This is a genomic window from Streptomyces ruber (assembly GCF_014648075.1).
Classification (GTDB): domain Bacteria; phylum Actinomycetota; class Actinomycetes; order Streptomycetales; family Streptomycetaceae; genus Streptomyces; species Streptomyces ruber.
Genome location: NZ_BMQK01000011.1, coordinates 1 through 57671, shown reverse-complemented (window position 1 = coordinate 57671; position 57671 = coordinate 1). Strand labels below are relative to the sequence as shown.

Below are 57671 nucleotides of genomic sequence, written 5' to 3'. Positions count from 1 at the left end.
GCGGAGACGAGGTTGCGCGCCACCCGGCTGGCGGACGTCGTGGAGTCGGCGATCGGCAGCAGGACGGCGAACTCGTCGCCGCCCAGGCGCGCGGCCTCCGCACCGCGCGGCAGCGCCAGCCGCAGCCGGTCGGCGATCTGGAGGAGCAGCCGGTCGCCCGCGAGATGTCCGAGCGTGTCGTTGACGGACCGGAAGCGGTCCATGTCGATCAGCATCAGGGCCGACCGGGCACCGAGCCGCTCCGCGTCGTCGAGCGCCGTCCAGGTCCGCTCCAGCAGCCACTGCCGGTTGGGCAGCCCGGTGAGCGGGTCGCGCAGCTGCTCCTCGGCGCGGACACGGGCGAAGTGCAGCGTGGAGTCGAGCGCGAGCAGGGGGATGGCGAACAGGGGCAGCAGGACCGGCTGCGCCACGGCCACCACGCAGATGAGCGGCGCGATGCCGAGCAGCGCGACCGCGAGGAGCCCCTGCCGGACCAGCGCGGTGCGGGCGATGGTGGGCACCCCGCCGCCGCGCGGCGCGTGCAGGTACCAGAGCAGACCGCGGGTGACCAGCAGGTAGGCGGCGGCGACCAGCACGACCTGGGGCGCCGCGTAGACGTTCCAGGTCTCGGGGTTCCAGGGCGACTCGACGGAGGGGACGCGCCCGAACGCGCCGAGCACCAGGGCCCCGGCGCCGATGCCGAGGATGTCCACCGCGCCGTGCAGCACGCCCCGCCGCCAGTGGCCCCGGCGGGCGGCGCCGACCAGGACGACGACGGTGAGGCTGACCATTCCGGCCGGCACCCAGCCGTACAGCAGCAGGACGGCGAGGACGAGGGCGGCGCCGGACCCGGTGCCGCCCCACCAGCGGGAGCGGCCCAGGGCGACGAGGTGGCCGACGACGACGCCGGCCAGCACCGCCAGCGCCCAGCCGGCCGCGCCGGACGGGAAGAGCGCGTGGTGGCCGCTGAACGCCCGGTAGAACCCGGCGCCCAGCACCGCGCCCGCCACGACGACGGCGGCGGCGGGCAACGCGGGCCACGACAGGTGCCGTTCGGCGTCATGGGGGTCATGGGGGTCGTGGAGATCATGGGGGCCGTGGGGGTCATGTCCCGCGGGCCCGCCGCGCTCGGCGTCGTGACCCGTGCCCGTGCCCGTCGTCGGCATGCCGCGCCCGGTGCCCCGGTGCGTGCGCTGCCAGGCGAGTGGTCCGTTCGTCACCGCGCCCCGCGCGTCCGCGTCCGCGCGCCCCGACGGCCGCCCTGCCCCTGCCCGTCGGCCGCTCAGCCATGCTCCGGGCAGCCGGCGCAGGCGCAGCCGCGAATCCGGGGCGGCGCTCTCGGTCGGTTCCATTCCCGTCCCTCTCACAGCCGGCGGTGCCCATGCAGCGCGGCCCGTTGCTCCTGACATACCTTCAACGGCACCGCGTCTGAAAACCCACCACGCGTCCGGGCACGGCAGGCGCACACCTCAACAGTAGGCCGCAGAAGGCTTCCACGGGCAGCGGTCGCCGACGGTTGCCCGAATGCGACCCGGCCACCCATATGCATCTGGTATGCGCCGAACGGGTGGCCTTCAACCGCTACTCCTCGGTCGGAAGTGCTGCTTCCGCGGCTGCTTCCGGCCCCTGTTCGAGCAGAACGGCGAAGCCCTCCTCGTTCAGCACAGGCACCTTGAGCTGCATCGCCTTGTCATATTTCGATCCAGGACTGTCACCCACAACAACGAAAGAAGTCTTTTTGGAGACGGAACCGGTCACTTTCGCTCCCCGGCTCTGCAGGGCCTCCTTCGCCCCGTCCCGTGTGTAGTGCTCCAGCGTGCCGGTGACGACGACGGTGAGCCCCTCCAGCGGACGCGGGCCCTCGTCCTCGCCGGAGCCCGTGTCCTCCAGGGACACCCCGGCGGCCTTCCACTTGCGGACGATCTCCCGGTGCCAGTCCTCGGCGAACCACTGCTTGAGGGCGGCGGCGATGATCGGCCCGACGCCGTCCGTGCCCGCGAGCTCCTCCTCGCTCGCCTGCTCGATGCGGTCGATGGACCGGAACTCGCGGGCGAGGGCCTGGGCCGCGACCGGGCCGACGTGGCGGATGGAGAGCCCGTTGAGGAACCGGGCGAGCGGGCGCTCCTTGGCCGCCTCGATGTTCCGCAGCAGGGCCAGCGCGTTCTTCTTCGGCTCGCCCTTCTGGTTGGCGAAGACCGTGGCGATCTTCTCCTCGCCGGTCTTGGGGTCGCGCTTGGGCAGGCCGCTGTCGGGGTCCAGGACGTACGCCCGGATGGGGAGCAGCTTCTCCACGGTGAGGTCGAACAGGTCGCCCTCGTCGACGAGCGGCGGGTCGGCGGGCTCCAGGGGACGGGTGAGCGCGGCGGCGGCGACGTCGCCGAAGTGCTCGATGTCGAGGCACTCCCGGCCCGCGAGATAGGAGAGCCGGCCCCGCAACTGGGCGGGGCACGCGCGGGCGTTGGGGCAGCGCAGGTCGACGTCGCCCTCCTTGGCCGGCTTGAGCGGCGTACCGCACTCGGGGCACTCCGACGGCATCACGAACGCGCGCTCGCTGCCGTCGCGCAGGTCGGCGACCGGTCCGAGGATCTCCGGAATCACGTCGCCGGCCTTGCGCAGCACCACCGTGTCACCGATGAGCACGCCCTTGGCCTTCACCACGTCCTGGTTGTGCAGCGTGGCGAACTCGACCTCGGAACCGGCCACCGTGACCGGTTCGACCTGGGCGTACGGCGTGACGCGGCCGGTACGGCCGACGGCCACCTTGATGTCGACGAGCTTGGTGTTGACCTCTTCCGGGGGGAACTTGTAGGCGATCGCCCACCGCGGTGCGCGTGCCGTGGAGCCGAGCCGCCCCTGCAGGCGGATCTCGTCGAGCTTGATGACGGCCCCGTCGATCTCGTGCTCCACGGAGTGACGGTGCTCGCCGAAGTACGCGATGAACTCCCTTATGCCGTCGAGGCCGTCGACCACGCGGTTGTGCCGGGCGGTCGGCAGGCCCCAGGAGTGCAGCAGCTCGTACGCCTCGGAGAGCCGGGTGAGGCCCGAGAAGCCCTCCAGGGCGCCGATGCCGTGGACCACCATGTGCAGCGGGCGGGTGGCGGTGACGCGCGGGTCCTTCTGGCGCAGTGAACCGGCCGCCGCGTTGCGCGGGTTGGCGAAGGGCTTGTCGCCCGCCTCCACCAGACGGGCGTTCAGCTCCTCGAACTTCTCCATCGGGAAGTAGACCTCGCCGCGGATCTCGACGAGGTCGGGGACGCTGTCGCCCTTGAGGCGGTCGGGGATCTCCGCGATCGTCCGGACGTTCGGCGTGATGTCCTCGCCGGTGCGGCCGTCGCCGCGGGTCGCCGCGCGCGTGAGGCGGCCGTGCTCGTAGGTGAGGTTGACCGCGAGGCCGTCGACCTTGAGCTCGCACAGGAAGTGGTACTCCTGCGAGCCCAGTTCCCTGGCGACGCGCTCGGTCCAGGCGGCCAGCTCGTCCTCGTTGAAGGTGTTGTCGAGGGACAGCATGCGCTCGCGGTGCGCGACCGCGGTGAACTCCGTCTGGTACGACCCGGCGACCTTCTGGGTCGGCGAGTCGGGCGTGCGCAGCTCCGGGTACTCCTCCTCCAGCGCCTCCAGGGAGCGCAGGAGGTCGTCGAACTCCGCGTCGCTGACGACGGGGGCGTCCTTCACGTAGTACCGGAAGCGGTGCTCCTCGACCTGCTCGGCGAGCTGTACGTGCTTCTGCCGTGCCTCGGCGGGTACCGCTGTGGACTCCGCTTGCTTGTCGCCGGCCACCGTGTTGTCCTCCCGTTACTCTGGGTTGTCCGCGAGGGATCTCGCCGCCCGGACGCAGTGGGCGAGCACCTGCCGCGCGTACTCCGGGGAGGCCCCCGCGAGTCCGCACGACGGAGTGACCGTGACCGCGTCCGCGAGAAGCCCCGGAGACAGCCCCAGCCTGCGCCACAGCGTCCTGACCCCCATGACGCTACCCGCAGGGTCCGACAACGGGCCGTCGGTGCCCGGCACGACACCCGCGAGGAGCCGGATGCCCGACTCCACCGCTTCCCCGATCACCTCGTCGTCACGTTCCGTGAGCAGGGAGACATCGAAGGAGACGGCGGTCGCGCCCGCCCGGCGCAGCAGCGCGAACGGGACGTCGGGCGCGCACGAGTGGACCACGACGGGACCGCCGTCGTGCACCCCCACGACGTCCCGGAGGGTGGCCTCGACGAGCTGCCGGTCCACGGCGCGGTGCGTGCGGTAGCCGCTCGCGGTCCGCACCTGTCCGCGCAGGACGGCGGTGAGGGAGGGTTCGTCGAGCTGGAGGACGAGCCGTGCGCCGGGGACGCGCCGCCGCACCTCGCCGAGGTGCAGCCGCAGCCCCTCGGCGAGCGAGGCGGCGAGGTCGCGGCAGGCGCCGGGGTCGGACAGGGCGGCCTCGCCGTTGCGCAGCTCCAGGGCGGCCGCGAGGGTCCAGGGCCCGACGGCCTGCACCTTCAGCGGCCCCTCGTACCCCTGCGTGAACTCCTCGAGCGCGTCGAGGTCCTCCCCGAGCCACGAACGCGCCCGCTTGGTGTCCCGGCCCGGCCGGTCCCCGATCCGCCATCCGCTGGGCTCCACGCGCGCGTACAGCTCGACGAGCATCCCCGCGGTCCGGCCGATCATGTCGGCACCGGGCCCGCGCGCGGGCAGCTCGGGCAGGTACGGCATTCCCGTCTCCGGCCCCTCGAAGGTGCCGGTCACGGTCTTGGCGGCCTCGCGCGCGTCCCCGCCGGGCATGGATCCGACCCCGGTGGCGGGCCCGAATCCGGACCCGCTGTTCTCATTCGCTGTGGAACTCACCCCGGAAGCGTACGTAACCCGGGAGCGTACGCAACGCCACGTGCGCGTCAGCGCCCCGGACGCACCGTCAGGTCGTTCACCTCGGCGTCCCTCGGCAGGTCCAGGGACATCAGGATGGTCGTGGCGACCGACTCGGGGTCGATCCACTCGGCGGGGTCGTACTCCTTGCCCTCCTGCCGGTGCACCTTGGCCTGCATGGGGCTCGCGGTGCGGCCCGGGTAGACGGAGGTGACCCGGACGCCGTTGCCGTGCTCCTCGTGCCGCAGCGCGTCCGCCAGGGCCTTGAGGCCGTGCTTGGTGGCGGCGTACGCGCCCCAGTCGCCGAAGGCGCGCAGCCCGGAGCCCGAGTTGACGAAGACGACCTGGCCGCGGGCCGTGCGGAGCTGGGGCAGGAAGTGGCGGGTCAGCTCGGCCGGCGCGATCAGGTTGACGTTCAGCTGCTGATGCCAGGACTTCGGGGTCAGGTCCCCGATCCGGCCGAGCTCGATGACGCCCGCGCTGTGGATCAGGGAGTCCACGCGGTCCGGGAGCGTCTGGTGCGAGAAGGCCCAGGAGAGCTTGTCGGGGTCCGCGAGGTCGCCCACCAGGGTCCTGGCGCCGGGGAACTCGGCCGCCAGCTCCTTGGCGCGGCCCGCGTCGCGCGCGTGCAGCCAGAGTTCGTCCCCGCGCGCGAGGAGCCGGCGGGCGACGGCCGCGCCGATGCCGGAGCCGGCTCCGGTGATCACATGTGTAGCCATGTCCGCCATGCTCGCACCACCGCGGGGAAAGGGCTCTTCCAGGGGTGACACCGCCAGGCCGCGCCAGGCTCCGCCCGGCGCGCCACCCTCCGCGCCACCCCTGGCGCGCCCCGCGCGCCTCACCGCACGCCGAACGACTCCTCCAGGTGGGCCAGCGCCCCCACCGGCTCCTCCGCGAAGAAGACCAGGTCGGCGAGGGGCCGCGGCAGGAAGCCCTCGTCCTCCATCCGCCGGAACTGCTCCTTGAGCCCGTCGTAGAACCCGGCCGTGTTCAGCAGCACCACCGGCATGTCCGTGTGCCCGTGCTTCTTCAGCTCCAGGATCTCGGTCGCCTCGTCGAGCGTGCCGGTGCCGCCGACCATGATGATGACCGCGTCGGCCTTCTCCAGCAGCAGCCGCTTGCGCTCGGCGAGGTCCTTCGCGACGACCATCTCGTCGACCCCCGGCCGCACCCGGTCCGACAGGAACTCGACGGAGACGCCCACCAGCCGCCCGCCCGCCTCGTGCACCCCGTCCGCGACGACCTTCATGAGCCCGACGTCGGACCCGCCCCACACCAGGGAGTGCCCGCCCTTGCCGATCAGCTTCGCGAGCTCGCGCGCGGGGCGGGTGTAGCGCTCGTCGAGATCGGCGGCGGAGAGGAAGACACAGATGTTCATGGGCATCACAGTACGGGGAAGAAGCCCGGCCCTCCCGGCGCTCACCTCTGCATGACCACTCGACACGGACACGAGATCACCATCGAGCCGAGCACCGAGCACGTGCACGTGGTGCGCGACGGCACGGTGCTCGCGGACAGCACCCGCCCCCTGGTTCTGCGCGAGACGGGCTGTCCCCCGCGCTATTACATCCCCGAGGGGGACGTACGCATGGATCTGCTCACCGCCTCCGACACCACCACGTACTGCCCGTTCAAGGGCACGGCGTCCTACTGGTCGGTGCCGGACGCGGCGGACGTCGTCTGGGCGTACCCCGAGCCCAAGGCGGAGGTCGCCGAGCTCCAGGGGCACTACTGCTTCTACGAGACCGAGGTGGTGGGCTAGGGGTCAGCCCGCGCCGACGGCCGCCCTCGCGCGCGTGGTGGACGCGATCGTCGCCGACCCCACCACGCGCGTGCCGTCGTACAGCACGATCGCCTGACCGGGGGCCACGCCCCGCACCGGTTCCGCGAAGGAGACGCGCAGCTCGCCGTCCACGAGCTCGGCGGTGACCTCGGTCTCGCCGCCGTGGGCGCGGAGCTGGGCCGTGTAGGTGCCGGGGCCGGAGGGCGCCGTGCCGCACCAGCGGGGCCTGATCGCGGTGAGGGCGGAGACGTCCAGGGACGCGGCCGGGCCGACCGTCACCGTGTTGTCCACCGGGGAGATGTCGAGGACGTAGCGCGGCTTGCCGTCGGGGGCCGGGGTGCCGATGCGCAGGCCCTTGCGCTGGCCGATGGTGTAGCCGTACGCGCCCTCGTGGGTGCCGATCTTCGTGCCGGACTCGTCGACGATGTCGCCCTCCGCCTTGCCGAGGCGGCGGGCCAGGAAGCCCTGGGTGTCGCCGTCGGCGATGAAGCAGATGTCGTGGGAGTCGGGCTTCTTGGCGACGGCGAGGCCCCGGCGCTCGGCCTCCGCGCGGATCTCCTCCTTGGTGGTGACCGTGTCGCCGAGCGGGAACATGGCGTGGGCGAGCTGCTTCTCGTCCAGCACGCCGAGGACGTACGACTGGTCCTTGGCCATGTCGGAGGCGCGGTGCAGCTCGCGCGTGCCGTCGGGCAGCGTGACGACCTGCGCGTAGTGGCCCGTGCAGACCGCGTCGAAGCCCAGGGCCAGCGCCTTGTCCAGGAGGGCGGCGAACTTGATCTTCTCGTTGCAGCGCAGGCACGGGTTCGGGGTGCGCCCCGCCTCGTACTCGGCGACGAAGTCGTCCACCACGTCCTCGCGGAAGCGCTCGGCGAGGTCCCACACGTAGAACGGGATGCCGATCACGTCCGCGGCGCGGCGCGCGTCGCGCGAGTCCTCGATGGTGCAGCAGCCGCGCGCCCCGGTGCGGAACGACTGCGGGTTCGCGGAGAGCGCGAGGTGCACACCGGTCACGTCGTGGCCCGCCTCCGCGGCTCGGGCGGCGGCGACGGCGGAGTCCACCCCGCCCGACATGGCGGCGAGGACGCGGAGGGGACGGGTGCGCTGCGAGGTCTCAGTCATAACTCCTCAAGAGTACGGGGCGCCGGGAACCGGAGGCCGCCCGTATCCGTTGATGCGTCCGTGGGGGAAAGAAAAGCTTCCAAGAACGGCGGGCGGCTGCTCGGGCGGCGCTCCCTGCTCATGGGCGGCGCGGCGGCCGCCGGTCTCGTCGTGCTCGCGCGCGAGGACCTGGTCCGGCTGTACTGGCAGGCGCCGGGCGCTCAGAAGCCGCGTACGGAGGGCGACGTCGACTTCACGAAGGCCAGCTGGGTGGCGGCGTCCCCGGCCAACTACCGGGCCGCGGACCGGCCCGACGACTACTCCATAGACATGGTGGTCATCCACATCACCCAGGGCAGCTTCGACAGCGCCGTGCAGGTGTTCCAGAACCCGGCGCACCGGGCGGCCGCGCACTACATCGTCCGCAGGGACGGTCACATCACCCAGATGATCCGCGAGCTGGACGTCGCGTACCACGCGGGCAACCGCGACTACAACGAGCGCAGCATCGGCATCGAGCACGAGGGCGTCGTGGAGGATCCGTCGGCCTTCACGGACGAGATGTACGCGGCGTCCGCCCAGCTCACGGCCCGGATATGCGCGCGGTACGACATCCCGGTCGACCGGCAGCACATCATCGGGCACGTGGAGGTGCCCGGCTCGGACCACACCTGCCCCGGCCCGCACTTCGACTGGGACCGGTACCTGCGGCTGGTGCGGGAGGCGCGGACGACCGAGGCCTGACGCCGTCCGCCTCGCCGGGCTAGCTGAGCCCCGCCATGCGCGCCCGCTCCACCGCCGGACCGATCGCCTTCGCCACCGCCTCCACGTCCTCCCGCGTGGAGGTGTGTCCGAGGGAGAAGCGGAGCGTGCCCCGGGCCAGGCCCGGGTCGGTGCCGGTGGCCAGGAGGACGTGGCTGGGCTGGGCGACGCCCGCCGAGCACGCGGAGCCGGTCGAGCACTCGATGCCCTGGGCGTCGAGGAGCAGCAGGAGGGAGTCGCCCTCGCAGCCCGGGAACAGGAAGTGGGCGTTGGCCGGGAGCCGCCCCTCGGAGGACGGGTCGCCGCCGAGGATCGCGTCCGGCACGGCCGCGCGGACCGCGGTGACCAGCTCGTCGCGCAGGTCCCCGATCTCCCGCGCGAACCGCTCGCGCCGCTCGGCGGCGAGGCGGCCGGCCACGGCGAAGGAGGCGACGGCCGGGACGTCGAGGGTGCCGGAGCGGACATGGCGCTCCTGGCCGCCGCCGTGCAGCACGGGCACGGGGCTGTACTCCCGGCCGAGGAGCAGCGCACCGATGCCGTACGGTCCGCCGATCTTGTGCGCGGAGACCGTCATGGCGGCGAGGCCGGAGGCGCCGAAGTCGAGGGGCAGCTGCCCGAAGGCCTGGACGGCGTCGGCGTGCAGCGGTACGCCGTACTCCGCCGCCACGTCGGCGAGTTCACGGACCGGCATGACGGTGCCGATCTCGTTGTTGGCCCACATGACCGTGGCGAGGGCGACGTCGTCGGGGTTGCGGGCGATGGCGGCGCGCAGGGCCTCGGGGTGCACCCGGCCGTACGGGTCGACGGGCAGGTACTCGACGGTGGCGCCCTCGTGCTCGCCGAGCCAGTCCACGGCGTCCAGCACGGCGTGGTGCTCGACGGGGCTCGCGAGCACACGGGTGCGGGCGGGGTCCGCGGCGCGGCGGGCCCAGTACAGGCCCTTCACGGCGAGGTTGTCGGCCTCCGTGCCGCCGGAGGTGAGGACCACCTCGCTGGGGCGGGCGCCGAGGGCCTCGGCGAGGGTCTCGCGGGCCTCCTCGACGGTCCGGCGGGCCCTGCGGCCGGCCGCGTGCAGCGAGGAGGCGTTGCCGGTGACACCGAGCTGGGCGGTCATCGCCTGTGCCGCCTCGGGGAGCATCGGGGTGGTCGCCGCGTGATCGAGGTAAGCCATGATGGCCCGATTCTACGGCGGTGCCCGGGACCTTCCTCGGCCGACATGGCGCCGGGCTCCGACGGACGCACGCGGTGCCGTGCGGCGCCCGGCCGGGCGGTGACGCACGACTGAGCGATGGCGCACGGCTGGGCGCCGGGCCGCGACGCGCGACCGGACGCGGAAGAAGCCGCGCGCCTCGGACCCGTCCGCACGCCTCGGACCGGGCGGTGGCTCACCGCTGGGCGCCGGGCCGCCGCGTACCGCGCCCCTTGCACCGGGCCGGACGCCGACGCCGTGCTCGCAGACACGGATCAGCCGCACGGCGACACCCCGCGACGCTCGCCCGGACGCGGACGAGGCCGCGCGCCGGCGCGCTCTCAGCCCAGCCGCACCCGCGCGAGCTGGCGCGACTGGGCGACCAGCCGGTCCGCGCTGTCCCAGACCTCGGCGTCCTCCTCCAGGAAGCCGCCGGCGAGGTTGCGGGTGGTGATCGCCACCCGCAGCGGACCGGGCGCCGGCCGGCACCGTACGTGCACCGTGAGCTCGACCGTCGGCACCCACCCGGACAGGCCCAGCTCGAAGGCGGTGGGCGGCAGCGCGTCCACCGCGAGCAGCAGCGAGAAGGGGTCCGCGTCCCGGCCGTCCGCGAGGCCGAACCACGCCCGCATCTCGCCCTTCCCGGAAGGGGCGCCGAGCGCCCAGCCGAGCGTCGACGGGTCGAGCTTGATCATCAGCCGGTCGGCGATGGGGGAGCTGCCCGAGGCCGGGGCGGGCCCGTCCTTCGGGCCGAAGCACTGCTCGACGGGCGGGATCGCGGGCGGCACGGCCGAGGTGCGGACGTCGTCGGGCAGGGCGTCCAGGTCGCCGTAGGAGGCGAGGACGCGGATGCGCTCCACCTCGTGGCCGGCCTCGTCCGTCTGGTAGAGGGACGCCTGGCCGGTGGACAGGGTGCGGCCGGTGCGGACCACGTCCGTGCGGACCACCGCGGGGCCCGGCCGGGACGCGGTCAGGTAGTGCGCGGTGATGGTGAACGGGTCGGAGTGCGGCAGGGCGTCCGCGAGGGCGCGGCCGAGGACGGCGAGGAGGTAGCCGCCGTTGACGGCCTCGGCGATCGTCCACCCGGCGGGCAGGTCGATGTCGTAGACGCCCTCGTCACGTCGGACCAGGGCCGTGTCACGATCGAACTCGCTGTCGCCGATGGTCGCCTGGGATGCCTGAACCATGGCGGTACCGTACAACAGAACTATTACTAAGCAGTAGCTTCGTAGTGCGGCATGTTGTCTGCGCGGTCGGAGTCGTCGGCGCGGTCGGAGTCGTCGGTCTCCTCCACCGTCACCGCCGTGGACCTGCGGTTCCACGCGCGCGGCGCCCGCCAGTGGTAGCGCAGCGCGAGCAGCCGCAGCACGAACGCCGTGACCACGGCCAGGCCGGAGGTGACGGCGTTCAGCGCGTCGAGACGGAGACAGACGGCGACCATGATGGCCCCCACCATGGCGGGCACGGCGTACAGGTCGCGGTCCCAGCGCAGCAGCGAGGGCACCTCGTTCGCGAGCACGTCACGGAGCACGCCGCCGCCGACGGCCGTCGCGAGTCCCAGCGCGGCCGAGGCGGTCAGGTTCAGCCCGTGGTCGTACGCCTTCACCGTGCCCGCAACGCAGAACAACCCGAGTCCCGCCGCGTCGAACACGTTCACCGCGGTCTCGATCCGCTGCACCTCCGGGTGCAGGAAGAAGACCAGGGCAGTGGCGAGGAGGGGGGTCAGGAAGTAGCCGAGGTCGGTGAAGGCGGCGGGCGGTACGGCGCCGATCATCAGGTCCCGGAACAGTCCCCCGCCCAGCGCGGTGACCTCGGCGAGGACGGCCATGCCGAACACGTCGAAGTTCTTGCGCACCGCCAGCAGCGCGCCGGAGATGGCGAACACGAAGATGCCGATCAGATCGATCGCGTGCTGGACCGAGGGGCTGAAGAGTGAGTGGAACACCTTCCAATGGTCACCCAAGAGCAAGCCCCCACCTTGCGAAACAAGGTGGGGGCTGCGTCACACCCGCATGGTCACTTGCCGTCCGACTCCGGAGCCTCGGCCTTCTCGGCGGCCTCCGCCTTCGCGGCAGGTTCCGTCTTCTCGGCGGCCTCCGCCTTCGCAGCAGCCTCCGCCTTCTCGACAGGCTCCGTCTTCTCGGCGACCTTCGCCTTCTCGACAGGCTCCGTCTTCTCGGCGGCCTCCGCCTTCTCGGCAGGTTCCGTCTTCTCGACAGGCTCCGTCTTCTCGGCGACCTTCGCCTTCGCGGCGGCCTCCGCCTTCTCGACAGGCTCCGTCTTCTCGACAGGCTCTGCCTGCGCGACAGACTCCACCGTCCCAGAAGACTCCGCCGTCCCAGCAGGCTCCGTCTTCGCGGAAGCGGTCGCGGACGCCTCGGGCACCAGCTCCGCCGCCTCCTTCGCCGCGGTCAGCAGCACGGTGTCCTGCGGGGCCTGGTCCTCGGCGTTCTCCGGGTGGTGGCAGGCCACCTGCCGGCCCGGTCTGACCTCCAGCAGCGGCGGCTCGGTGGTCTTGCAGATCTCCGTCGCCTTCCAGCACCGGGTGTGGAAGCGGCAGCCGCTCGGCGGCGCGATGGGCGAGGGCACGTCACCCTTGAGCAGGATGCGCTCGCTCTTCTGGTGCCGCCGCTTCGGGTCCGGGATCGGCACCGCCGACAGCAGCGCCTTGGTGTACGGGTGCATCGGCGCCTTGTACAGCTCGGCGCCGTCCGCCAGCTCCACGATCTTGCCCAGGTACATCACCGCGATGCGGTCCGAGACGTGCCGGACCACGGACAGGTCGTGCGCGATGATCACGTACGTCAGGCCGAGCTCGTCCTGGAGGTCGTCCATCAGGTTCACGACCTGCGCCTGGATGGACACGTCGAGCGCGGAGACCGGCTCGTCGGCGACGACCATGCGGGGCTTGAGGGCCAGCGCGCGGGCGATGCCGATGCGCTGGCGCTGGCCGCCGGAGAACTCGTGCGGGTACCGGTTGTAGTGCTCCGGGCTCAGGCCCACCAGCTCCAGGAGGCGCTGGACCTCCTTCTTGACCCCGCCCTCGGGCTCCACGTTCTGCAGCCGGAACGGCGCGGAGACGATGGAGCCGATGGTGTGCCGCGGGTTCAGCGAGCCGTACGGGTCCTGGAAGATCATCTGGATGTCGCGGCGGAACGGCCGCATGCCGCCCGTGTCCAGGTGCGTGATGTCGGTGCCGTCGAACTCGACCTTCCCGCCCGACGGCTCCAGCAGCCGGGTGATCAGCCGGCCCATGGTCGACTTGCCGCAGCCGGACTCGCCGACGACACCGAGGGTCTCGCCGCGGCGTACCTCGAAGTCGATGCCGTCCACGGCCTTGACCGCCCCGGTCTGCCGCTGGAGCAGGCCCTTCTTGATGGGGAAGTGCTTGACCAGGCCCTCGACCTTGAGCAGCGGTTTGTCGTCGGTGTCGGTCACGGCCGTCGTCCCTGCCCGGGTGTCGGTGTCACTCACAGCTTCGGCACAATCTCTTCGTTCCAGATCCGCGTGCGGTCCTCCTGCGCCATGTGGCAGGCGGTGAAGTGCCGGCTGCCGACCTCGCGCAGTTCGGGGCGCTCCGTGCGGGTGATGTTGCCCTTGGGGACGTCGGCGTACGGGCAGCGCGGGTTGAAGGCGCAGCCCGAGGGGACGTTGATGAGGCTGGGCGGCGAGCCCTTGACCGGGATGAGCCGGTCGGTCTGCTCGCGGTCGATCCTGGGCATCGAACCGAGCAGGCCCCAGGTGTAGGGGTGCTGCGGCTCGTAGAAGATCCTGTCGACGGGCCCGCGCTCCACACAGCGTCCGCCGTACATCACGAGGATGTCGTCGGCGATCTCGGCGACCACGCCGAGGTCGTGCGTGATGATGATGACCGCGGAGCCGAACTCCTTCTGCAGGTCCCGGATGAGGTCGAGGATCTGCGCCTGCACGGTCACGTCGAGCGCGGTGGTCGGCTCGTCCGCGATCAGCAGCTCGGGGTTGTTGACCAGGGCCATGGCGATCATGGCGCGCTGGCGCATACCGCCGGAGAACTCGTGCGGGTAGCTGTCGACGCGCTTGTTCGGCTCGGGGATGCCGACGCGGTCCAGGAGCTCGACGGCGCGCTTGCGGGCGGTCTTCTTGGGGACGTCGTGGTGGACCCGGTACGCCTCCACGATCTGGTTGCCGACCGTGTAGTACGGGTGCATCGCGGACAGCGGGTCCTGGAAGATCATCGCCATCTCGCGGCCGCGCAGCCTGCGGACCTCGTCGGGGTCGGCCCCGACCAGTTCCTTGCCGTCGAGCCAGATCTCGCCCGACATCTGCACGTTCTTGCCGCGGGCGCCGAGCCGGTGCAGGCCCAGGATCGCCAGCGAGGTCACGGACTTGCCGGAGCCGGACTCGCCCACGATGCCGAGGGTCTGGCCCTTCTCCAGCTGGAAGGAGAGCCCGTCGACGGACTTGACCAGGCCGTCGTCGGTGGGGAAGTGCACTCGCAGGTCGCGCACGTCCAGGAACGCCTTGTGGTCGGCCGAGGCGGGCACGGGCTCACTGACGGCGGCGGCCCCGGTCTTGGTCTGGTCGGTCACGAGAGCCTCACGCGCGGGTCGACGGTGGCGTACAGCACGTCCACCACCAGGTTGCAGAGCACGACGAAGAAGGCGGCCAGCAGCGTGACGCCCAGGATCGGCGGCAGGTCGTTGTCGGTGATGGCCTGGACGGCGTACTGGCCGATGCCGGGCAGCGAGAAGACCGACTCGGTGATCACCGCGCCGCCGAGGAGAAGGCCGATGTCCATGCCGAAGACCGTAACAATCGGCGTGAGCGCGGCGCGCAGGCCGTGCTTCACGACGACCTTCCGCTCGCCCAGGCCCTTGGCCCGCGCGGTGCGGATGAAGTCCTCGTTCATGGTTTCGAGCATGCCGGACCGGGTGAGCCGCGCGTAGATCGCGGAGTAGAGCAGGGCCAGCGAGCACCAGGGGAGGAAGAGCGTGTTCGCCCACTGCGAGGGGTTCTCGGTGAACGGCACGTAGGTGCGGCCGAAGATCTCCAGCTGGTAGCTGAAGAGGAGGAGGGCCAGCTGACCGGTGAAGAACATGGGGAGCGAGACGCCGGCGAGCGCCACGCCCATCGCGGAGCGGTCGAAGATCGAGCCGGGCTTCAGCGCGGAGATCACACCGGTGATGACACCGGAGACGAGCCACAGCACCGCGGCACCCGCGGCAAGCGAGATGGTCACCGGGAGGCGGTCGACGAGCTGGGGCCAGACCTCGATGTGCTGCTTGAAGGAGTAGCCGAAGCAGGGCATATCACACTGGACGGTGGTGGGCCCGGTGTTGTAGGTGGCGCCTGCGACGATCCCCTTGATGAACTGCCAGTACTGCTCGTAGACCGGCTTGTCGAGCCCGAGGTTGGCCTTGACCGCCGCGATGTCCTCGGGCGAGGGGCTCTTGCCGATGTACTGGGCGGCCAGTTGGTCGGGGGTCTGCCCGGCCAGTTTCGGCAGCACGAAGAAGATGCCGAAGGTGACCGCGGTGACGACCAGCAGCAGGACCACTGCCGCGATCGCCCGGCGGATGATGTACGAGATCACGGGGACCGGCGCCGGCGCCCGCGGGTTGTGCGACCCGCGGGCGCCAATGCCTTCACCTGCCTTCCGGGGCTACTTCTTGGTGGTACCGAGGTTGAGGTAGTCGTACTGACCGCTGAAGGCCGCCGACGAGACCACGTTGGTGGCGTGCGGCGAGCGGTACAGCAGAACCTTGAAGTAGGTCAGCGGCACGATGACGGCCTCGTCCATCGCCTTCTGGTCGATCTGGGTGTAGAGCTTCTCGCGCTCGGCCTTGTCCTCGGTCTGGATCGACTTGTTCAGGAGGTCGTTGATCTCCTTGTTGTCGACGTAGGACAGGTTGGTGTTGCCGGACGCGCCGATCGCGGCACCGTTGAGGATGTTGTTCAGGAAGCCGTAGCCGCTGGGCCAGTCGGCGCCCCACTGCATCATCATCAGGCCGACGTTGTTGTCCTCGGTGAACTTCTGCACACCCGCGTAGTCGGTGAAGTACTTGCCCGACGGGTACTGCTTGATCGACGCCTCGATGCCGACCTTCTTCAGCGAGTCCACGATCGCGGTGGCCGCGTCGACCTCACCCGGGCGGTCGCTGCGCGCGGTGATGTTGGTCTTGATGGTCTCCTCGCCGCAGGCCTTCAGCTGCTCCTTGGCCTTGGCGACGTCGCCCTTGTTGCCCTCGGAGGCGTAGGCGTCGGCCTTCTCGTAGCCGGTGACGTCCGGCGGGGTCACGGTGGTGGCGATGTCACCGCGGACCGGGCCGCCCATCGCGGTCTGCACGGAGACCTTGTCGACGGCGTACTGGACGGCCTTGCGGCACTCGACCTTGTCGAACGGCTTGACCTTGGTGTTGATCGCCATGTAGACGAGGCGGCCGCCGTAGGTGTTGTCGGTGGCGGCCTTGGCGTCCTCGGACTTCAGCACCTGGGCCTGGGTCGACGCCTGGACGCCGGTGCCGGCCAGGTCGGCGATGATCGCGCCGGACTGGATGTCCTTGTCGATCGTCTCCGGGTTCTGCTTCAGCTTGACGACGATCTTGTCCGGGTACTGCTTGCGCAGCGGGTCCGTCTTCTCGTCCCACTTGTCGTTGCGGACCAGGACGGCCTGCTTGCCCTGCTCGTAGCTCTCGAACTTGTACGAACCCGAGGAGATGATCTTCTTCTCGTACTCGACGCCCGTGTCCTTGGCCTTGGGCACCGGAGCCGTCTGCAGCATCGCCGCCAGGTAGTCGAACTCCTGGAACGGCTGGTTCAGCTTGAAGACGATCGTGCGGTCGTCCGGCGTCTGGATGGACTCCAGACCCTTGTCGCTCTTGTCCTTGTACGGGCCCTCGTACTTGTCGCCGCCCTCCAGGTAGTTCTGGAAGTAGTTCGGGCCGAGGGAGAGCGTGTCCCGCGCGAAGTTGGACCGCTCGACGGCGTACTTGACGTCCGCGGACTTGATCGGGGTGCCGTCCTCGTAGACGAGGCCCTCGCGCAGCTTGTACGTCCAGGTCTTGCCGCCGTCGCTGGGCACGCCCGCGCTCTCGGCGAGGTCCGGGACCAGTTCGCTGCCCGCGGTGCCGGCGCCCGGCTTGTACGTCATCAGCGAACGCGCGTAGAGGCGGCCGAAGTTCCACATGTACCCGTAGTACGTGTTGCCCGGGTCGAAGGAGTCCGGCACGTCGGACATCGCGTAGGTGACCGTGCCGCCCTTCTCGGTGGAGGCGTTGACGACACCCTTGGTCGCCGCGTCGGCCCCGGCAGCCTTCGTCCCGCTGTCCCCGTTGTCCTCGGCCTTGCTGCAGCCCGACAGCACGAGACTGGCGCTGCCTATGGCCGCGGCGACGGCGATTACTGACCTTCGCATGGTGGGTGGATTCCTCTTCGTAGGTTGGACACGTTGGCTGGACGCGGCACCGGCCGCGACCGCAGACGTCAGCGGCTGCGGGGGTCGAGGGCGTCCCTCAGGCCGTCACCCAGGAGGTTGAAGGCCAGGACGGTGATGAAGATGGCGAGACCGGGAACGATCATGTACTGCGGGTCGACCTCGAAGAAGTCGACGGCCTGGTTGAGCATCCCGCCCCACGAGGCCTGCGGCGGCTGGATGCCGACACCGAGGAAGCTGAGCGAGGCCTCGAAAATGATGTTGGTCGGGATCAGCAGCGTCGAGTAGACGATGATCGGCGCGACCAGGTTCGGCAGCAGTTCCTTGAAGAGGATGTACGGGCCCTTGGCGCCCAGGCCCAGGGAGGCGTCCACGAACTCGCGCTGGCGCAGGGCCATCGTCTGTCCGCGGACGATACGGCCCATGTACGGCCAGTTGAAGAAGCCGATGACGAAGATCAGCACCAGGAGGTGGAGCGGCAGTCCGTTGAGGCCGAACGCGCCGCCCTGCAGGGTCGCCGAGATGGCGATGGCGAAGAGCAGCAGCGGGAAGGCGAGGAAGGTGTCCATCAGGCGGCTGATGATCGTGTCGACCCGGCCGCCGTAGTAGCCCGCGATCAGGCCCAGCACGGTGCCGATCGCGTTGGACAGGAGCGTCGCGCCGAAGGCGACGACGAGGGAGACCCAGGAGCCCTCCAGGATGCGGGCGAGGATGTCGCGCCCGAACTTCGGCTCGACGCCGAGCGGGTGCTCCCAGCTCATGCCGCCGAAGTCGCCCTTGGGGAGGGTGGTGCTGGGGTCGATGAGGTCCTGGTGGAACTCGTTCGGGTCGAGGCCGAGCAACGCCTGGAGCGGGCGGGAGAGCACGGCTGTGAGGATCAGCAGGGCGACAACGATGCCACCCGCCATCGCCAGCTTGTCGCGCTTGAAGCGGGTCCAGGCGATCTGCCCGAGGGACCGGCCCTCGATCTTCTTGGCCTCGACGCCCGCCAGGACGGCTTCGGGCTGGGCCTCGGCCTGCGATCCCGTGGTCTCGATCGGTGCCGTCACAAGTGCCTTGCCCCTTCTCGCCGGTGGTCACCGGCTTACTGCACGCCGCTGTACGGCCTGGCTCTCTGTTGCCGCGCAGTGCCCTTGGATGATGCCCCGGGATGCCGGGACATGCCTGCGCCAGTCGATGTCTCCCCCGAGACTCGCGCTCGGGTCGCAAGGACCCCACGCCATGATGGGCGAGTCTTCAGGGCCGTCACGATCACCCGCCAGATGTGACGGGGAAAGTATGCACAACCGTGATGCTGTGCTGGGTTTTCCGTTATCCGGACGCGGATGAACGGGGGTCGGACACGGGGCAGTTGGGGCGCAAGGGGTTGTCTGTCACATTTACCCGCGTAGATCCGGACATCGCATCACCAAAGGTCCGGAGGATCTGTGGAGGCACTGTGAAACGGTGTCAGGGAATGAGATCGCGGCGGGTACGCGGGGTGGACGCGGCTCGGTGCGCGGGGCGGACCCGGCGCCATGCGCGGGGCACGCGGTCCTGGGACGCCACGCCGGCGCGCGGCTCGGTGCGCGGCACGGTCAGCGGCCGGAGCGCGTGGGTCAGGGGCCGGCGCGGAGAGCGTCGCGGTCCGGTGCGCGGGCGCGGGAGTTCCGCGCGGGGCGGAGAAGGTCCCGGGAGTCGGGTCAGTACGCGCCCGGGTAGCCGTAGCCTCCGCCGGCCGGGGCCTGGGCGGGGGCCGCGTGGGCCTCGCGGTCGTAGAAGGGGCGGGCGTTGGCGCGCAGCCACATCGCCACCGGGTCGTCGCCGTCGGACATCGCGACCGTCGAGACGGGCAGCCCGTCCGGTACGGCACCGATGGACTGCTGCATCATCGCGCGGACGGAGTCGACGGCGGCCGGCGAGGTGTCGTACACGTCGAGCCCGATGGCCAGGTACGGCGCGCCGAGCGCGGGCTGCACCCAGGCGCGGCGCAGCGAGCGGACCGCCGGGGTGCGGTGGGCGTTCTGCGTGAGCAGGGCGTAGAACTGCGGGATCTCGATGCCGGGCTCGGCGAGCCGGAGCGGGCCCGCGGGCTGCCGGTCCAGGCCCGTGGCGATGCGGCGCAGATCGGGCCAGGGGATGCCGACGCCGCCGCCCGGCGCGTGCGGGTTCAGCCACAGGCCGTAGTGGTCGGGGTAGAGGGTGCGGGCCACGTCGAGGCCGTCGACCACCTCGTAGGAGCGGTTCCAGCCGCTGGCGGAGAGCTCCTGGGCGGAGGTGACGCAGGGCGCGTAGCTGTGCCCGTCCACCTCCATGTTCCCGTACTGGGCGTCCGGGGAGCCGGCCTGGCCGTGCCACAGCAGCATCCAGACCTGGCCGGACGCGGGGGTCGCGAGGACGCGCAGGAGTGCCTCGTAGGCGTCGTAACGCCCGGGCGTCACCTGGCGCAGCATGTGCTCGACCTGCCCGGCCGCGGCCGTGCCCGACGCGCTCACCCTCTACCGCCCCTTCGCCACACCATCACGTAGAAACCCGCCGGACACGGCCGAGGTGACGCGTCCGGCGCTCCGCCGGGAGTCGTCGACACCCCGGCCGAGCCATTCTGCATCGCCCGGGCACGCTCCCGGGTTCCCCGGTTCCGGCGCACGGCCTCGTCCCTCCGAGCCATGAAACCAGGGTAATCGTCCATTCTGACAGCGACTTGACGCACGTCGCGGGAGGTATCCACCCACTGGTGCGACGGGGTACCGGCGCGTCGGCGACGTGCGCCGGGCCGTGCGATGACCGTGCGGGCGCGCGCGCACCGGCACACGCGCCGGTACGCGCCGTGCGGACCGCTGCCCGCGGATCAGTACCCGTGCTGGTAGAAGGGCCGCACCCGCTCGCGCATCCAGTCGCCCACCGGATCCTGCGCCACGTCGAGGAAGACCATGTTCACCGGGTACTTCACCGCGGTCCGGCCCAGCGCGCGGCCCACCGCGTCCAGCGGTACGGCGCGGTCCACCTCCCAGGAGGCCAGTTCGACACCGACGAACATCACCGGATCGGCGGTCTCGACGGCCGCCAGGCAGCGGCGGGCGGAGAGCACCGCACCGGTCGCGGCGAACTCCGCCGAGGCAGCGGCGAGGAAGTCCACCGGGTCGTCCTGCCAGTCCGGCTCGAACAGCCGTACCCGCGCCCCGCCCTCAGCGCCGTCCAGTTCGCTGCGCCCGGCCCGGCAGAGCTCGGCCACGGCGGCCGGCGGCAGCGGCACGCCCACCGTGCCGTCCGGGTTCACCGCGATGCCGACCTGCGGCAGCAGACCGCGGGCGAACTCCACGGCGGGCGCGACCGTGAACGACATGTGGCTGCCGACGACCTGCCGGAACTGCTGCTCCGAGCTGAAGACCGGCACGTACACCTGCCCCTCCAGCTGCAGCGTGGGCAGGTCGAGGGGGCCGCTGTCGGGGCCGCCGCCCTCGGGCAGCGGGACCCAGAGGAAGCTGCGGGCGAGGACCTCCACGATCCGGCCGCCGGCACCCGGCTGCCCGAGCGACGCCGCGAGTACCTCCTCCAGTTCGTTGCCGGGCCATCCGCCGTGCCCCTGGGGGTGCGTCTGCGCCGGGAAGTCCGCCGCTGGGAAGTCCGCCGGGAAGTCCATCTGCCGCCTACCGCCTGCTCGTACCGCTGCTGTGGCTGAAAACCCTAATGGGCCACTCCGTCGTACGGGTACGGCCGGTCACCTCGTGAAGTCGATCCGCTTCAGCACCTCGGCCGCCTGCCGGTCCAGCACCACCGCGGAGCCGCAGCCCTCCGGCAGGCGCCCCTTCTCCACCGTGCGCAGCAGCCGGGACGTCACCGCGCGGTGCCGGGCGAAGGCGTAACGGGAGACCCCGCGCCCGCGCGCCCGCTGGCCCTCGCGCGCCTCGCCCGGGGTGACGTCGAGGAGCAGCAGGTGCAGGGTGCCGCCCCGGCGCCGCGCCTCCCGGGCGAGCCAGCCGCGCACCCAGCCCTGGGTGCCGCAGTCGTGCACGACGATGCCGGCGCCGGAGCGCAGGGCGCGGTGCAGGCCCGCGTAGTGGGCGAGCCGTACGAGGGGGCGGTAGACGGCGTACGGCAGGTGACGGGCCAGCCGGGCGTCGAAGCGGTCGCGGGTGTCCTGGGAGTCGATGCGCGCGCCGCGCACCGCGCGCCGCATGAGCGTCGACTTGCCGCTGCCGGGGAGGCCGGTGACGACGACGAGGTCGTGGGAGCCGAAGGAGAGCTGGTGGGGGCTGCGGCCCGAGCGTTCCCTCAGGTCGCGGACGACCGCCGGGGGGAACGGGGCGCTCGCTCCGAGCGCCTGGCCGGCCGGCTGCCCGGGCAGTGGGAGGCCGGTAGTCGTGGCGCACGCCGTGGTCCTGTTCACCGTGATCGTCCTCCCCATGGGTATGGGAACCCATCCCCGTCGAGTGTAAAGAGAAGGTAATGCGCGGTGTTTCCGATCCCGTCCCTGTACTGCCACAGCCCTGCTACAGGACGCTGTGTCCTCCTGGGGAGGCTGTCCAGAGGGTGTGCGGATTCCACTTTCCGGGCCGCGAGGGACCCCTCTGCCGCGACGCGCCGATGCGTGCAATGATGTGCCCGCCAACTGCATACCGGCCGCTTGAATCCGCGCGGGAGAGTTCCCGGTCAGCCGCTGTCCGCCGCTGTTCCCGGGACGCCGAAGGAGCAAGTCCCTCCCTTGAATCTCTCAGGCCCCGTTACCGCGCGGGCGAGGCACATCTGAAAAGCGGGCCGCCCCGGCGGTCCCACCCAAGGTGCAAGCCACGACGCGACCGACGGCGGTCGGCGTGTCGGGGCGAACCTCTCAGGTTCCGATGACAGATGGGGAGGAACGTTTCTCGTCCCTCCCCCGTGCCCGCTCGCGCCCGCGCGGGGACCCCCGTCGCCCTGGGAGCACCCCCATGAGCAGCAGCCCCCTCCGCCGTACCGCGCTGGACGCCGTGCACCGCGCGCTCGGCGCCACGATGACCGACTTCGCCGGCTGGGACATGCCCCTGCGGTACGGCTCCGAGCGCGACGAGCACCTCGCCGTGCGCACCCGGGCCGGCCTGTTCGACCTCTCGCACATGGGCGAGATCACGGTGACCGGTCCGCAGGCCGCCGCCCTGCTGGACCACGCCCTGGTCGGCGACCTCGGCGCCGTGGCGGTCGGCCGCGCCCGCTACACGATGATCTGCCGCGAGGACGGCGGCATCCTCGACGACCTGATCGTGTACCGGCTGCGGGAGACCGAGTACATGGTGGTCGCCAACGCCTCCAACGCGCAGGTGGTGCTGGACGCGCTCACCGAGCGGTCCGCGGGCTTCGACGCCGAGGTGCGCGACGACCGCGACGCGTACGCGCTGCTCGCCGTACAGGGCCCGGAGTCCCCGGGCATCCTCAAGACCCTCACCGATGCCGACCTCGACAGCCTGAAGTACTACGCCGGCCTGCCCGGCACCGTCGGGGGCGTCCCCGCGCTGATCGCCCGCACCGGGTACACCGGCGAGGACGGCTTCGAGCTGTTCGTGGCCCCCGCCGACGCGGAGAAGCTGTGGCAGGCGCTCACCGACGCGGGCTCCGCCGCGGGCCTGGTGCCGTGCGGGCTGTCCTGCCGGGACACGCTGCGCCTGGAGGCGGGCATGCCGCTGTACGGGCACGAGCTGTCCACCGGGCTGACCCCGTTCGACGCGGGGCTCGGCCGGGTCGTGAAGTTCGGCAAGGAGGCGGACTTCGTGGGGCGCGCGGCGCTGGCCGAGGCCGCCGCCCGGGCCGAGCAGAACCCCCCGCGCGTGCTCGTCGGCCTGGTCGCCGAGGGCCGCCGCGTCCCGCGCGCGGGATACGCGGTCGTCGCGGGCGGCGAGGTGATCGGCGAGGTCACCTCCGGCGCGCCCTCCCCCACCCTCGGCCGGCCGATCGCCATGGCGTACGTCGACGCCGCGCACGCCGCACCCGGCACGGCAGGGGTCGGCGTCGACATCCGGGGCACCCACGAGCCGTACGAGGTCGTGGCGCTGCCGTTCTACCGGCGCCGGAAGTAGCCGGAAGCCGGCCGGAAGCAGCGAGAAGCAGCGAGAAGCAGCACCAGACGGCAGCGGCAGGAAGCGGGGACGCCCCCGGTCCGCTCTGTGACCTTTTGTGAGACCGGGCACATTTCCCCTGCTCACCTGCGCTTCCAGTAGTTCCCCAGGTCCGACCAGTACCCCGCGTACAGGAGAATTCAAGCCATGAGCAACCCCCAGCAGCTGCGCTACAGCAAGGAGCACGAGTGGCTGTCGGACGCCGAGGACGGCGTCGCGACGGTCGGCATCACCGAGTTCGCGGCCAACGCGCTCGGCGACGTCGTCTACGCCCAGCTCCCGGACGTGGGCTCCACGGTGACCGCGGGCGAGACCTGCGGCGAACTGGAGTCCACCAAGTCCGTCAGCGATCTCTACGCCCCGGTCACCGGTGAGGTCACCGAGATCAACGAGGACGTGGTCAGCGACCCGTCGCTGGTGAACTCCGCCCCCTTCGAGGGCGGCTGGCTGTTCAAGGTACGCGTCGCGGAGGAGCCGGAGGACCTGCTCACCGCGGACGAGTACGCCGCTTTCTCCGCCGGCTGAGAGGTCGTCCCGCACATGTCGCTCCTGAACACACCCCTGCACGAGCTGGACCCGGACGTCGCCGCCGCCGTCGACGCCGAGCTGCACCGCCAGCAGTCCACCCTGGAGATGATCGCCTCGGAGAACTTCGCTCCGGTGGCGGTCATGGAGGCCCAGGGCTCGGTGCTGACCAACAAGTACGCCGAGGGCTACCCGGGCCGCCGCTACTACGGCGGCTGCGAGCACGTCGACGTGGTCGAGCAGATCGCGATCGACCGCGTCAAGGAGCTCTTCGGCGCCGAGCACGCCAACGTCCAGCCGCACTCGGGCGCCCAGGCCAACGCGGCCGCGATGTTCGCGCTGCTCAAGCCCGGTGACACGATCATGGGCCTGAACCTCGCGCACGGCGGGCACCTGACCCACGGCATGAAGATCAACTTCTCCGGCAAGCTGTACGACGTGGTCGCGTACCACGTGGACGACGCCACCGGTCAGGTCGACATGGCCGAGGTGGAGCGGCTCGCCAAGGAGTCCCGTCCGAAGCTGATCGTGGCCGGCTGGTCGGCGTACCCGCGGCAGCTCGACTTCGCCGCCTTCCGCCGGATCGCGGACGAGGTCGGCGCGTACCTCATGGTCGACATGGCGCACTTCGCCGGTCTGGTGGCGGCGGGCCTGCACCCGAACCCGGTGCCGCACGCCCACGTCGTGACGACCACCACGCACAAGACGCTGGGCGGCCCGCGCGGTGGCGTCATCCTCAGCACGGCCGAGCTCGCCAAGAAGATCAACTCGGCGGTCTTCCCCGGTCAGCAGGGCGGTCCGCTGGAGCACGTGATCGCGGGCAAGGCGGTCGCGTTCAAGGTCGCCGCCTCGGAGGAGTTCAAGGACCGTCAGCGGCGGACCCTGGACGGCGCCCGCATCCTGGCCGAGCGGCTGGTCGCGGACGACGTCCGCGAGCACGGCGTCTCCGTCCTGTCCGGCGGCACCGACGTGCACCTGGTCCTCGTCGACCTGCGCGAGAGCGAGCTGGACGGGCAGCAGGCCGAGGACCGCCTCCACGAGGTCGGCATCACGGTCAACCGCAACGCGGTGCCCAACGACCCGCGGCCGCCGATGGTGACCTCGGGCCTGCGCATCGGCACGCCGGCGCTCGCCACCCGCGGCTTCACCGCCGAGGACTTCGCCGAGGTCGCCGACGTCATCGCGGAGGCGCTGAAGGCGCCCTCTCCCTTCGGGGCCGCCGACGCGGCGGCCCTGCGGACCCGGGTGACGGCGCTCGCGGAGAAGCACCCGCTCTACGCCGGCCCGGCCAAGTAGCCGCACCACCTCCCTCGGGGTGCCCCGCCCGCTCCCGGCGGGCGGGGCACCCCGTCACCTGCACCACCCTTTCCTAGGAGTTCCCGTGGCCATCTCGGTCTTCGACCTGTTCTCGGTCGGCATCGGCCCGTCGAGTTCGCACACGGTCGGCCCGATGCGCGCCGCACGCATGTTCGCCCGCCGCCTGCGGAACGAGGGGCTGCTCCCCTCGGCCGCCCGGGTGCGCGCGGAGCTGTACGGCTCCCTCGGCGCGACCGGCCACGGCCACGGCACCCCCAAGGCGGTCCTGCTCGGCCTCATGGGCGACTCGCCGCGCACGGTGGACGTGGAGACGGCGGACGAGCGGGTGGAGCGGATCAGGGAGACGGGGCGGATCGCCCTGCTGGGCGACCACGAGAGTCCCTTCGCCTACGACGACGACCTGGTCCTGCACCGCCGCGAGACGCTCCCCTACCACGCCAACGGCATGACCCTGTGGGCGTACGACGCGCAGGGCGCCGAACTCCTGACGAAGACGTACTACTCGGTGGGCGGCGGCTTCGTCGTGGACGAGGACGCGGTGGGGGCGGACCGCATCGTGCTCGACGACACGGCGCTGAAGTACCCCTTCCGCACGGGCGACGAGCTGCTGCGCCTCACCAAGGAGACGGGCCTGTCCATCTCCTCCCTCATGCTGGAGAACGAGCGCGCCTGGCGCACCGAGGAGGAGATACGCGCCGGGCTGCTGGAGATCTGGCGGGTGATGCGGGAGTGCGTGGCCCGCGGCATGTCGCGCGAGGGCATCCTGCCGGGCGGCCTGCGGGTCCGCCGCCGCGCGGCCGTCACGGCGCGCCAGCTCCGCGCCGAGGGCGACGCGGCGGCCCGCGCCATGGAGTGGATCACCCTGTACGCGATGGCCGTGAACGAGGAGAACGCGGCGGGCGGCCGGGTGGTGACGGCGCCGACCAACGGCGCCGCGGGCATCATCCCCGCCGTCCTGCACTACTACATGGACTTCGTGCCGGGCGCGGACGAGGACGGCGTGGTCCGCTTCCTGCTGGCCGCCGGCGCGATCGGCATGCTCTTCAAGGAGAACGCCTCGATCTCCGGCGCGGAGGTCGGCTGCCAGGGCGAGGTCGGCTCGGCCTGCTCGATGGCGGCGGGCGCCCTGGCCGAGGTGCTGGGCGGCACCCCCGAGCAGGTGGAGAACGCCGCCGAGATCGGCATGGAGCACAACCTCGGCCTCACCTGCGACCCCGTGGGCGGCCTGGTCCAGATCCCGTGCATCGAGCGCAACGGCATGGCCGCGGTCAAGGCGGTCACGGCGGCCCGCATGGCGATGCGCGGCGACGGCACCCACAAGGTGTCCCTGGACAAGGTCATCAAGACGATGAAGGACACGGGCGCGGACATGTCGGTGAAGTACAAGGAGACGGCGCGGGGCGGGCTCGCGGTGAACATCATCGAGTGCTGAGAGGCCGTACCGGGAATCGCACCGGGCGACTTTGAATGATTTAGGGGCCCTCTTCCGTACGACAACGTACACATCGCCCAATGCACAGCGCAGAGGAGTTCCCCCCGCATGCTCCGCGGCATAGATGTCAGTTCGTACCAGCCCCATTCCTACGGCACCGACGGCCTGCACTTCGTCTTCGTCAAGGCGACGGAGGGCCGGTCGTACGTCAACCCGAAGCTCGCCGCGCAGACGAAGACCGCCCGTGACGCGGACTGTGTCGTCGGCTTCTACCACTTCCTGTGGCCCGGCAACATCGACGCCCAGGCCGAGTACTTCGTCGCCAAGGCCCCGGAGCGGGCCGGTGACGTCCTGGCCCTCGACTGGGAGACGACGGGCAGCGGCACGCACGCGAGCAACGCGGAGAAGGACCGCTTCATCCGGAAGGTCAAGGCGCTGCGGCCGGACCACAAGGTCGTGCTCTACTGCAACCGCGACTTCTGGCTGAACCGGGACACCACCTCGTACGCCGGTGACGGTCTCTGGATCGCCGACTACGTGAGCGCCGGCAAGCCCCGCATCCGAGCCGCCTGGGTCTTCCACCAGTACACCGACAACCCGGTGGACAAGAACGTCGGCAACTTCCCCAGCGAGGCGGCGCTGCGGCAGTGGGCCGGGGCCGCCTGAACCGACCGCCCATCCGACGGAGCCGGTTCCGCGTGCCGCTCTCGCGCGCCAGACTGAGCAGGTCTGCACGATGCGGTCCGCCCGCCGTCGCGCGGCTGCCCGTACCGATCCGGCCGGACGGGCCGCACCGGCTCCTCGGCGTGGCGTGGTCTCCCGGAGGTGATCGGGCTCCACGGTGATCGTCACCGGACCACGCTCACGCCGTTCCGATGCGGTCGATGAGGGGGCGGGCCCCATGACGGAGACCGATCCGGTGGAGACGGCCTGGCGAATCCACGCGGCGCTGGCCGACTGGACGGGGAAGGTGGACGCGAAGGCCGGTTTCGCGCTCACCCTGGAGTCGGCGCTCCTGGGTGCGGTGGTCGCTCTGTCCGGGCCCGGACACCGCCCGGGGCGGCTGGAGGGCACGGCACCCGCGGTGCTGTTCTGGTCGGGTGTGGCGCTGCTCGCACTCGCTGCCCTGGCGTCCGTGTCCGTGGTCAGCCCGAGACTGCAACCGCGGCATGAGCGCGATGCGGACCAGCACTTCGTGTACTTCGGCGATGTACGGCACTGGGACCCCGAGCACCTCGCCGAGAAGCTGACGACCACCTCTCCGCTGATGTCCCTGGCCTGTCAGCTGGTGGAGATGAGCCGGATCGCCTGGGCGAAGCACCAGCGGGTGCGGCAGTCACTCGTGCTCGCCGTCGCGGGTGTGATCGTCACCGCACTCGCCTGGCTGCTGGGTTGAGGTCATGGGTGACCGTCCCGTCCCCTTCTGGGAAGCGCTCGCCCCGGCCGACCGCACGGTGCTGCTGCGTTCGGCGGCCCAGAGGTCCGTGCCCGCGGGCCGGCAACTGCTGGCCCAGGGGGAAGACTCGGACCATCTGATCGTGTTGTTGCGCGGCTGGGTCAAGGTGGTGGCACAGTCCCCGTCCGGCTACCGCGCCCTGCTCGCCCTGCGCGGTCCGGGCGAACTCCTCGGCGAACAGGCCGGTCTCGACCGGCGGTGCCGCTCGGCCTCACTGCTCACCGCCACCACGGTCGAGGTACTGCACGTGACGGCGGCCCGCTTCCTCGGCCTCGTCCGGTCCCGGCCGAGCCTCGCCACCGCGCTCGAGCAGACCCTGTCCCAGCGCCTGCGCGAAGCCGATGTCCAGCGCACCGGGATCACCGAGCCCGTGCCCGCCCGGCTCGCCGCCCTACTGCTCGACCTGGCCGAACGCTGCGGCCACCCGGAGCCCGACGGCACCGGCCGCCGTATCGCCCTGTCCCTCTCCCAGGACGATCTGGCGGGCCTGCTGCTCACCTCGCGGCGCACGGTGAGCCGGGTGCTGGAGCAGTGGCGTTCGGCAGGCTGGGTGGTCACGGGGCGACAGTCACTGCTGGTGCGCTCCGCGGAGCGGCTGAAGGAGCAGGTCTACGAGGGCTGATCACCTGCATCCGGAGCGGCGCGGGGATCAGCAGGGCTCGTAATGCACACCGTCCCAGGGCGCCCCGTGGATCCGGTAGCCGTCCTGGTAGGTCAGCTGGTACGTCACCCTCCAGTCGCCGCAGGTGTCGTTCGGCCGGGCGGCCGGCCCGTATCCGGGGGACTGGCGGCTGCGGAAACTGAGCGTGGCGAGGGTGTGTTCACCGGAGGTGTCCAGGGCGCCCAGGACGAGGTCGCTGTCCTTGGTGGTGGACATGGCCTTCTTCCACTGGTCACGGCCGGCCTGTGACTCCAGGCGGTAGACAGGGGAGGCGGGGTCGTAAAAGCTCAGCGCCGTGTCGTAGTCGCGGGTGTTGACGGCGCCGAAGAAACGGGCGAACGTTTCGGCCACCTCCCGGGCCTCCGGATGGCCGGCCACCCGCGCATAGTCCACGGCGGCGCCGGGAGCTCCGGCCAGGGGCGACGGTGACTCGTCGGTCTTCTTCGAGCCGGCGCCCGGGCCGCTCGCCGATGTCGTGGTGCTGTGCGGGCCGCCGCCGGCCCCGGGCGCCGGGGAGCCGTCGGGGCCGCCCGCCGAGGCAAGCAGGCGGGTCACGTGGTGACCGAGCAGGACGAGCAGGACCACCTGCACGGCCACCAGTGCGGCGACCACACGGCCGGCGCCCGCGGTCCCACGGCCGGGAGTGGTGACACCCGGCGCCGCCGGGCCGGCTTCCCCCTGCGGGCGCGGGGCGCCGGCGGCGGTCGCGTACGAGCCGGTCCACCGCCGGGGGCCGGCCGGGCTCCGCCGCACCGTCCACCGGTCGCCCACCGTTTCCAGCACGGACAGCCAGTCGGCCGGCGTGGGCCGCCGGTGCGGCTCCTCGCTCAGACTTCGCGCTGCCAGGGCCGCGAGTTCGGCCGACACGCCGCGCAGCGGCCCGACGTCCCCGCTGTCCTGACTGCGGTTGAAGATCCGCAGGGCGACCAGTCCCAACTTCAGGGAGTCGGAGGCCACGGTGGCCTTCTCCTCTTCCTCCGGTACCTCCCATCCGGTGGTCTCGACCTGCGTCAGCACGTCCCTGCCCCGGTAGCGCATCGAGTCGCAGTCGATCAGCAGGCACCTGCCCCGTCCGGCCGGCGTGAACACGATGTTCTTCGGGGAGAGGTCGCCCACCGTCACCCCCTGCCGGTGCAACCGGTCGAGCGTTCGCGCCAGGTCGGTCAGGAGCCGCAGCCGCTGTCCGTCGTCCACCTGCAGCCCGATCTTCGCCGTGTAGGCGTCGTCGTTGAGCAGGAACTCCAGGCCTCGCGGTGTCGTCCGCCCCAGCCGGGGGCTGGTGAACTCGAACGCACCGGTCACCCGGCGCATCAGGAAGCCGACCACCTTCGTGTCCGGGTTCGCCGACGGTGGCAGGGCCGTCGGCGGGCTGCCCTCGTAGACCAGGGCGGCCGGCCAGGCCAGCCGTGGTTCCAGGAAGGCGCGGTCCCGGTCGCGGAGCAGGTCGAGGAAGCCGCACATGTCGTGGAGCACGTCGGTGTCGAACGCCACTTTGTACCGTTTGTAGGCCAGGCGCATCCCTCGGAGCCCGTCCGGCGGCCGGGCCAGGCCGTGGACGACACCCTGTCCCCCGTCGCCCAGCCGGTCCAGCCGGTCTTCACCGAGCTGGTCGGACCGGACCCAGAGCACCCTCATCTCCCGCACCGGGGCCCCTCGCTCCGCGGCCACAGGGCCACCAGCGTCCGGTCGTCGTCGAAGGTCTCCCGGGAGAAGTCGAGGAGGTGCGCGAAGCGCACCGGCGGGACGGGGCGGCGCAGTTCGCTCGCGAACAGCCGGGCCACATCGCCCCGTCCGTCGCCCACGGCATCGCCGAAACCGTCGGTGCCGACCAGCAGTGTGGTGCCGGGGGCCAGGGAACGGCGGAGCGGGAGGATGCCGTCGGGGACGTAGGGCAGCGACTGCACGGCCGAGGAGACCAGACCGTCGGTCCCGGCCCGCTTCCCGCCGGCCAGCGGGCGGAGCCGCTCGTGCCCGAGCGTCCAGATTCCGGAGTCCCCCACCGAGACGAGCGTGATCTCCACTCCGCCCGGGCCGGGGGTGGCCGCTCCCGCGGCCAGGGTGGTCGCCAGCAGTCCTGCGGTCTCCTCCACATCCGCATCCCGCGCACGCGTCAGCCGGCCGGCCTGTTCGCGCAGCTGCCAGTGGACCGTGGACAGCAGTCTCCTCCAGTCCGTGACGAAGCCACCGCCCGCCCGCACCTGGGCCAGCATCTCCTCGACCGCGCACCGGCAGGCCAGCTGCGCGCCGATGTGCGGCTGCCGCGCCTCCGACACACCGTCCGCGACGGCGAACACCACGGTGCCCGTGCACTCGTCCCAGCCGGCTGCGGCGTCGTCCTCACGCGGACGGCCGTCGTACCGGTGCTGGTACCCGCGTACCGACGCCAGCCGCAGATCGACCGCGTCCGTCGACCAGCCGTCGCACACCGTGTCGGGACGGTACGACAGGCCCGTGGGCGGCCGGGGCTCGAACGCCGGTCCGGCGGTGCCGACGACCAGCGTGCCCCAGGGACAGCCGCCCGCCTCCTCCTCCACCGGCCCGGAAGGGGGCGGCACGGGCACGCCCGCCTCCCGTTGCTCACCGGGACGCCGGTGGCGGTGCGCCGCCACGTCAGATCACATCGATCGCGACGGTGAAGCCCTCCGGCTTCTCCACCTCCAGTACCGGGTGCGCCGAGTCGAGCGACCGGCCGGATGCGATCACACTCGCGGTGAGGGCGGCGCAGAACTTCGCGATGACCGCACCCACGTCGGCACCCTTCTCGGCGACGAAGCCGAACTCCGGCCGGGTGGCGACCTCGTCGATCGTGCGTGCGTCGGCGTCGACGATGCCGCAGGCGATCACGTTCGGCGCGGCGAGGGTCGTGTTGCGGTCGGTGAGCCGTCGGTGCGCGTCCTTCCAGTCCTCGTCGGGGTTGGGCCGGCCGTCGCTGAGGAGGAACACGGCGGGCCGGTGCACCTGGTACCCCTCCGCCTTCAGGCTGCGCACGTCGGCCGGGATCCGGTCGATCAGGTCCTCGAAGGCGGCGAGGTAGCTGGTCCTGCCGCGGGGCGTCAGGAGCGGGAACTCGTCGGTGCCGCGCAGGTCGGCCAGGTGGACCCGCTCGACCACGTCGTCCGAGAAGCCCAGCACCGAGAAACGCACCTTGGCCGCGGCCATCGGCTCGCCCAGCAAGGTCCGGTGCAGCGACCTGAGCCCGTCGTTGAGGTCGTCGATGAGGTCGGTCATCGAGCCGGACTCGTCGGCGAGGACGTAGATGGGGAGCACATGCCCCCGGTTGCTGTCCGTCATCGTCATTCCGTTCTGTCCCCCTGTGTCCCCCTGACGCGTGTCAGGAGGTTCGGTCCATGAGCCGTACTGCGCCGGTCGGTGCAGTCGGTGACGGTGCGTCGGTACGACACTCAGGTGTCACTCGTGTCCTCCCCCGGCCGCCGGCCGGAAGCCGTCCGGCGGGACGATCGTGAAGGTCGCCTCGCCGCCGGCGAGGCGCCGCCCGTAGCCGACCACGCTCTCGCAGAGGAACGCGGCGAGGGTCCGGGTGGCCACGGCGGCGTCCTGGTGGGCGGCGGCCACGAACGCGAACTCGGGGAACGTCGCCACGGCGCGGACGGCCGGCGGCTGCGCCCGGCCGAGCCCCAGGGCCACCATCCGGGGCGCCGCCGGGTTGACGGACCGGTCGGTCAGCTCCTGGCAGGCGGCCTGCCAGGCGTTCCCCTCCTCGGGCACGCCGCCCGTGAGGAAGTAGACGACCGGCCGCAGCACCTGCGCACTCTCGGTCCTGACCACGGTGGCGTCCTGTCCGACGAGCGACCTCAGCGTGCGGAAGGCCCGGCCGTACGAAAGCCCGCGCCGGGTGACGAGGCTGGGGGCCGGCGTACCGGGGCCGACCCTGGCCAGGGGCAGCCGCACTTCCGTGGTGTCGGCCATGCCGAGCACGCACAGCCGGAGGACGGCCGAGACGTCGGGTTCGCCGGAGAGCGTGGCGTGCAGGTTCTGCAGGCCCCGCTGGAGCTCGTCGAGGTACTCGCGGCCCAGCGACTCGTCCAGCACGAGGTAGATCAGCGCGGTACCGGGGAACCGGGTGGACGCCGCGGTCTCTCCGGGACCGGCCTTCGTGGCAGTGGGCTGCTGCGGTCCAGGGACGGGTTCCTCGGAATACGGGGCGGGTACGTGCGGTGCCGACGTCCCGGGGGCGTCCCAGGGGCGGGCGCCGGAGAGCTGAGGCGTCGCGGCGGAGGCGGTGCGCCCGTCGCCCCCGGTGGCGCGGTCCATCGTGCCGGTCAGCTGCTCGCGCATCCGGTCCAGGTCACCGGCCCGTACCAGGTCCTTCTCCGCCATCACCCGGAACAGGTCGAGCGCGCGCTCGTGTTTGTGCTCGGTGGTGGCGGCGCGGACCTCCTCCAGCCGCCGGGCCATGTCGAAGGCGACCGCCGCGTCGTGCGGGTGGGTGACCAAGTAGTGCCGGATCAGCCCCTCGCTGGTGGTGAGCGTGCCGGCCAGCGCTTTGGCCTGCCGGGCCGCGCTCACGACAGCGAACTCGTCCTGCAGCGCGTCCAGTTCGCCCTTCCGTACGACGTCCGCCCTGTTCGGCGTGTGCTCGGCCTTGCCGAGCTCCTCGCGTCGGCGGGCTCCGATCAGGGACTGCAGATAGGACAGGGAGGCGGCGTCGGGCCGCACCGACACCCGGCAGTCGTACACCCGCAGCCCCACGTCGAGGACGTCCGGCAGCTCGGCGCACAACACCTCGAGGCGGCGCTCAAGGGCGAAGGAGTCCTCTATGGGGAAGTCCCGTCCGACGCCGTGGAACCGGCTGAGGAACCAGCCGCGCACCTTCGGCAGCGCGTCCGGCACGCCGGACCGCACCCAGGCCTCGGCACCCTGCCAGCCGGCGACACGGACCGAGAAGGAGACCCGCACCTCGAAGCAGTGCACGCCGTCGGCGGAGACCAGCGGGTCGGGGGAGAGGACGCCGGCACACCGCCTCGGACGCATGTCGACCTCGAAGCGGGTGCGGTACCTGGACAGGAGCTGCCGCACGGGGTTCAGCGGCCGGCCCCCGAAGCAGGCCACCTCACCGCTCGCGGTGGCGTAGACGACGGCGACGTACGGCAGCGTCTCCCTGACCGGGCCCACAGCCATGCGGGGCACCGGTGAGCGATGGACGATCAACGACAGCGGCTGGGTCACCGGGCACCTCCGGACCGGGCGGGTGCGGCGTTCTCGGAGCCACGCAGGGCTTCAGCGAGGACCGCCGCCGAGCGGGGCAGGTGACGGAGGTGGTCCGGCTCGGTCCAGCGCACGGTGTACCACCGCAGGAGCCGGCCGGCGCGTGGGCTGCGCGCGGCCACGTCCTCTGCCAGAAAGCGGACCAGCTCATCGAGGAGGAGGGGGTCGTTCTCCGCCTGCGCCGCCCAGCGTTCCAGCACGGCCGCCGCCAAGTCGGCGTGCTGTTCGCCGCCCAGCGCCTCGGACCACAGGTAGCCGAGCAGCCGACGTTGCTCGCCTCCCGGATCGCTGTCCGCGGCGAGCTGGAGCAGGGAGGGACGGTTGCACCGCGGCGTGGTGCCTGCCGTGGCCGGTTCCTCGACGTCGACGAGGCTGTCGGCAAGTCTCAGGAAGATCAGATGGCCCTGGGGCCGGCTGCTCGGTTCGTGCACCATCTCGGCGACCGCTCGCAGCACCGCCGGCGCGTGCTCCGCCACGTCGTCCGCCACCAGATCGGCGCAGGCATCACCGATGGCGACGGCCACCTGCACGTGGTTCACGGTGGCGAGCCTGGTCAGGGCCTGGAGTGCGGTGCCGAGGTCGGCGCCGCCCAGGCACGAACCGTACGCTCGGGCGGCGGCGGCCTGCTCCTGCCAGCGCCCGCTCGTGTACCAATAGCCCACAAGGTCGCGCACACCGGACAGCAGCCGGCGGTAGCGGGCGCACACGCTGAGGGCGTAGGCGATGGCCTCGCGCCGCCGGTTTCCGTTGCGCTCGTGGACGATCCATCCGGGGAAGACCCGGTAGACGATGTGGTCGAACGACGCGGCGGCGATCAGGCCCAGCGCGGTGCCGGCGAAGCTGCGCACCCTCAGCAGGGGCGAGTCCACCAGCTCGGCCAGCCAGTCGACGAGTTCCCGCTGCACGCGGTATTCGGACCAGACGTGCTGGATGATCCGCCGGGGGTAGTCGCGGTCGCGGTACTCGGCGACGGTGCAGGGCACCCAGCCGTGGTGGTCCCAGACCATCCTGTCGACGGTGCGGAAGCGCAACTGCTCGGCGAGCGACCGGCCGGACCGGGCGAACGGGTCCTGGCGCAGCGGTACGGGCCCTTGCTCGACGCTGGTGGCGAGGACGCCCCGCTCGGTCCTGAACCGCTCCAGCAGGCGCGAGGCGGCCATCGCCACGTCCTCCCGCGGCAGGCCGTTGAGGGCGGCGAGGGCGACGGCGTGGGTGCGCAGCACCGTGTCGCCGAGTCCCTCGAACCACTCCTCGGGGGGTTCGCCGCCCGTCCTGTCCATCCGGGTGCGGACCCGGTCCAGGTCGAGGCCGAGGTCGCCGCCGGCACGGTACTCGTGCGCGAGGACCTCCGCGAGCCGGGCGGCATCGCGGCAGGCGGCACCGGCGAGCAGCTCGTCGGCGAGACCGGCGACACCGTCCGCGGCGAGGACCCGCTCGGCCTCCTCCTCGCCGAGCCGGTGTGCCAGGTGCGCGGCCAGCACGGCGTCCAGCGCGTCGGGCCGGGCGACACGCTGGACGTACTCGCCCACGGAGTGGTCCAGTTCGGCGTCCGGCCCGGCGATCAGCACCACGTGGGCGTCGGCCCGCTCCAGCAGGTCCTCGAGGCCCGTCAGGTGGGAGCCGCGCAGCTCACCGAGGTCGCGGGGGTCGTCCAGCAGGAGACCGGCACCTTCGTCGAACCGGCTCGGGTCGGTCGAGCCGGTCAGTTCGGCCACCGAGTCCAGCTGGTAGTAGGCGCGGGCGCCGGCGGCGATCAGCAGCCGTACGGCGGCCGTGGTCTTCCCCGCGCCGCCCGGCCCGCGCAGCACGACCGAACGACGGTGCCAGGCGTCGGCCTGGATGTCCTCCCAGCGAGGCGGAGGCTGGAAGGCGTGCCGTGCGGACTCGATCACACCGTCGGGCAGGGTCCGCAGGATGGGTTGTTGGCCCTCGGTGTGAAAGACGAACTTGTCGCCCTGGACGTGGTCGCCGCCGATGTTCGTCCAGGCCTCGCGCAGCAGTTCGGCGCGGATGCTCCCCTCGCCGGGCCGAGCGGTGTCGTCTCCGGCGCCGGGGCCCGCAGCGGCACCGGCACCGGCGGACCCGGACGGTCCCGCCTTCTGGGCGCCGCGGCCGTCCGAAGCGGGCTTGTCCCCGGTTCCCGGCGGTGCGGGCGTCCGCCCGGGCGGTGAGTCCTGCGGGGCGGGGCCCGGTGGAGGCGGCGCCGCGGGCGGGGACGGGGAAGGGGGCGGACCGGACTCGGCGGGCGTACTCATGAGCCGTTTCCGGGGGCGGCCCGGCGGTACTCGGCGGCGCCGTCGGGCGCCTGCGAGTGGTGGTGCACGTTCTTGTCGCCCCGTACGTAGTCACCGGCGACGCCCAGGGCCTCGTGCGCGACCACGACCTGGCCGCCCGTCACCTGCTGGATGTGCGCTGTGGGCGGCGGTGCCTGGCTTGCGGCGCTCCCGCCGCCCACAGTTCCCGCGCCGCCGCACGTGCCGGAGGCTTCCCCCGGCCTTCCGGGATCACGTGGCGGCTCCCCCGCACGCGCGGGAAGTCCGGGCGGTGCCGGATAGCCGGGCACGGTGACCCAGCCCCGGCGCGGTTCGTCGTGCTTGGTGACGAAGTCGGCGGGCAGGTAGGCCGCCGGGTCGATGCCCGGGTACCGGCCGAGCACGACCGACCGGTGGATCTCCTCGGACACCACCAGGACCAGATGGGCCCGGCCCGCCCGGGCGAGCACCCGCTTGACCGGCCCGGCGTCCACCAGACGGGCCAGGTCGTTGATGGCGCTGCCGGTCCACCGCTCGCCCCGCTGGATCACCAGCCCCTGGTGGAGCCCGACCCGCAGCCGCATCCGGTGGTCCTCGTTGTACTTGCCGCGGTGCTCCGCCAGCGCGTCCTCCAGCCCGCGCACCAGTTCCCTCAGCAGCCGGGTGGGGCTGGTCCCGATGGGTACGAGGAGGAGCATGCCGTCCCCGCGGTCCTGCACGGCGCACCGGTCGAGGCCGAGACCGGCGCGGGACAGCGCGAACGCGATCACCTGGTAGAGCTCTTCGTGCAGTGTCGCCTGAGCGGTCTCCGGGCGCTGGCTGTAGTCCTCGATGTCGAGGAGAACGATCCAGTGGCTCAGGGGATCCGGCGCCACCATCGGCGACCTCCTGTGCTCCGGCAGGAGCCGCTTGCCCCCGCGACTCCCTGGATAGGAGCCGCGGCCGACGGTGTCTACGCCAACTGGCGCACACTGTGGCGCATCCGACTTCTCCCCCAGGCACCGGGACGCTCATGCCTCCGGGCACCTGGGATGCCGCACGGCCACCGGCGATGCCCGCCCGGGTCGCTCCCGGTGGCGCCTTCCCCTCATCGCGGTTCCCCCGCACCGTCACCGCCCGGCGGAACCGCACCGGACGGTGACGGACACGGGTGTCGTGGACGCGCGGCGCGGGGGCGCCCGGTCAGGGTCCCCCGGGTCGGCGGCCGGCCGGAACCCCGGTTATCCCCGGAACTCCGGCTTCCGTTCCGGCGACGCGTCCGCCAGCGCCTTGGTGACATCCTCGACGCCGCCCCGCAGGCCGTAGACCGGGGTGTCGGGCTGCTGGCGCCAGGACTCGTCCAGCGGGCCCGCGTCCACGGTGTCGAAGCCGAGTTCCTCGATGAGGGCGCGGACGCGGGCCTTCGCCGCCTCGTCGTCGCCGGCCACCGGGACGGCCAGGCGGTCGGGCGCGCCCTCGGGGCGGTGGCGGTCCAGGATGTCCTGGGCGTAGGTGCCGTTGAACGCCTTGACGACCGTGTGGCCGAGCTGCTGGGCGACGTACTGGCTCTCCGTCAGGCCCTCGTCCTCGATGCCGGCGATCCGGCCGTCCCGCTGCTTCGGGTAGTAGTTGTTCGTGTCGATGACGGCCACGTCCTCCGCCGCCCCGGCGAGGAGGCCGGACGGCAGGCCGGCGATCGCCTTCATGGGGATCGTGACGACGACGACCTCGGCTCCGCGGGCCGCCTCCTCGACGGGCACGGGGGTCGCCCCCGTCTCCTCGGCGAGGCCGGTGAGCGTGTGCGGTCCCCGCGAGTTGGCGACGGAGACCTCGTGACCGAGGGCCGCGAGCCGCCGGGTGAGGTTGCCGCCGATGTTGCCCGCGCCGATGATGCCGATCTTCATGGCTGACCCTTCCTGGTGGTGGCTGTGCCGGTCGGCACCAACCCCCGGGGTCGGCCGGGTATTCCGGGGGGCGGCCCCGCGTCACCGCGGCGGCGCCCCTCCGGCCAGGACTCACGTGCCGACGGGGCTCACTTGCTCAGGTGGAACCAGAACTCGTCGAACGACAGCAGCTTGTCGCCGTCGAGGTCACGGGAGGCTATGAGGGCCTCGGCCACCGACTCGGTGACGTTCCAGTCGCCCTGCTGGGCGAGGGCGGTCTTGAACTCGGCGGGGGTGATGAACCCGTCGCCGTCCGTGTCGATCCGGTCGAAATGCCTGCGTGCTTCCTCGATGTCCGCCACCGGTCCACCCCTCGTCTCGTGCTTCGCTGTCGTACTGCCGCAGGTCAGACTAACCGTCGGCCCGGGCCCGCAGTGCGGCGACCACCCAGGCGAACTCCTCCCGGTGGGCGGGCGGGGGGCAGGTGCCGCGTACCGTGACCAGCGGTTCGCGGTAGCGGGCGACCCGTTCGTCGAAGGCGGCCCGCAGCCGCTCCGGTACGGCGGTCCGGTCGCCGTCGCCCGGCAGGTCCCGCGGCACCTCGTCGGCCCCGGGAAGGCCGACGTGGCCGTGCCGTGCACCCGCTCACGGATGTCCGGGTCCACGGCGTCCAGCCCGTCGAACATCTCCTCGACGAACTCGGCCGCGAGCTGCGCGGCCGTCGTCTCCCCGGAAAGGACACGGCGTACGTCGTCCAGGCCGGGCCCCAGCTCGCGCAGGATGCCGATCAGCTCCGGACGGGCCACGGAGGCGGTGCCGTACAGGCGGTGGCCACCCGCGGAACGGGCCGCCGACGGTGAGGAGTGCGGTGCCGTCGTCGTTCACGCTCGTGAGTCCGGGCCTTCCAGCGGGTGCAGACCCAGGAGCACGTGGCCGATGCCGTCCCCCCTAACGGAAGACGCCCGTGTGGCCGAGCGAGTAGCGGCCCGGCTGCGGGTAGACCGCGAGGCCGTGCGGGCCGCTGCCGACGGGGATGCGGGCGAGCTGCCTGCCGGTGCGGGTGTCGATCGCGTACACCTCGGCGTCGTACCGGCCGGACAGCCACAGGACCTTGCCGTCGGCTGAGACACCGCCCATGTCGGGGCTGCCGCCGTCGGGCAGGCGCCACTTCTTGGTGAGCCGGTCGCGGCGGAAGTCGAAGACGGACACGCTGCCCTCGCCGCGGTTGGAGATGTACATCTCGCGGCTGTCGCGGCTGACGTACAGGCCGTGGCAGCCCTTCCCGGTGGGCAGCAGCTTCGGGGTGCCGAACTTCTCGCCGTCCTCGGCGTCGAGCACCCACATGCCGTGGGCCGTCATGTCGGCGACGTAGAACCGCCTGCCGTCCGGGGAGAGCTTCACGTCCTGCGGCATGGCGCCCTCCAGGGGCAGCTTCTGCCGGGCGACGACCTTCATCCGCTCGGTGTCGACCTTGAGCAGCTCGCCGCTGAACTCGCAGGAGACCACGAAGTACCGGCCGTCGCGGGAGAAGTCGGCGTGGTTGACGCCGTAGCAGGCGACCGGCTCGGTCCGGACGCGCCGCATGGTGTGCGCGTCACGGAAGACCAGCTCGCGGTCGAGGGAGGCCATGACGACGGCGTACTTGCCGTGCGGGGTGAAGTAGAGGTTGTACGGGTCGTGGACCCGGACCGGCCTGCCCGCCCGGCCCGTCCTCGGGTCGAGGGGGGTGAGGGTGTGGCCGCGGTTGTTGTTCACCCACAGGGTCTTCAGATCCCAGGACGGCACGACGTGCTGCGGCTGGCGGCCGACCCGGATCGTCTCGATCACCTTGTACGTCTCCGGGTCGATGACGGAGACGGTGTCGGACTCGGAGTTGGGGACGTAGACACGGGACGGGAAGTCCTCGACCACCGGGGAGAGCCGGTTCGGGCGGTCGGCGGCGTAGACGTCCGCCGGGTCGAGGACCTCGGGCATGCCGGGCAGGCCGCGCACGGCCGGTGCGCGCCCGGACTCCCGGGCGGCCCGGGCGGTCGTCCGGGACTCCCCGGCCCGGTCGTCGGGACCGGTGCCGCAGGCGGCGGGGGCGGCGAGTGCGGTGGCGGCGGTGGCGGCGAGCAGGGCGCGCCGGACGGTCGAGGTCACCCTCACCATCCAAGGCCGTCATGTGCGGTGGTGCGACCGCTGCTCCGGCATATGGCGCACCGGTCCCGCCGTACGGCGCTCCGGGCGCCCGGAGTGCTCAGCGGTCCGCCACGCGCATCTCGAACCAGGTCGTCTTGCCGCGCGGCAGCAGGTCGACGCCCCAGCGGTCGGAGAGCTTGTCGACGAGGAAGAGGCCGCGGCCGCTGACGTCCGTCTCCTGGACCGGCATCAGGCAGGGCAGGCCCCGCGAGGGGTCGCGGATCTCGACGCGGATCCAGCCGCGGCGGTGGCGCATGCGGAGGCCGAAGACGCGGGCGCCGGTGTGCCGGACGGCGTTGCCGACGAGCTCGGAGACGAGGAGGACCGCGTCCTCGGTCATCCTGGGCGTGAGGCCCCACTGACGCAGCAGCACGACCTGGGCCAGCCGTCGCGCGGCGGCCGCGGACTCGGGCCGGGACGGCAGCGGGACCTCGGCCTCCGTGGGGTCGCCGAGCAGTTCCAGGGTGCTCAGCGCCTGTTCGTCCTCGACCGCAGGCGACCAGCGCGCCGCGGTCGCACGTCCGTGCTGCCGCGGCTGTTCGATACCCTCCAGCCCCGCCATGCCCCCATCATGGCCGCCCAGGACGCCGTCCGGGGCCGTTCCGGAGGAATGGACCCTCCGGAACGGCTCGTTCCGGAGACCGGGCGCGGCATATGCCACCGGCAGAGAACATCCCATAAAAGCATCGGTGAACTGCGGCGATTCCGGACCTTCCGGTGAACGGCAAGCACATGGCGCGTTGCGGACTTAAGGCTGGCTTAAGGTTCGCCCAAACCCCTCTTTCGGGGGAGCCGGGCAAGGCATGGCGTCAATCCTGGGCCCGCGGGATCCGGCCGGAGAGTGACGCCGCCCGCCCCGTACGGTCTTGCGCGCGGAAGTCCGACGGTGCTCTCAGACGAACTTCGCCTTGCCCGGGCCCTCCTCCACGAAGCTGCGCATCCCGCGCTCGCGGTCCTCCGTGGCGAACAGGCCCGCGAAGAGGTTGCGTTCGATCGTGAGTCCGGTCTCGAGATCGGTCCCCAGCCCGGCGTCGATCGCCTCCTTGGCCGCGCGCAGGGCGATCGCGGGCCCCCGTGCCAGCTCGGCCGCCCATGCGTGGGCCTGCGCGTACACCTCCCCGGCGGGGACCACCCGGTCGACCAGGCCGAGGGCGAGCGCCTCGGCGGCGCCGACGACGCGCCCCGTGAAGACGAGGTCCTTGGCCTTCGACGGGCCGATCAGCCGCGCCAGCCGCTGGGTGCCGCCCGCGCCCGGGATCAGGCCCAGCTTGATCTCCGGCTGCCCGAGTCCGGCGTCCTCTGCGGCGATGCGGTAGTCGGCGCACAGCGCCAGTTCGCAGCCGCCGCCCAGCGCGTACCCGTTGACGGCGGCGACGACCGGCTTGGGGATACGGGCCACGGCGCTGAAGGAGTCCTGCAACGCCCGGGAGCGCCCGACCATCGCCGCGTGGTCCATGGCCCGCATCTCCTTGATGTCCGCGCCGGCCGCGAACACCTTCTCGCCGCCGTGGAGCACGACCGCGCGCACGTCGTCGCGGCGCGCGGCCTCCTCGGCGAGTTCCCTGAGACGGTCCTGGGTGGCGATGTCCAGAGCGTTCATCGGCGGCCGGTCGAGACGGAGGGTGCCGACGCCTTCGGCGACTTCGAGATGCACAGTCATGGGGGCAGGTTAACGGTCACTAACGACAACGGCCCCGGTGCGTCGCGTCACAGCGGCGCACCGGAACCGCGCCGGGAGCCGTGCCGGGAGCCGCGCCGGTCACGCCTTCCACTTCTCCCACGGCATGTTCCAGCCGTTGAGCCCGTTGTCGGGGGCGACGGTCGCGTCGTCGGAGTTCCGCACGATCACCACGTCGCCGATCATCGAGTTGTCGTAGAACCAGGCGGCCGCGGTCGTGCTGTCGTAGCCGCCCCGCACGTCGCGCAGGCCTATGCAGCCGTGACTGGCGTTGTAGTAGCCGAAGGCGCCGCTCCAGTAGTTGCCGTGGATGAAGGTGCCGGAGGTGGTCAGGCGCATGGCGTGCGGGACGTCCGGTATGTCGTACTCGCCGGCGTAGCCGACCGTGGCGCCGTTCATCCGGGTCACCTTGTAGCGCTCGCTGACGACCATCTGCCCGTTCCAGGTCTCGTAGCCCGGTGCGCCCGTGGTGACGGGGAGGGTCCTGAGGACCTTGCCGTCGCGCTCGACGACCATCTCCTTGGTGCCGGCGTCGACGGTGGATATCTGGCTGCGGCCTATCGTGAAGGAGACCCGCTCGGTCTGCGTCCCGTAGACACCGGGCCGGCCCTCCAGGCCGTCGAAGTCCAGGCCGACGGTCACCTTGGTCCCGGGCTTCCAGTAACGCTCGGGGCGGAAGTCGATGCGGTCGTCGCCGAACCAGTGGCCCGCGACCTCGACCGCCGGCCGGGTCTGTACCGTGATCGCCCTCTCCACCTTCGCGGGATCGCTGATGGCGCTGTCGAAGCGCAGCGAGAACGGCATGCCCACGCCGACCGTGGAACCGTCCTCGGGGGTGAAGGTGGTCTCGAAGGTCTTCTTCGGGGTGAGGGTGGTGAACGTGGACCTCGCGGTGGCCCGGCGGCCGTCGGCGTCCTCCGCCACGGCCTGGACGCTGTACTCGGTGGCCGACTTGAGGTGACCGGACGGCGTCCAGGCGGCGCCCTCGCCCGTGACCCGGCCCTTCACCTCGGTTCCCCCGGCGTCCCGTACCCGCACCTCGGTCAGCCTGCCCTCGGCCGCGGAGATCTTCAGGGCGCCGGTGGTGTTCACGCCGTCGGCGCCGTTCTTCGGGGCTATCGTCACGACGGCCCTGGAGGTCTCGTCGCCGCCCTTGTCGTCGTCCCCGGAGCACGCGGTCGCCGCGAGCAGCAGGACGCCCAGCAGCAGCGCCAGGACCCCGCGACGCCTCCCCCCGCGTGCCGGTGCCGCCCGGTCCCCCGGTTTCCGGGCGTCAACCGACGCCCCCGCTATCGGTCGCCCGTTCACGTTCGCGTCTCCCCTCGCACGGCCCGGCCCGGCACGTACCGCCCCCTGATCCCTACCGTTGATGCGGCGTTATATCGGGCTACGTCAGGGCGCCGCCCGCTTTCCACTGCTTCCATCCCATGTTCCACCCTCCGAGCCCGTTGTCTGGAGCGACCTTTTTGTCATTGCTGTTGACGACTTCGACCACGTCCCCGACGAGGCTGCGGTCGAAGAACCAGCCCGCCGGGGTGCCGGAACTGCCCCCCTTCACGTCGAGCAGGCCGACACAGCCATGGCTGACATTGGTGTTGCCGAACGCGTCCGGCGCCCAGTAGTTGCCGTGCAGGAAGGTGCCGGAGGCGGTGAGCCGCATGGCGTGCGGGACGTCCGGGATGTCGTACTCGCCCTTGCCGTCGGCCCGCTTGAAGCCGACCGTGGCACCGTTCATCCGGGTCATCTCGAGCATCTCGGTGACCACCATCCTCCCGTTGTACGTGGTGGTCCTCGGCGCCCCGGCCGTGATGGGCAGGGTGGCGAGGAGCGCGTCGCCGCGGCGCACCCGCATGGTGTGGGCCGCCGCGTCGACGACGCTGGTCTGGTGGCGTCCGACGGTGAACGAGACCGTCCTGTGCTGCAGTCCGTACACGCCGGGCGCGCCCTCGACGTCGCGCAGCCGCAGGCCGACGGTGACCCGGGTGCCCGGTTCCCAGTAGCGCTCGGGCCGGAAGTCCAGGCGTCTCGCGCCGAACCAGTGGGGCCGGACGTCCACGGCGGGCCGGGCGGTGACCCGGACGGCCCGCTCGACGGCCGCCCGGTCGGTGATGTCCCGGCTGAACTCCAGGGAGACGATCATTCCGGTGCCGACGGTGGACCGGTGTTCCGGCACGGCGTAGGCGACGAAGCGCTTGTCGGGCACGTACGTCGTGAAGGTGGTGTGCCGCGCCGAGCGGCGGCCGTGCGCGTCGAGGGCGACGGCGTCCACGGTGTACCGGGCGGCGAGCGCCAGCCGTCCGGACCCGGCGGGCCGCCAGGCCGTGCCGTCGCGGGACAGGCTGCCCGGGACGGGGGTCTCCTGCGCGTCCTGGTCCTTGACGACCTTCACGGACTCCAGCCGGCCCTCCGGCACCCGAACCTCGAAGCGCGCGTCGGCGCGGACGCCCGCACTGCGGTCCCGCGGTGTGACACGGATGACGTCCCCGGGCCCGCCGGCGGGCCCGTCCGGCACACAGCCGGCGGCCAGGAGTCCCGCCCATGTCAGTACGGCCGCCAGCACGGCCCCGGCGCGCCCCGCGCGCGTGTGCAGATGCTTCACGTGCGGCCCAACGACGGTGTGTGCTCCCGGGAAACGTGAGTGCGAGCCACGCCCTGGGCAGAACACTGGGGAGGACGACACGACGGCGGGCCGCGTCCGCGCACGAGCCGCGGGGGACGCGCCGCTACGCCGCCGCGTGTGCCCGCACCTTCGTGTCTGCCGCTGAGCCGCAGGAGGCCGTCAGATGTCGAGCCCGCCCGAGCAGGAGGCAGTCCGGCAGGAGGCAGCCCGGCAGGCGGCGGCCGCGGCCGCCGCGTCGAACGGGGGCCGGCGCACGGCGGCCCCCGCGGCACCGGTGCCCGTCCTGCCGGGCACGCCCACACCGCTCGGAGCGCGGTTCCGGGTGAGCGCGGACGGGGTCGCGGGCACCAACTTCGCGCTGTGGGCGGGCGGTGCGCAGGCGGTGGAGCTGTGCCTGTTCACCGCCGACGGCGCGGAGCGGCGGCTGCCCCTGGCCGAGCAGACGCACCAGATCTGGCACGGCTTCGTGCCCGGGGTGCTGCCCGGGCAGCGGTACGGCTACCGCGTGCACGGCCGCTGGGACCCGTGGACCGGCGCCCGCTGGAACCCGGCGAAGCTCCTCCTCGACCCGTACGCGCGCGCGGTGGACGGGGAGTTCGCCCTGCCGCCCGAGGTGTACGGGCACGTGCGGGACTGGCCCGAGCAGCACGTGGCGGACACGGTGCGCGACGAACGCGACTCGGCGCCGTATCTCCCCAAGGGCGTCGTCGTCCACGACGACGCACCCGACGACGAGTGGACCGACGACCGGCGCCCGAAGACGCCGTGGGCCGACTCGGTGATATACGAGCTGCACGTGCGCGGCTTCACGAAGCTGCACCCGGGTGTCCCCGAGGAGCTGCGCGGCACGTACGCCGGTCTCGCGCACCCGGCGGCGGTCGAGCACCTGACGCGGCTGGGCGTGACGGCCGTCGAGCTGCTCCCGGTGCACCAGTTCGCCCACGAGGACCACCTGCTGCGGCGGGGCCTGCGCAACCACTGGGGCTACAACTCGATCGGCTACTTCGCCCCGCACGCGGCGTACGCGGCCTCGGGGACCGCCGGACAGCAGGTCGGCGAGTTCCGCCGGATGGTGCGGGCGCTGCACGCGGCCGGCATCGAGGTCATCCTCGACGTGGTCTACAACCACACCGCGGAGGCGGGCGAGCTCGGGCCGACGCTGTCCCTGCGCGGCATCGACAACCGCGGCTACTACCGCCTCCAGGAGGACCCCCGCCGGTACGCGGACTACACGGGCTGCGGCAACACCCTGCACGTGGTGCAGCCGCACGTGCTGCGCCTGATCACGGACTCGCTCCGGTACTGGGTGACGGAGATGGGCGTGGACGGCTTCCGTTTCGACCTGGCCGCCGCGCTGGCCCGTTCCATGCACGACGTCGACATGCTCTCCCCGTTCCTCGCGGTGATCGCGCAGGACCCGGTGCTGCGCCGGGTGAAGCTGATCGCGGAGCCCTGGGACGTGGGCTCGGGCGGCTACCAGGTGGGCGCCTTCCCGCCGCTGTGGACGGAGTGGAACGACCGCTACCGCGACACCGTGCGGGACTTCTGGCGCGGCGCGCTGCCGGACGTACGGGAGATGGGGTACCGGCTGTCGGGGTCGAGCGACCTGTACGCGTGGGGCGGGCGGCGCCCCTACGCGTCGGTCAACTTCGTCACCGCGCACGACGGCTTCACCCTGCGCGACCTGGTGTCCTACGAGCGCAAGCACAACGAGGCGAACGGCGAGGGCAACCGGGACGGCACGAACGACAACCGCTCCTGGAACTGCGGCGCCGAGGGCGGGACCGACGACCCGCACATCACCGCGCTGCGGCGCCGTCAGCTGCGGAACCTGCTGACGACCCTGCTGCTGTCGACGGGCGTGCCGATGCTGGTCGCGGGCGACGAGATGGGCCGCACCCAGGGCGGCAACAACAACGCGTACTGCCAGGACAACGAGACCGGCTGGGTGGACTGGTCACTGCTCGACGACCCGGGCTGGCGGGCGCTGTACGACCTGACGGCCCGGCTGATCGCGCTGCGCCACGCGCATCCGGTGCTGCGCCGGCGCGCGTTCTTCTCCGGCCGGCCGCACTCCGCGGACGGGCTGCGGGACCTGGCGTGGTTCACGGCGCGGGGCGAGGAGATGACGGAAGGGGACTGGTACGCGCCCGCCGCCACCGTGGGCATGTACCTCTCCGGCCGCGACATACCCGGGCGGAACGAGCGGGGCGAGGAGGTGCTGGACGACAGCTTCCTGGCCGTCCTGCACGCCGGGGAGCGGCCGGTGCGGTTCGTGCTGCCCGGGGCGCCCTGGGCCGGGGAGTACGAGGTGGTGGTCGACACCTCGTACGAGGAGCAGCGGGAGGCGCCGGAGGAGGTGCACCGGGCCGGGACGGCGGTCACCGTGCCGGGACGGACCGTGCTGCTGTTGCGGGCGCGTTGAGACCGACGCGTCGAGGCCGGTGTGCCGAGGCCGGTGTGCCGAGGCCGGCGCGTCGACGCCCCCGCACCGAAAACCCGGTGGGCAGTGCCGGTGCCGGTCCGTAGGCTCCCCCGTGATGTCCACGACACCCGCACTCGCCGACGACCGCTCCACCGTTCGCATCCTGCTGCGCCTGTGGCCGTACGTGCGGCCGGTGCGCACCAGGCTCCTCGTCGCCGCCGTCGTGGCGGTGCTCGCCTCCTGCATCGGGCTGGTGATCCCGCTCGTCCTCAAATGGCTGGTGGACGGGCCGGTCGCCGGGCGCGACCCGCAGGGCGTGTGGCTCGGGGCGCTGTACCTGCTGCTGCTCGGACTCGCCGAGGCGGGACTGTTCGGGCTGCGGCGGTGGCTGGTGGCGCGGCCGCTGGCCGGCGTGGAGGCCCGGATGCGGGCGGACCTGTACGGGCACCTGCAGCGCGTCCCGGTGGCCTTCCACGACCGCTGGGCGTCGGGACAGCTGCTGTCGCGGGCCACCACCGACCTGATGCTGATGCGTCTGTTCCTCGCCTTCCCTCTGACGTTCCTGCTGGTCAACGGCGTGACGATCATCGTGGGCGTGATCATCATGCTGCTCCAGGACTGGATGCTCGGCCTGGTGATCCTGGGCCCGGCCGTCCCCGTGATCATCACCTGTGTCGTCTTCGAGCGGCGGTACGCCCTCGTCGCGCGGCGCGCGCAGGACCAGGTGGGCGATCTGACGACGGTCGTCGAGGAGAACGTCCTCGGCATCCGGATCATCAAGGGCTTCGGACGGCACCGCAGCCAGGCGCGGGCCTTCCGGCAGATGGTCCGGACCCTGCGCGGGACCGAACTGCACAAGGCGCGGCTGCTCGCGTCGATCTGGGCCGTGATGACGACACTGCCCGAACTCGCCATCGGCGCGGCCCTCGTGGTCGGCACCGTGCAGGTGGCCGACGGCGACCTGTCGGCGGGCACGCTGGTGGCCTTCCTGTCCACGGCCCTCGCCCTGCGCTGGCCCGTGGACTCCATCGGGTTCCTGCTCGCGATGACGCAGGAGGCGGCGACCGCGACGGAACGTTACTTCGAGGTGATGGACGCGGAGCCGGAGTCGGAGACGGTCACGGCCGGCACCTCCACCGCCCCGGGCCACGAGGACGACGGGCTGCGCTTCCACGCCGTACGGTTCCGCCACCCCGACGCCGACGAGGACGCGCCGTACGTCCTCGACCACATCGACCTGCACATACGCCACGGCGAGTCGATGGCCCTGGTCGGCGCCACCGGCAGCGGCAAGACCACGCTCACCGCGCTCGTCCCCCGGCTGCACGAGGTGACCGCCGGCCGGATCACGCTCGACGGCGAGGACATCACGGCGATGTCCCGCGCGGAGCTGCGCGCCAAGGTGGCCGTCGCCTTCGAGGAGCCGACCCTCTTCTCCGCCAGCGTCGGCGAGAACGTGCTGATGGGCGCCGACGGCGACGCGGGCCCGGCGGAGCTGGACCGGGCGCTGGCCGTCGCCCAGGCCGGCTTCGCGCACGACCTGCCCGAGGGCACCGGCACCCAGGTCGGCGAGCAGGGACTGAGCCTGTCCGGCGGTCAGCGGCAGCGGCTGGCACTGGCCCGCGCGGTCGTCGGCCGCCCCCGCTTCCTCGTCCTGGACGACCCGCTGTCCGCCCTGGACGTGCACACCGAGGCGCTGGTCGAGACCGCCCTGCGGCGGGTGCTCGCGGAGACGACCGCCCTGATCGTGGCGCACCGCCCGTCCACGGTGCTGCTCGCCGACCGCGTCGCCCTGCTCTCCGGCGGCCGCATCGCCGCCGTCGGCACCCATCACGAACTGCTGCGCACCAACGCCGAGTACGCCTGGCTGATGTCGGGCGCGGACCGCACCGGCGACGAGGAGCCCGGCGCCGCCCTCGGGAGCACCGGCGCCATGGAGGAGGCCCACCGATGACGACGCCCACGACACCGGCGCCGGCACCGGCACCGGCCGCCACCGGCCAGGACGCCCCGGACGTCACCCCGGCCGCGCACGGCACCGGCGACCACTTCGACCAGGACGTCCTGCCCACACCACCGGGGGCCACGGCCGCGCTGCTGCGCTCGCTGCTGGTTCCGATGAAGGCCCGCGTCGCCCTGACCACGACCCTGCTGCTGTTCCAGCAGGCGGCGGTGCAGGCGGGTCCGCTGCTCGTCGCGTACGCCATCGACAGCGCCGTGCCCGCGCTGCGGCGGGACGACCTCGGCCCGCTGGCCCTGGTCGCCGCCGGCTACCTGCTGTGCGCGCTGGCGTCCGGCGCGCTCCAGTACCTGTTCATCCGCGTCGCCGGCCGGGTCAGCCAGGACGTGCTCCTCGACCTGCGCGGCCGGATCTTCCGGCACGCCCAGGCGCTGAGCGTCGACTTCCACGAGCGCTACACCTCGGGCCGGCTCATCTCCCGCTCCACCACCGACGTCGAGTCCCTGCGCGAACTGCTGGACGAGGGGCTGCAGGAGCTCGTCACCGTCGTCCTGTCGTTCGTCTACATCACGGCGATGCTGCTCTGGCTGGACCTCGGCCTCGGCGCGGCCGCGCTGGCCTCCCTCGTCCCGCTCTCCCTGCTGGTACGGCTCTACCAGCGGCGCGCGGTGAAGGTGTACCGGCTGCGCTCGACCGCCGTCGCCGCCGTCATCGTGAAGTTCGTGGAGACGATGAACGGCATCCGCCCGGTGCGCGCCTTCCGCCGCGAGGCCGCCAACGAGGCGGAGTTCGGCACGCTGAACCACCGGCACGAGCGCCGGAACGGCGACGCGATCCTGGAGATGGCCCGCTATGTGGCCGGCTCCCGGCTGGTCGCCAACACGGCGGTCGCGGCCATCGTGCTGTGGGGCGCCTACCGGGTGGCCGACGGCGGCCTGGCCCTCGGCGTGCTGGCGGCCGCGGTGCTGTACCTGCGCCGGCTGTACGACCCGATCGACCGGCTCGCCATGTTCCTGAACTCGTACCAGTCGGCGGCGGCCTCGCTGGAGAAGATCGCCGGACTGCTGGCCCAGACCCCGTCCGTGCCGGAGCCCGAGGCACCCCGGAGCCTGCCCGCCCCGCGGTCCGGGCAGCCGGGCCGCGAGGTCGTCTTCGACGGCGTCCGGTTCGCCTACCGCACCGGCGGCGAGGTGCTGCCCCGCTTCGACCTCACCCTGCCGGCCGGGCAGACGGTCGCGGTCGTCGGCTCGACGGGCGCGGGCAAGTCCACCCTCGCCAAGCTGCTCGCCCGCTTCTACGACCCCACCGAGGGTCGGGTCCTGCTCGACGGCGTCGACCTGCGCGACCTCGCGACGCCGGAGCTGCGGCGCGGTGTCGTCATGGTCACCCAGGAGTCGTTCCTGTTCTCGGGCACGGTCGCCGAGAACATCGCCATCGGCCGCCCCGACGCGACCCGCGAGGAGATCGAGGAGGCGTCGAAGGCGATCGGCGCGCACGAGTTCATCAGCGCGCTGCCCGACGGTTACGACACCGACGTGCGCAAGCGGGGCGGGCGCATCTCCGCGGGGCAGCGGCAGCTGGTGGCGTTCGCGCGGGCGCTGCTGGCCGATCCGGCCGTGCTCATCCTCGACGAGGCGACCAGCTCGCTGGACATTCCCGGGGAACGGGCCGTGCAGCGCGCGATGCTGACCGTGCTCAAGGGACGGACGGCGGTCGTCATCGCCCACCGCCTGTCGACCGTGGAGACGGCCGACCGGGTGCTCGTGATGGAGCACGGACGCGTCGTGGAGGACGGCTCTCCGGCCGACCTCGTCGCGGGCACGGCGGGCACCGGCCGGTACGCGGACCTGCACCGGGCCTGGCGGGACAGCCTGGCCTGAAGCCGCCGCACCGGCCCGGCCGACCCGGCCCGGGGTCACTCGTACACGAACTCCGTACGGTCCGGGTGCAGGACCAGTTCCACGGGCGGGCGGCCGTCCCAGGTGTGGCCGGGGCCGTGGTGGCTGCGGGACTCGTAGTGCCAGGCCACGTTCCCGGCGATCAGGTGGCCCACCGCCGTCAGGTACCGGTCCAGGTCGCCGTACCGCTCGTGGTCCCGGTGGCGGGCGCGCAGGGTCCGGCAGACGCGGGTGTACTCGTCGACGGCGGCCGCGACACGGCGCAGCAGGACGTCGACGGCGGCCTGCACCGTCAGCCCCTGGTGCCGCATCAGGGAGAGCGGCAGGTTCAGGCCGTCGCCGGTCAGCAGTTCCCTGCGCAGCGAGAACAGGTCGTCGACAAGGACCATGTGCGTGCCCGCGACGCGCCACAGCCCGGCCAGGTCCGCGTCCCGTTCCGTCAGGTCGGTCAGGTCGACGCCGAGGCCGTGCTCCAGGGGCACCATGACCGTCTCGCCGCCGGTGGAGATGCGGCGCAGCGGGAAGCACACGTCGGGGTGGACGGTGTGGCCGCCGGCCCGGAGCGAGCTCTCCATGACGAGGGCCTCCGCCCGGCGCCGGTGGGCGCGCGCGTACCGGCGGCGGAGCCCGGCGCTCATCGATCCGGTCAGCTCGGCCCATGCCTCCTTGTACGCGGTGGCGTACGGACTGGTGTCGTCGCCCGTGCCGTCGAGCATCCGCAGGAAGTCGTCGCGGGTCTCCCATTCGGGCCCGGCGGGGTCCGCGAAGGCGGACAGCAGGGTGTGCAGCCGGCTGACGGGCGCGAGCGACGCGGGGTCGGCGGTGGGGTGGCACCAGCACACCCAGCGGGGGACGCGCCGGTCCAGGAACGTTTCCCTGCGCGGTCCGCCGGTGAACGCGGCGGAGTGTGCGAGCCAGGTGTGCTCGGCCTCGGTCACCGCGGCGTGGGCGGGGTGCAGTCTCGCCCGTCCGGGGTACGGGAGGGTGCCGATGCGGATGCGCGTCCCGGAAGCCAGTGCCGTCTCACGGATGGGCCGGGTGATCATTGTTCTCTCCCTGCTCGCCTCGGTGCCGGTACAGCGTGAGCGTGGCACTCCGGCGGCGGTGACCAGCAGGGCGGCCGACGCGGCGCCCGGGGCGTGGGCGCGGCTCGTCACCCCGGGGCGTACCTCCGTCCACGCCGATGCGGTGCGTCTGTACCCTTTGGTCCCCTTGCACCCGAGGCGCACGCCTGTCCGGCGCTCGTACAACCCCGGCTGCCGCCCTAGGCTTCGGTCCCATGTCCCACACGGATGGCCGACCCCCACACGGCCCCTTCGAAGCCGGTTCCGCACCCTCCCTCTCCTCCCCCTCCCCCTCCTCCCCGGACGGTCCCTTCCCCGACGGCCCCTTCACCTACGAACACGTGGGCGCGACCCTGTCCGGTCACTGCCCGCCCGGTTTCCACCCCCTCCAGGTCCGCACCCGCATCGGCGAGGGCACGGACGTCTTCACACGCGCGTCCGACGCGCTGCTGACCTGGGAGCTGCACCGGGCGATCGGCGTGGGGCTCGAGGCCGGCGCCCCCGGGGCCGCGCCCGGGGTCGACGTCACGGTCACGCTCGCCGGTCTGATCAAGGCGCCGTGCCGGGTGGTGTGGACACTGGCCGAGCCCCGCCGCCGGGGCTGGGCGTACGGCACCCTCCAGGGCCATCCCGAGTGCGGCGAGGAGTCCTTCGTGGTCGCCCGCACGGGCGACGGGTCGGTCTGGCTGACGGTGACGGCGTTCAGCCGCCCGGCCAAGTGGTACGCCCGCGCGGGCGGCGCGGCGACCCGGGGCCTGCAGCACGCGTACGCACGCCGGTGCGGAGCGGTGCTGCGCAGGCTGTGCACGGACGTCCAGGGCTGACGCCCCGACGGAGGGGCGCGCCCCTGTGCGGCGCGCCCCTCGTCGGTTGTCTGCGGGTCCGTCATGGCTGGTCGCACAGTCCCCCGCGCCCTTGGGGGCGCTCCCCGTCAGCGCATGAGTACTCCGCCTCCCTCGCCCGTCTCCTCCGACGGCACCGCCAGCAGCCCGAGTTCCGCCGCCGACGCCAGCAGCGGGTGGGCCGGCAGGACGCGGACGGTGTACCCGAACGGGCCGGTGCGGTCCAGGGACAGCGGGCCCTCGTACACGTACCGCCCCTCCGCGTCCGGGCCGCCCGTCGGCTTCAGCGGGACGCACTCCGCGTCCGCGATGCGGTCCTCCGCGTCCACCCGGCCCGACACCGCCTGCACCTCGACGTCGTCGGGGGCCAGCCCGCCGAGCCGGACGAGCACCCGCAGCGACAGCGTGGTGCCGAGCTCCGCCGTGGTGGTCACCGCCGAGGTCTCCACGTGGTCGACCGCGACGTCGTGCCAGGCGCCGCGCACCCGGGTTTTCCACTCCGCCAGGTCCCGGGCCGCGTCCGGGGTCATCGCGCGGTGGGACCGGGCCGCGGGCGCGTACAGGCGCTCCACGTACTCGCGGACCATCCGGCCGGCCAGCACCTTGGGGCCGAGGTGGGTCAGCGTCTGGCGGACCATCTCGATCCAGCGGTCGGGCAGCCCGCCCGGCCCGCGCTCGTAGAAGCGCGGCGCCACCCGCTTCTCCAGCAGGTCGTACAGGGCGGAGGCCTCCAGGTCGTCGCGGCGGTCCTCGTCCGTCGCCTGGCCGTCGGCCGTGGGGATCGCCCAGCCGAAGTCGGGCCGGAACCATTCCTCCCACCAGCCGTCCAGCACGGACAGGTTGAGGCAGCCGTTGAGGGCCGCCTTCATCCCGCTGGTCCCGCACGCCTCCAGCGGCCGGAGCGGGTTGTTCAGCCAGACGTCGCAGCCGGGGTACAGCTTCTGGGCCATCGCCATGCCGTAGTCCGGCAGGAAGACCAGCCGGTGGCGTACGCGCGGGTCGTCCGCGTACCGGACCAGCTCCTGCACCAGCCGCTTGCCGCCGTCGTCCGCCGGGTGGGCCTTGCCCGCCACCACGATCTGCACCGGCCGCTCGGGGTGGAGGAGCAGGTCCATCAGCCGGTCCCGGTCGCGGAGCATCAGGGTGAGCCGCTTGTACGACGGGACGCGGCGCGCGAACCCGATGGTCAGCACGTCCGGGTCGAGCACGCCGTCGATCCAGCCGAGCTCCGCCGTGCCCGCGCCGCGCTGCCGCCACGACGCGTACAGCCGCCGCCGCACCTCGTCCACCAGCTGCTCGCGCAGGGACCGCCTGAGCTCCCAGATCTCCTGGTCGGGGATGTCCGCGACGGAGTCCCAGCGTTCCGAGCCGCCGACCGTCAGCGCGTCCTCGGTGCGCTGCACGCCGATCTGCCGCGCGCCGAGGCGGAACACCTCGGGGGCCACCCAGGTGGGCGCGTGGACGCCGTTGGTGACGGAGGTGATCGGCACCTCGTCCGGGTCGAAGCCCGGCCACAGTCCCGCGAACATCTCCCGGCTGACCTGGCCGTGCAGCAGCGAGACGCCGTTCGCCCGCTGGCCGAGCCTGAGGCCCATCACGGCCATGTTGAACAGGTTGGGCTCGCCGCCGGGGTAGGTCTCCAGGCCGAGCCGGAGGATGCGTTCGACGTCGATGCGGGGCAGTTCCGCGTCGGGGCCGAAGTGGCGGGCGACCAGTTCGCGGTCGAAGCGGTCGATGCCGGCGGGGACGGGCGTGTGGGTGGTGAAGACCGTGCCCGCCCGCACCGCCTCCAGGCCCGCGTCGAAGTCCAGCCCCCGGTCGCACAGCTCGGCGATGCGCTCCAGGCCGAGGAAGCCGGCGTGGCCCTCGTTGGTGTGGAAGACCTCGGGCTCCGGGTGGCCGGTGAGCCGGCAGTACGTCCGGACCGCCCGCACACCTCCTATGCCGAGCAGCATCTCCTGCAGCAGCCGGTGTTCGCTGCCGCCGCCGTACAGCCGGTCGGTGACGCCCCGTTCGCCGAGGTCGTTCTCCTCGACGTCCGAGTCGAGCAGCAGCAGCGGGACGCGGCCGACCTGGGCCTGCCAGATCCGCGCCCGCATGCCGTGCCCGCCGGGCAGCGCGAGGGAGACCTGCGCGGGCGAGCCGTCGGTCTCCCGCAGCGGCACCAGCGGCAGCTCGTTGGGGTCCAGGACCGGGTAGTGCTCCTGCTGCCAGCCGTCCCGCGACAGCGACTGGCGGAAGTAACCGTGCCGGTAGAGCAGGCCGACGCCGATGAGCGGCACACCGAGGTCGCTGGCCGCCTTCAGGTGGTCGCCGGCGAGGATGCCGAGACCACCGGAGTACTGCGGCAGCGCCGCGGTGATGCCGAACTCGGGCGAGAAGTACGCGACGGCGGCGGGGAGGCCGCCGGGCTGGGCCTGGTACCAGCGGTCCCCGCCCACGTAGTCCCGCAGGTCGTCGGCGGCGGCGGCCAGGCGCCGCAGGAACCGCCGGTCCTCGGCGAGCTCCGCGAGACGGTCGGCGGGGACGCTGCCGAGGAGCCGCACGGGGTCGCCGCCGGACGCGGCCCAGCGCTCGGGATCGACGGACTGGAAGAGATCACGGGTCTCCGCGTGCCAGGACCAGCGCAGATTGCGCGCCAGCTCGCTGAGCGGGTGAAGGGCTGCGGGGAGGACGGGTCGTACGGTGAACCTGCGAATCGCCTTCACTTAAGCTTCCACCTTCATGGAGGACGTGCGCGGCCGAGGGACCCACACCGCTGTGGCGCCCCTTCGTCGTCACCCCCGACCGTAGCGGCGTGAGCGCCCGAACAACCACGGCGCATCCGTGTCCCGCACTCCCGTCCGGCCGGATTTCCGTTCGCGATTCGTCCTGATGTCGCCGCAGCCTTCACAGGGCTCTCACCAGGGATATGGCCGATTCCGCCCCGCCAAGCGGCCTTGTGGGGCCTCACAGCGCACGAGAGGCTGCCCAGTGGCGTACCGGCCGTTTTGACCGGAGTCCGGTGAAAAGCGGTATCGGTGCGCCGAGTTGAGGAGGGGAACTCACCATATGACCAAGACCGGAAACCGGCGCCGACGCTGGGCGGGGAGCCTGACGGCGCTCGTCACGGCCGCGGCGCTTTCGGCCATCACTCCGCCGGCGTACGCCGCGCCCCTGGGGCGGATACTCGGCGCCGGCGAACCCGGATCCGTGAGCGGTAGTTACATCGTGACGCTCAAGGGCGGAACAACGGCCCGTTCGGCGGCCGGCCAGGGCATCGCCAAGGAATACGGAGCGAAAATAGGCCATACCTACAGCTCCGTACTGAACGGCTATTCCGTGGAAACCGGGGAGCGGCAGGCCCGGGAACTCGCGGCGGACTCCCGCGTCGACTCCGTCGTGCAGGACACCCGGGTGGCCTACGACGGAACCCAGCAGAACCCGCCCTCGTGGGGTCTCGACCGGATCGACCAGCCGGCCCTGCCCCTGGACCGGAGCTACACTGCGCCGGAGCCGGAGGGCGAGGGCGTCACCGTCTACGTCATCGACACCGGCATCCGGACCACCCACAAGGATTTCGGCGGCCGGGCGAGCAGCGGCTGGGACTTCGTCGAGAACGACGCCGTGGCCCAGGACGGCCACGGACACGGCACCCATGTGGCGGGCACCGTCGCCGGCACCACGTACGGCGTCGCCAAGAAGGCGCGGGTCGTCGGCGTGCGCGTGCTCGACGACGCGGGATCGGGCACCACCGCCCAGGTCATCGCCGGCATCGACTGGGTGACCCGGCACGCGCACAAGCCCGCCGTGGCCAACCTGAGCCTCGGCGGCTTCGCCAACGCCCAGCTCGACGCGGCCGTACGCACCTCGATCGCGTCCGGGGTCACCTACGCAGTGGCCGCCGGCAACGACGGTCTCGCCGCCGGGCTCTCTTCACCCGCCCGTGTCAAGGAGGCGATCACGGTCGGCGCCACCGACGACGGGGACCGGCGCGCCGCCTTCTCCAACTGGGGGCGGTCCCTGGACGTGTTCGCGCCGGGCGTGTCGGTCACGTCCGCGTGGAACAGCGACGACACCGCCCGGGCCACCCACGACGGCACGTCCATGGCGACGCCGCACGTCGCGGGCGCCGCCGCGCTGTACCTGGCCCACCATCCGGGCGACACACCGGCCCAGGTGAGCAGGTCACTGGTGAAAGCCGCCGTTTCGGGGAAGGTGACAGGTCGTGGCATCGGATCGCCCGACCGGCTGCTTCAGGTGAACAGCCCGTAAAACCATGAGATTTCCGCGTATAACGGGGTAGGCGACACCGGTCTCGTCCGTACGGACGAGGCCGGTCTTGTGTGTAGACATACGCGTGAGTAGTTAACAAAGTGCCGGAATGCCCATCCGCATAGGGTGGGAAGGCTTCTCCGGTACGCCCCCTGGTGTCATCTCCTCACACCCCCTCCGCCTACGACATTGACGCGGACAGGAGCGGTCATGCCCGCCACGCACCACTCGTCAGTACCTTCGACGACCAGCACCACCCCGGGGCCGCGTGTGCCCCGGGCGAGTGCCGGCCCGCCCGCCGCCGCGGCGCCGGACCTGCCACTGATCGGCCGGATACCTGTACTGGACGTCCGGCCGGCGGTCCATCAAGGGCGCCGTCCGGCGAAGGCGGTGGTGGGCGAGGAGTTCGAGATCTCGGCGACCGTGTTCCGGGAGGGGCACGACGCGGTCGCGGCCAACGTGGTCCTGACGGACGCCAAGGGGCGAACGGGGCCGTGGACGCCGATGCGGGAGCTGGCGCCCGGCACCGACCGCTGGGGCGCCACCGTCTCGCTGCCGCACGCGGGCCGGTGGACCTTCCGCGTGGAGGCGTGGGGCGACCCGGTCACCACCTGGCGGCACCACGCCCGGATCAAGATCCCCGCCGGGATCGACACGGAGCTCGTCCTGGAGGAGGGCGCGCTGCTGCATCAGCGCGCCGTCGACGGGGTGCCGAAGCGCGGGCGCGAGCGGAAGGTCCTGCGGGCCGCGGTGGAGGCACTGCGGGACACGGAGCGCCCGGTCGCGGCCCGGCTCGCGGCGGCGCTGGCGCCGGAGGTGGACGGGGTGCTGGCCCGGTATCCGCTGCGGGAGCTGGTCACCGCCTCGGCGGAGCTGCCGCTGGTGGTGGAGC

48 protein-coding genes, 1 pseudogene and 2 riboswitches (1 of these 51 running past the window's edge) are annotated in these 57671 nt (G+C 72.3%); of the genes and pseudogenes, 16 read left to right on the top strand and 33 right to left on the bottom strand.

Annotated features, from left to right (window positions below):
• The 5 genes from IEZ04_RS22195 to IEZ04_RS22175 all read right to left on the bottom strand — a co-directional run.
• Positions 1-1331: the 5' portion of a putative bifunctional diguanylate cyclase/phosphodiesterase gene (locus IEZ04_RS22195; protein WP_189218710.1), read on the bottom strand. Its footprint begins 1018 nt before the window's first position; 1331 of the gene's 2349 nt are visible here — the first part of the coding sequence; it begins with the start codon at positions 1329-1331; its stop codon lies off the left edge, out of view.
• 229 nt (positions 1332-1560) lie between these two features.
• Positions 1561-3756, bottom strand: coding sequence for an NAD-dependent DNA ligase LigA (gene ligA, locus IEZ04_RS22190; RefSeq protein ID WP_189218709.1), 2196 nt, complete (start codon positions 3754-3756; stop codon positions 1561-1563).
• A 15-nt stretch (positions 3757-3771) separates the two neighbouring features.
• Positions 3772-4803 (bottom strand): methionine synthase, encoded by a 1032-nt coding sequence (locus tag IEZ04_RS22185; RefSeq protein ID WP_268245682.1) that lies wholly within the window; start codon positions 4801-4803, stop codon positions 3772-3774.
• Positions 4804-4850: 47 nt separating this feature from the next.
• On the bottom strand, positions 4851-5540 hold the full coding sequence (locus IEZ04_RS22180; RefSeq protein ID WP_189218708.1) for an SDR family oxidoreductase: 690 nt from the start codon (positions 5538-5540) through the stop codon (positions 4851-4853).
• 119 nt (positions 5541-5659) lie between these two features.
• A complete protein-coding gene (locus IEZ04_RS22175) occupies positions 5660-6199 on the bottom strand; it encodes an LOG family protein (protein WP_189218707.1) in 540 nt (179 codons plus the stop codon).
• Positions 6200-6250: 51 nt separating this feature from the next.
• Between IEZ04_RS22175 and IEZ04_RS22170 the strand changes: the two genes are divergently transcribed.
• Positions 6251-6583 (top strand): DUF427 domain-containing protein, encoded by a 333-nt coding sequence (locus tag IEZ04_RS22170; RefSeq protein ID WP_189218706.1) that lies wholly within the window; start codon positions 6251-6253, stop codon positions 6581-6583.
• Positions 6584-6586: 3 nt separating this feature from the next.
• Here the strand turns inward: IEZ04_RS22170 and mnmA are convergent, their stop codons facing one another.
• The gene (gene mnmA / locus IEZ04_RS22165; protein ID WP_189218705.1) at positions 6587-7723 is read right to left on the bottom strand and encodes a tRNA 2-thiouridine(34) synthase MnmA; all 1137 of its coding nucleotides are present in this window, start codon (positions 7721-7723) and stop codon (positions 6587-6589) included.
• A gap of 60 nt (positions 7724-7783) precedes the next feature.
• On the opposite strand from mnmA, the gene IEZ04_RS22160 reads away from it, so the two are divergent.
• Positions 7784-8446, top strand: coding sequence for an N-acetylmuramoyl-L-alanine amidase (locus IEZ04_RS22160; protein WP_189218704.1), 663 nt, complete (start codon positions 7784-7786; stop codon positions 8444-8446).
• A gap of 19 nt (positions 8447-8465) precedes the next feature.
• On the opposite strand, the gene IEZ04_RS22155 is transcribed toward IEZ04_RS22160, so the two are convergent.
• From IEZ04_RS22155 to IEZ04_RS22105, 11 genes are all read right to left on the bottom strand, one after another.
• Entirely contained in the window at positions 8466-9635 is a 1170-nt protein-coding gene (locus tag IEZ04_RS22155; RefSeq protein WP_189218703.1) for a cysteine desulfurase family protein, read from the bottom strand.
• 359 nt (positions 9636-9994) lie between these two features.
• Complete coding sequence (locus tag IEZ04_RS22150; protein WP_189218702.1) at positions 9995-10840, bottom strand: thioesterase family protein; 846 nt, start codon at positions 10838-10840, stop codon at positions 9995-9997.
• A 26-nt stretch (positions 10841-10866) separates the two neighbouring features.
• Positions 10867-11598: a trimeric intracellular cation channel family protein gene (locus IEZ04_RS22145; RefSeq protein WP_189218843.1), complete on the bottom strand. Its 732-nt coding sequence runs from the start codon at positions 11596-11598 to the stop codon at positions 10867-10869.
• Positions 11599-11669: 71 nt separating this feature from the next.
• Positions 11670-13127, bottom strand: coding sequence for an ABC transporter ATP-binding protein (locus IEZ04_RS22140; RefSeq protein ID WP_189218701.1), 1458 nt, complete (start codon positions 13125-13127; stop codon positions 11670-11672).
• Positions 13124-14221, bottom strand: coding sequence for an ABC transporter ATP-binding protein (locus tag IEZ04_RS22135; RefSeq protein ID WP_189218700.1), 1098 nt, complete (start codon positions 14219-14221; stop codon positions 13124-13126). The genes IEZ04_RS22140 and IEZ04_RS22135 overlap by 4 nt, the downstream gene beginning before the upstream one ends.
• Positions 14218-15225, bottom strand: a complete 1008-nt coding sequence (locus tag IEZ04_RS22130; RefSeq protein WP_189218699.1) for an ABC transporter permease — start codon at positions 15223-15225, stop codon at positions 14218-14220. The genes IEZ04_RS22135 and IEZ04_RS22130 overlap by 4 nt, the downstream gene beginning before the upstream one ends.
• A 69-nt stretch (positions 15226-15294) precedes the next feature.
• Positions 15295-17046, bottom strand: a complete 1752-nt coding sequence (locus IEZ04_RS22125) for an ABC transporter substrate-binding protein (RefSeq protein WP_189218698.1) — start codon at positions 17044-17046, stop codon at positions 15295-15297.
• Between the two features lie 68 nt (positions 17047-17114).
• Positions 17115-18113: an ABC transporter permease gene (locus IEZ04_RS22120; RefSeq protein WP_189218697.1), complete on the bottom strand. Its 999-nt coding sequence runs from the start codon at positions 18111-18113 to the stop codon at positions 17115-17117.
• Positions 18114-18746: 633 nt separating this feature from the next.
• Positions 18747-19538, bottom strand: a complete 792-nt coding sequence (locus tag IEZ04_RS22115; RefSeq protein ID WP_189218696.1) for an enhanced serine sensitivity protein SseB C-terminal domain-containing protein — start codon at positions 19536-19538, stop codon at positions 18747-18749.
• Positions 19539-19891: 353 nt separating this feature from the next.
• Positions 19892-20683: an enhanced serine sensitivity protein SseB gene (locus IEZ04_RS22110; RefSeq protein ID WP_189218695.1), complete on the bottom strand. Its 792-nt coding sequence runs from the start codon at positions 20681-20683 to the stop codon at positions 19892-19894.
• A gap of 78 nt (positions 20684-20761) precedes the next feature.
• On the bottom strand, positions 20762-21448 hold the full coding sequence (locus IEZ04_RS22105) for an AAA family ATPase (protein WP_189218694.1): 687 nt from the start codon (positions 21446-21448) through the stop codon (positions 20762-20764).
• A gap of 220 nt (positions 21449-21668) precedes the next feature.
• A riboswitch (glycine riboswitch) is annotated at positions 21669-21780 on the top strand.
• Positions 21781-21898, top strand: a riboswitch (glycine riboswitch).
• Between the two features lie 70 nt (positions 21899-21968).
• On the opposite strand from IEZ04_RS22105, the gene gcvT reads away from it, so the two are divergent.
• The 7 genes from gcvT to IEZ04_RS22070 all read left to right on the top strand — a co-directional run bounded on the left by gcvT (position 21969) and on the right by IEZ04_RS22070 (position 28478).
• Positions 21969-23087 carry a glycine cleavage system aminomethyltransferase GcvT gene (gene gcvT, locus IEZ04_RS22100; protein WP_189218693.1) on the top strand — a complete coding sequence of 373 codons (1119 nt, stop codon included), beginning with the start codon at positions 21969-21971 and terminating at the stop codon, positions 23085-23087.
• A gap of 186 nt (positions 23088-23273) precedes the next feature.
• Positions 23274-23651, top strand: a complete 378-nt coding sequence (gcvH, locus tag IEZ04_RS22095) for a glycine cleavage system protein GcvH (protein WP_189218692.1) — start codon at positions 23274-23276, stop codon at positions 23649-23651.
• A 15-nt stretch (positions 23652-23666) separates the two neighbouring features.
• Positions 23667-24947, top strand: a complete 1281-nt coding sequence (gene glyA, locus IEZ04_RS22090; protein WP_189218691.1) for a serine hydroxymethyltransferase — start codon at positions 23667-23669, stop codon at positions 24945-24947.
• 85 nt (positions 24948-25032) lie between these two features.
• Positions 25033-26400: an L-serine ammonia-lyase gene (locus IEZ04_RS22085; RefSeq protein WP_189218690.1), complete on the top strand. Its 1368-nt coding sequence runs from the start codon at positions 25033-25035 to the stop codon at positions 26398-26400.
• A 108-nt stretch (positions 26401-26508) separates the two neighbouring features.
• Positions 26509-27066 carry a glycoside hydrolase family 25 protein gene (locus IEZ04_RS22080; protein ID WP_189218689.1) on the top strand — a complete coding sequence of 186 codons (558 nt, stop codon included), beginning with the start codon at positions 26509-26511 and terminating at the stop codon, positions 27064-27066.
• A gap of 235 nt (positions 27067-27301) precedes the next feature.
• Positions 27302-27796: a Pycsar system effector family protein gene (locus IEZ04_RS22075; protein WP_189218688.1), complete on the top strand. Its 495-nt coding sequence runs from the start codon at positions 27302-27304 to the stop codon at positions 27794-27796.
• A gap of 4 nt (positions 27797-27800) precedes the next feature.
• A complete protein-coding gene (locus tag IEZ04_RS22070; protein ID WP_189218687.1) occupies positions 27801-28478 on the top strand; it encodes a Crp/Fnr family transcriptional regulator in 678 nt (225 codons plus the stop codon).
• 27 nt (positions 28479-28505) lie between these two features.
• Here IEZ04_RS22070 and IEZ04_RS22065 read toward each other — a convergent pair whose 3' ends face one another.
• The 9 genes and pseudogenes from IEZ04_RS22065 to IEZ04_RS35830 all read right to left on the bottom strand — a co-directional run bounded on the left by IEZ04_RS22065 (position 28506) and on the right by IEZ04_RS35830 (position 38457).
• A complete protein-coding gene (locus tag IEZ04_RS22065) occupies positions 28506-30152 on the bottom strand; it encodes a protein kinase family protein (RefSeq protein ID WP_189218686.1) in 1647 nt (548 codons plus the stop codon).
• Positions 30149-31078, bottom strand: a complete 930-nt coding sequence (locus IEZ04_RS22060; RefSeq protein WP_189218685.1) for a protein phosphatase 2C domain-containing protein — start codon at positions 31076-31078, stop codon at positions 30149-30151. The genes IEZ04_RS22065 and IEZ04_RS22060 overlap by 4 nt, the downstream gene beginning before the upstream one ends.
• 49 nt (positions 31079-31127) lie before the next feature.
• Positions 31128-31808 carry a vWA domain-containing protein gene (locus IEZ04_RS22055; RefSeq protein WP_189218684.1) on the bottom strand — a complete coding sequence of 227 codons (681 nt, stop codon included), beginning with the start codon at positions 31806-31808 and terminating at the stop codon, positions 31128-31130.
• A gap of 117 nt (positions 31809-31925) precedes the next feature.
• Entirely contained in the window at positions 31926-33656 is a 1731-nt protein-coding gene (locus IEZ04_RS22050) for a vWA domain-containing protein (RefSeq protein WP_189218683.1), read from the bottom strand.
• A gap of 44 nt (positions 33657-33700) precedes the next feature.
• Positions 33701-35998 (bottom strand): ATP-binding protein, encoded by a 2298-nt coding sequence (locus IEZ04_RS22045; protein ID WP_189218682.1) that lies wholly within the window; start codon positions 35996-35998, stop codon positions 33701-33703.
• Positions 35995-36873, bottom strand: coding sequence for a hypothetical protein (locus IEZ04_RS22040; protein ID WP_189218681.1), 879 nt, complete (start codon positions 36871-36873; stop codon positions 35995-35997). The genes IEZ04_RS22045 and IEZ04_RS22040 overlap by 4 nt, the downstream gene beginning before the upstream one ends.
• Positions 36874-37215: 342 nt before the next feature.
• Positions 37216-37896, bottom strand: a pseudogene (locus IEZ04_RS22035) (NADPH-dependent F420 reductase); the annotation flags it as partial.
• A 110-nt stretch (positions 37897-38006) separates the two neighbouring features.
• Positions 38007-38219, bottom strand: coding sequence for an EF-hand domain-containing protein (locus tag IEZ04_RS22030; RefSeq protein WP_189218679.1), 213 nt, complete (start codon positions 38217-38219; stop codon positions 38007-38009).
• A 49-nt stretch (positions 38220-38268) separates the two neighbouring features.
• Complete coding sequence (locus IEZ04_RS35830) at positions 38269-38457, bottom strand: hypothetical protein (RefSeq protein WP_189218678.1); 189 nt, start codon at positions 38455-38457, stop codon at positions 38269-38271.
• A 35-nt stretch (positions 38458-38492) separates the two neighbouring features.
• Here IEZ04_RS35830 and IEZ04_RS35825 point away from each other — a divergent pair, with 35 nt between their 5' ends.
• Positions 38493-38717 (top strand): hypothetical protein, encoded by a 225-nt coding sequence (locus tag IEZ04_RS35825; protein ID WP_189218677.1) that lies wholly within the window; start codon positions 38493-38495, stop codon positions 38715-38717.
• 88 nt (positions 38718-38805) lie between these two features.
• On the opposite strand, the gene IEZ04_RS22015 is transcribed toward IEZ04_RS35825, so the two are convergent.
• The 5 genes from IEZ04_RS22015 to IEZ04_RS21995 all read right to left on the bottom strand — a co-directional run bounded on the left by IEZ04_RS22015 (position 38806) and on the right by IEZ04_RS21995 (position 44315).
• The gene (locus tag IEZ04_RS22015; RefSeq protein ID WP_189218676.1) at positions 38806-40008 is read right to left on the bottom strand and encodes a YncE family protein; all 1203 of its coding nucleotides are present in this window, start codon (positions 40006-40008) and stop codon (positions 38806-38808) included.
• Between the two features lie 88 nt (positions 40009-40096).
• Complete coding sequence (locus IEZ04_RS22010) at positions 40097-40600, bottom strand: ATP-binding protein (protein ID WP_189218675.1); 504 nt, start codon at positions 40598-40600, stop codon at positions 40097-40099.
• A gap of 330 nt (positions 40601-40930) precedes the next feature.
• Positions 40931-41698, bottom strand: coding sequence for an enoyl-CoA hydratase/isomerase family protein (locus IEZ04_RS22005; protein WP_189218674.1), 768 nt, complete (start codon positions 41696-41698; stop codon positions 40931-40933).
• A gap of 99 nt (positions 41699-41797) precedes the next feature.
• Positions 41798-43024: a L,D-transpeptidase gene (locus tag IEZ04_RS22000; RefSeq protein ID WP_189218673.1), complete on the bottom strand. Its 1227-nt coding sequence runs from the start codon at positions 43022-43024 to the stop codon at positions 41798-41800.
• Positions 43025-43103: 79 nt separating this feature from the next.
• Complete coding sequence (locus IEZ04_RS21995) at positions 43104-44315, bottom strand: L,D-transpeptidase (protein WP_189218672.1); 1212 nt, start codon at positions 44313-44315, stop codon at positions 43104-43106.
• A 184-nt stretch (positions 44316-44499) separates the two neighbouring features.
• On the opposite strand from IEZ04_RS21995, the gene glgX reads away from it, so the two are divergent.
• The 3 genes from glgX to IEZ04_RS21980 all read left to right on the top strand — a co-directional run bounded on the left by glgX (position 44500) and on the right by IEZ04_RS21980 (position 50601).
• On the top strand, positions 44500-46761 hold the full coding sequence (glgX, locus tag IEZ04_RS21990; RefSeq protein WP_189218671.1) for a glycogen debranching protein GlgX: 2262 nt from the start codon (positions 44500-44502) through the stop codon (positions 46759-46761).
• Between the two features lie 115 nt (positions 46762-46876).
• Complete coding sequence (locus tag IEZ04_RS21985; RefSeq protein WP_189218670.1) at positions 46877-48715, top strand: ABC transporter ATP-binding protein; 1839 nt, start codon at positions 46877-46879, stop codon at positions 48713-48715.
• Positions 48712-50601, top strand: a complete 1890-nt coding sequence (locus tag IEZ04_RS21980) for an ABC transporter ATP-binding protein (protein ID WP_189218669.1) — start codon at positions 48712-48714, stop codon at positions 50599-50601. The genes IEZ04_RS21985 and IEZ04_RS21980 overlap by 4 nt, the downstream gene beginning before the upstream one ends.
• A gap of 35 nt (positions 50602-50636) precedes the next feature.
• Here the strand turns inward: IEZ04_RS21980 and IEZ04_RS21975 are convergent, their stop codons facing one another.
• Positions 50637-51776 carry a terpene synthase family protein gene (locus tag IEZ04_RS21975; RefSeq protein WP_189218668.1) on the bottom strand — a complete coding sequence of 380 codons (1140 nt, stop codon included), beginning with the start codon at positions 51774-51776 and terminating at the stop codon, positions 50637-50639.
• 122 nt (positions 51777-51898) lie between these two features.
• Between IEZ04_RS21975 and IEZ04_RS21970 the strand changes: the two genes are divergently transcribed.
• The gene (locus IEZ04_RS21970) at positions 51899-52507 is read left to right on the top strand and encodes a DUF1990 domain-containing protein (protein WP_189218667.1); all 609 of its coding nucleotides are present in this window, start codon (positions 51899-51901) and stop codon (positions 52505-52507) included.
• 107 nt (positions 52508-52614) lie between these two features.
• Here the strand turns inward: IEZ04_RS21970 and IEZ04_RS21965 are convergent, their stop codons facing one another.
• Positions 52615-55233, bottom strand: a complete 2619-nt coding sequence (locus tag IEZ04_RS21965; protein ID WP_189218666.1) for a glycosyltransferase family 1 protein — start codon at positions 55231-55233, stop codon at positions 52615-52617.
• 343 nt (positions 55234-55576) lie between these two features.
• Here IEZ04_RS21965 and IEZ04_RS21960 point away from each other — a divergent pair, with 343 nt between their 5' ends.
• A complete protein-coding gene (locus IEZ04_RS21960) occupies positions 55577-56779 on the top strand; it encodes a S8 family peptidase (protein WP_189218665.1) in 1203 nt (400 codons plus the stop codon).
• Positions 56780-56989: 210 nt separating this feature from the next.
• Positions 56990-57671 (top strand): maltotransferase domain-containing protein (locus tag IEZ04_RS21955; protein ID WP_189218664.1); only part of this gene is annotated, 682 nt, incomplete at its 3' end.

Excerpts from the sequence above, each read along its gene's own strand:
- IEZ04_RS22070 (WP_189218687.1), top strand. The coding sequence starts at position 27,801 with ATGGGTGACCGTCCCGTCCCCTTCTGGGAAGCGCTCGCCCCGGCCGAC.
- IEZ04_RS22040 (WP_189218681.1), bottom strand. The coding sequence starts at position 36,873 with ATGGTGGCGCCGGATCCCCTGAGCCACTGGATCGTTCTCCTCGACATC.
- IEZ04_RS22075 (WP_189218688.1), top strand. The coding sequence starts at position 27,302 with ATGACGGAGACCGATCCGGTGGAGACGGCCTGGCGAATCCACGCGGCG.
- mnmA (WP_189218705.1), bottom strand. The coding sequence starts at position 7,723 with ATGACTGAGACCTCGCAGCGCACCCGTCCCCTCCGCGTCCTCGCCGCC.
- IEZ04_RS22080 (WP_189218689.1), top strand. The coding sequence starts at position 26,509 with ATGCTCCGCGGCATAGATGTCAGTTCGTACCAGCCCCATTCCTACGGC.
- IEZ04_RS22055 (WP_189218684.1), bottom strand. The coding sequence starts at position 31,808 with ATGACGGACAGCAACCGGGGGCATGTGCTCCCCATCTACGTCCTCGCC.
- glgX (WP_189218671.1), top strand. The coding sequence starts at position 44,500 with ATGTCGAGCCCGCCCGAGCAGGAGGCAGTCCGGCAGGAGGCAGCCCGG.
- IEZ04_RS21980 (WP_189218669.1), top strand. The coding sequence starts at position 48,712 with ATGACGACGCCCACGACACCGGCGCCGGCACCGGCACCGGCCGCCACC.
- IEZ04_RS22010 (WP_189218675.1), bottom strand. The coding sequence starts at position 40,600 with ATGGCGGGGCTGGAGGGTATCGAACAGCCGCGGCAGCACGGACGTGCG.
- glyA (WP_189218691.1), top strand. The coding sequence starts at position 23,667 with ATGTCGCTCCTGAACACACCCCTGCACGAGCTGGACCCGGACGTCGCC.
- IEZ04_RS21985 (WP_189218670.1), top strand. The coding sequence starts at position 46,877 with ATGTCCACGACACCCGCACTCGCCGACGACCGCTCCACCGTTCGCATC.
- IEZ04_RS21960 (WP_189218665.1), top strand. The coding sequence starts at position 55,577 with ATGACCAAGACCGGAAACCGGCGCCGACGCTGGGCGGGGAGCCTGACG.
- IEZ04_RS22175 (WP_189218707.1), bottom strand. The coding sequence starts at position 6,199 with ATGAACATCTGTGTCTTCCTCTCCGCCGCCGATCTCGACGAGCGCTAC.
- IEZ04_RS22150 (WP_189218702.1), bottom strand. The coding sequence starts at position 10,840 with ATGGTTCAGGCATCCCAGGCGACCATCGGCGACAGCGAGTTCGATCGT.
- gcvH (WP_189218692.1), top strand. The coding sequence starts at position 23,274 with ATGAGCAACCCCCAGCAGCTGCGCTACAGCAAGGAGCACGAGTGGCTG.
- IEZ04_RS22105 (WP_189218694.1), bottom strand. The coding sequence starts at position 21,448 with ATGGGGAGGACGATCACGGTGAACAGGACCACGGCGTGCGCCACGACT.
- IEZ04_RS22015 (WP_189218676.1), bottom strand. The coding sequence starts at position 40,008 with ATGGTGAGGGTGACCTCGACCGTCCGGCGCGCCCTGCTCGCCGCCACC.
- IEZ04_RS22110 (WP_189218695.1), bottom strand. The coding sequence starts at position 20,683 with ATGGACTTCCCGGCGGACTTCCCAGCGGCGGACTTCCCGGCGCAGACG.
- IEZ04_RS22005 (WP_189218674.1), bottom strand. The coding sequence starts at position 41,698 with ATGACTGTGCATCTCGAAGTCGCCGAAGGCGTCGGCACCCTCCGTCTC.
- IEZ04_RS22155 (WP_189218703.1), bottom strand. The coding sequence starts at position 9,635 with ATGGCTTACCTCGATCACGCGGCGACCACCCCGATGCTCCCCGAGGCG.
- gcvT (WP_189218693.1), top strand. The coding sequence starts at position 21,969 with ATGAGCAGCAGCCCCCTCCGCCGTACCGCGCTGGACGCCGTGCACCGC.
- IEZ04_RS22050 (WP_189218683.1), bottom strand. The coding sequence starts at position 33,656 with ATGGCTGTGGGCCCGGTCAGGGAGACGCTGCCGTACGTCGCCGTCGTC.
- IEZ04_RS22045 (WP_189218682.1), bottom strand. The coding sequence starts at position 35,998 with ATGAGTACGCCCGCCGAGTCCGGTCCGCCCCCTTCCCCGTCCCCGCCC.
- IEZ04_RS22170 (WP_189218706.1), top strand. The coding sequence starts at position 6,251 with ATGACCACTCGACACGGACACGAGATCACCATCGAGCCGAGCACCGAG.
- IEZ04_RS21970 (WP_189218667.1), top strand. The coding sequence starts at position 51,899 with ATGTCCCACACGGATGGCCGACCCCCACACGGCCCCTTCGAAGCCGGT.
- IEZ04_RS22065 (WP_189218686.1), bottom strand. The coding sequence starts at position 30,152 with ATGAGGGTGCTCTGGGTCCGGTCCGACCAGCTCGGTGAAGACCGGCTG.
- IEZ04_RS22180 (WP_189218708.1), bottom strand. The coding sequence starts at position 5,540 with ATGGCTACACATGTGATCACCGGAGCCGGCTCCGGCATCGGCGCGGCC.
- IEZ04_RS22125 (WP_189218698.1), bottom strand. The coding sequence starts at position 17,046 with ATGCGAAGGTCAGTAATCGCCGTCGCCGCGGCCATAGGCAGCGCCAGT.